This is a genomic window from Mycobacterium sp. NGS62 (genome assembly GCF_059812285.1).
This window is the reverse complement of record NZ_JCALCK010000001.1, coordinates 226,513-279,581: the sequence shown is the minus strand read 5'-3', so window position 1 is coordinate 279,581 and position 53,069 is coordinate 226,513. Positions and strand designations below refer to the sequence as shown.

Annotated in this window: 61 protein-coding genes and 3 pseudogenes (2 of these 64 only partly in view); 25 read left to right on the top strand and 39 right to left on the bottom strand. The window is 65.0% G+C overall.

The genetic code is table 11. The features are described 5' to 3' along the window. Positions 1 to 967 carry the 3' portion of an ABC transporter ATP-binding protein gene (locus AC5Y49_RS01425; protein ID WP_499884041.1) on the top strand. The gene continues 113 nt to the left of window position 1, outside the view, so only the last 967 of its 1,080 coding nucleotides appear in the window; the start codon falls outside the window, past its left edge; its stop codon occupies positions 965 to 967. Here the strand turns inward: AC5Y49_RS01425 and AC5Y49_RS01420 are convergent. Continuing rightward, positions 957 to 2,102: a thiolase family protein gene (locus tag AC5Y49_RS01420; protein ID WP_499884040.1), complete on the bottom strand. Its 1,146-nt coding sequence runs from the start codon at positions 2,100 to 2,102 to the stop codon at positions 957 to 959. The genes AC5Y49_RS01425 and AC5Y49_RS01420 overlap by 11 nt on opposite strands. Positions 2,103 to 2,173: 71 nt before the next feature. Continuing rightward, on the bottom strand, positions 2,174 to 2,980 hold the full coding sequence (locus AC5Y49_RS01415) for a thioesterase family protein (protein WP_499884039.1): 807 nt from the start codon (positions 2,978 to 2,980) through the stop codon (positions 2,174 to 2,176). A gap of 180 nt (positions 2,981 to 3,160) precedes the next feature. Between AC5Y49_RS01415 and AC5Y49_RS01410 the strand changes: the two genes are divergently transcribed. From AC5Y49_RS01410 to AC5Y49_RS01400, 3 genes and pseudogenes are all read left to right on the top strand, one after another. After that, positions 3,161 to 3,985, top strand: a complete 825-nt coding sequence (locus tag AC5Y49_RS01410) for an SH3-like domain-containing protein (RefSeq protein ID WP_499884038.1) — start codon at positions 3,161 to 3,163, stop codon at positions 3,983 to 3,985. A gap of 38 nt (positions 3,986 to 4,023) precedes the next feature. Further along, positions 4,024 to 4,623: a nitrile hydratase subunit alpha gene (locus tag AC5Y49_RS01405; RefSeq protein WP_499884037.1), complete on the top strand. Its 600-nt coding sequence runs from the start codon at positions 4,024 to 4,026 to the stop codon at positions 4,621 to 4,623. 3 nt (positions 4,624 to 4,626) lie between these two features. After that, a pseudogene (locus AC5Y49_RS01400) lies at positions 4,627 to 4,788 on the top strand (YnfA family protein); the annotation flags it as partial. Here the strand turns inward: AC5Y49_RS01400 and AC5Y49_RS01395 are convergent. The 4 genes from AC5Y49_RS01395 to AC5Y49_RS01380 form a co-directional block, all read right to left on the bottom strand. Further along, on the bottom strand, positions 4,785 to 5,048 hold the full coding sequence (locus AC5Y49_RS01395) for a hypothetical protein (RefSeq protein WP_007172605.1): 264 nt from the start codon (positions 5,046 to 5,048) through the stop codon (positions 4,785 to 4,787). The pseudogene AC5Y49_RS01400 and the gene AC5Y49_RS01395 sit on opposite strands and share 4 nt — an antisense overlap. A gap of 143 nt (positions 5,049 to 5,191) precedes the next feature. Beyond that, positions 5,192 to 5,530, bottom strand: coding sequence for a transposase (locus tag AC5Y49_RS01390; protein ID WP_033718757.1), 339 nt, complete (start codon positions 5,528 to 5,530; stop codon positions 5,192 to 5,194). Between the two features lie 11 nt (positions 5,531 to 5,541). Then, positions 5,542 to 7,911, bottom strand: coding sequence for a copper-translocating P-type ATPase (locus AC5Y49_RS01385; protein WP_109469971.1), 2,370 nt, complete (start codon positions 7,909 to 7,911; stop codon positions 5,542 to 5,544). Positions 7,912 to 7,966: 55 nt separating this feature from the next. After that, positions 7,967 to 8,263, bottom strand: coding sequence for a DUF1490 family protein (locus tag AC5Y49_RS01380; protein WP_033718771.1), 297 nt, complete (start codon positions 8,261 to 8,263; stop codon positions 7,967 to 7,969). Between the two features lie 121 nt (positions 8,264 to 8,384). Between AC5Y49_RS01380 and AC5Y49_RS01375 the strand changes: the two genes are divergently transcribed. Both AC5Y49_RS01375 and AC5Y49_RS01370 read left to right on the top strand, forming a co-directional pair. Further along, positions 8,385 to 8,816, top strand: coding sequence for a heavy metal-responsive transcriptional regulator (locus tag AC5Y49_RS01375; RefSeq protein ID WP_007170246.1), 432 nt, complete (start codon positions 8,385 to 8,387; stop codon positions 8,814 to 8,816). 3 nt (positions 8,817 to 8,819) lie between these two features. After that, entirely contained in the window at positions 8,820 to 9,590 is a 771-nt protein-coding gene (locus AC5Y49_RS01370; RefSeq protein WP_007170247.1) for a DUF2182 domain-containing protein, read from the top strand. Between the two features lie 189 nt (positions 9,591 to 9,779). Here the strand turns inward: AC5Y49_RS01370 and AC5Y49_RS01365 are convergent, their stop codons facing one another. Then, on the bottom strand, positions 9,780 to 11,186 hold the full coding sequence (locus AC5Y49_RS01365) for an IS1380 family transposase (RefSeq protein ID WP_499884036.1): 1,407 nt from the start codon (positions 11,184 to 11,186) through the stop codon (positions 9,780 to 9,782). Positions 11,187 to 11,693: 507 nt separating this feature from the next. On the opposite strand from AC5Y49_RS01365, the gene AC5Y49_RS01360 reads away from it, so the two are divergent. After that, a complete protein-coding gene (locus AC5Y49_RS01360; RefSeq protein WP_007170248.1) occupies positions 11,694 to 12,026 on the top strand; it encodes a YnfA family protein in 333 nt (110 codons plus the stop codon). Between the two features lie 242 nt (positions 12,027 to 12,268). Here the strand turns inward: AC5Y49_RS01360 and arsB are convergent. Together arsB and arsM are read right to left on the bottom strand one after the other, a co-directional pair. After that, a pseudogene (gene arsB / locus AC5Y49_RS01355) lies at positions 12,269 to 13,776 on the bottom strand (ACR3 family arsenite efflux transporter). 101 nt (positions 13,777 to 13,877) lie between these two features. Beyond that, on the bottom strand, positions 13,878 to 14,678 hold the full coding sequence (gene arsM, locus AC5Y49_RS01350) for an arsenite methyltransferase (RefSeq protein ID WP_007170251.1): 801 nt from the start codon (positions 14,676 to 14,678) through the stop codon (positions 13,878 to 13,880). Between the two features lie 88 nt (positions 14,679 to 14,766). On the opposite strand from arsM, the gene AC5Y49_RS01345 reads away from it, so the two are divergent. Next, a complete protein-coding gene (locus AC5Y49_RS01345; protein WP_007170252.1) occupies positions 14,767 to 15,153 on the top strand; it encodes an ArsR/SmtB family transcription factor in 387 nt (128 codons plus the stop codon). 53 nt (positions 15,154 to 15,206) lie between these two features. On the opposite strand, the gene AC5Y49_RS01340 is transcribed toward AC5Y49_RS01345, so the two are convergent. The 7 genes from AC5Y49_RS01340 to AC5Y49_RS01310 form a co-directional block, all read right to left on the bottom strand. Continuing rightward, a complete protein-coding gene (locus AC5Y49_RS01340) occupies positions 15,207 to 17,495 on the bottom strand; it encodes a heavy metal translocating P-type ATPase (RefSeq protein ID WP_033718775.1) in 2,289 nt (762 codons plus the stop codon). Between the two features lie 64 nt (positions 17,496 to 17,559). Next, positions 17,560 to 17,856 (bottom strand): DUF1490 family protein, encoded by a 297-nt coding sequence (locus AC5Y49_RS01335; protein ID WP_033718759.1) that lies wholly within the window; start codon positions 17,854 to 17,856, stop codon positions 17,560 to 17,562. Positions 17,857 to 17,937: 81 nt separating this feature from the next. Next, positions 17,938 to 18,294 (bottom strand): Cd(II)/Pb(II)-sensing metalloregulatory transcriptional regulator CmtR, encoded by a 357-nt coding sequence (gene cmtR, locus AC5Y49_RS01330; protein ID WP_007170255.1) that lies wholly within the window; start codon positions 18,292 to 18,294, stop codon positions 17,938 to 17,940. A gap of 71 nt (positions 18,295 to 18,365) precedes the next feature. Beyond that, positions 18,366 to 19,277: a TniQ family protein gene (locus AC5Y49_RS01325; RefSeq protein WP_074021686.1), complete on the bottom strand. Its 912-nt coding sequence runs from the start codon at positions 19,275 to 19,277 to the stop codon at positions 18,366 to 18,368. Further along, positions 19,267 to 20,292 (bottom strand): TniB family NTP-binding protein, encoded by a 1,026-nt coding sequence (locus AC5Y49_RS01320; RefSeq protein WP_007172501.1) that lies wholly within the window; start codon positions 20,290 to 20,292, stop codon positions 19,267 to 19,269. Before AC5Y49_RS01320 ends, AC5Y49_RS01325 begins: the two co-directional genes overlap by 11 nt. After that, entirely contained in the window at positions 20,280 to 22,355 is a 2,076-nt protein-coding gene (locus AC5Y49_RS01315) for a Mu transposase C-terminal domain-containing protein (RefSeq protein WP_224860251.1), read from the bottom strand. Before AC5Y49_RS01315 ends, AC5Y49_RS01320 begins: the two co-directional genes overlap by 13 nt. Positions 22,356 to 22,360: 5 nt before the next feature. Next, positions 22,361 to 23,101 (bottom strand): TnsA-like heteromeric transposase endonuclease subunit, encoded by a 741-nt coding sequence (locus AC5Y49_RS01310; RefSeq protein ID WP_099459185.1) that lies wholly within the window; start codon positions 23,099 to 23,101, stop codon positions 22,361 to 22,363. Between the two features lie 84 nt (positions 23,102 to 23,185). Between AC5Y49_RS01310 and AC5Y49_RS01305 the strand changes: the two genes are divergently transcribed. Both AC5Y49_RS01305 and AC5Y49_RS01300 read left to right on the top strand, forming a co-directional pair. Further along, positions 23,186 to 23,425, top strand: a complete 240-nt coding sequence (locus tag AC5Y49_RS01305) for a nitrile hydratase subunit alpha (RefSeq protein ID WP_499884035.1) — start codon at positions 23,186 to 23,188, stop codon at positions 23,423 to 23,425. A gap of 10 nt (positions 23,426 to 23,435) precedes the next feature. Further along, positions 23,436 to 23,783, top strand: a complete 348-nt coding sequence (locus AC5Y49_RS01300) for a thiocyanate hydrolase (protein WP_499884034.1) — start codon at positions 23,436 to 23,438, stop codon at positions 23,781 to 23,783. A gap of 9 nt (positions 23,784 to 23,792) precedes the next feature. Here AC5Y49_RS01300 and AC5Y49_RS01295 read toward each other — a convergent pair whose 3' ends face one another. After that, positions 23,793 to 24,671, bottom strand: coding sequence for a crotonase/enoyl-CoA hydratase family protein (locus tag AC5Y49_RS01295; protein ID WP_499884033.1), 879 nt, complete (start codon positions 24,669 to 24,671; stop codon positions 23,793 to 23,795). A 295-nt stretch (positions 24,672 to 24,966) separates the two neighbouring features. Here AC5Y49_RS01295 and AC5Y49_RS01290 point away from each other — a divergent pair, with 295 nt between their 5' ends. From AC5Y49_RS01290 to AC5Y49_RS01275, 4 genes and pseudogenes are all read left to right on the top strand, one after another. Continuing rightward, positions 24,967 to 25,200 (top strand): AbrB/MazE/SpoVT family DNA-binding domain-containing protein, encoded by a 234-nt coding sequence (locus AC5Y49_RS01290; RefSeq protein ID WP_499884032.1) that lies wholly within the window; start codon positions 24,967 to 24,969, stop codon positions 25,198 to 25,200. After that, a complete protein-coding gene (locus AC5Y49_RS01285) occupies positions 25,184 to 25,639 on the top strand; it encodes a type II toxin-antitoxin system VapC family toxin (RefSeq protein WP_499884031.1) in 456 nt (151 codons plus the stop codon). Before AC5Y49_RS01290 ends, AC5Y49_RS01285 begins: the two co-directional genes overlap by 17 nt. A 531-nt stretch (positions 25,640 to 26,170) precedes the next feature. Next, a pseudogene (locus AC5Y49_RS01280) lies at positions 26,171 to 26,338 on the top strand (DUF7711 family protein); the annotation flags it as partial. Beyond that, positions 26,283 to 26,561 carry a DUF7711 family protein gene (locus AC5Y49_RS01275; RefSeq protein ID WP_499884030.1) on the top strand — a complete coding sequence of 93 codons (279 nt, stop codon included), beginning with the start codon at positions 26,283 to 26,285 and terminating at the stop codon, positions 26,559 to 26,561. The pseudogene AC5Y49_RS01280 and the gene AC5Y49_RS01275, both read left to right, overlap by 56 nt. Positions 26,562 to 26,690: 129 nt before the next feature. Here AC5Y49_RS01275 and AC5Y49_RS01270 read toward each other — a convergent pair whose 3' ends face one another. From AC5Y49_RS01270 to AC5Y49_RS01260, 3 genes are all read right to left on the bottom strand, one after another. Next, a complete protein-coding gene (locus AC5Y49_RS01270; RefSeq protein WP_499884029.1) occupies positions 26,691 to 27,116 on the bottom strand; it encodes a cellulose-binding domain-containing protein in 426 nt (141 codons plus the stop codon). A gap of 244 nt (positions 27,117 to 27,360) precedes the next feature. After that, complete coding sequence (locus AC5Y49_RS01265) at positions 27,361 to 28,281, bottom strand: NADP-dependent oxidoreductase (protein WP_499884028.1); 921 nt, start codon at positions 28,279 to 28,281, stop codon at positions 27,361 to 27,363. Positions 28,282 to 28,328: 47 nt separating this feature from the next. Beyond that, a complete protein-coding gene (locus tag AC5Y49_RS01260) occupies positions 28,329 to 28,853 on the bottom strand; it encodes a TetR/AcrR family transcriptional regulator (RefSeq protein WP_499884027.1) in 525 nt (174 codons plus the stop codon). Between the two features lie 115 nt (positions 28,854 to 28,968). Between AC5Y49_RS01260 and AC5Y49_RS01255 the strand changes: the two genes are divergently transcribed. Continuing rightward, positions 28,969 to 29,361: a nitroreductase/quinone reductase family protein gene (locus tag AC5Y49_RS01255; protein WP_499884026.1), complete on the top strand. Its 393-nt coding sequence runs from the start codon at positions 28,969 to 28,971 to the stop codon at positions 29,359 to 29,361. A 33-nt stretch (positions 29,362 to 29,394) separates the two neighbouring features. Here the strand turns inward: AC5Y49_RS01255 and AC5Y49_RS01250 are convergent, their stop codons facing one another. Further along, complete coding sequence (locus AC5Y49_RS01250; protein WP_499884025.1) at positions 29,395 to 30,069, bottom strand: winged helix-turn-helix transcriptional regulator; 675 nt, start codon at positions 30,067 to 30,069, stop codon at positions 29,395 to 29,397. A 117-nt stretch (positions 30,070 to 30,186) separates the two neighbouring features. On the opposite strand from AC5Y49_RS01250, the gene AC5Y49_RS01245 reads away from it, so the two are divergent. Next, a complete protein-coding gene (locus AC5Y49_RS01245; protein ID WP_499884024.1) occupies positions 30,187 to 30,594 on the top strand; it encodes a tautomerase family protein in 408 nt (135 codons plus the stop codon). Between the two features lie 162 nt (positions 30,595 to 30,756). Continuing rightward, positions 30,757 to 31,407 carry a maleylpyruvate isomerase family mycothiol-dependent enzyme gene (locus AC5Y49_RS01240; protein ID WP_499884023.1) on the top strand — a complete coding sequence of 217 codons (651 nt, stop codon included), beginning with the start codon at positions 30,757 to 30,759 and terminating at the stop codon, positions 31,405 to 31,407. A gap of 8 nt (positions 31,408 to 31,415) precedes the next feature. Here AC5Y49_RS01240 and AC5Y49_RS01235 read toward each other — a convergent pair whose 3' ends face one another. After that, positions 31,416 to 31,784, bottom strand: coding sequence for a VOC family protein (locus AC5Y49_RS01235; protein WP_499884022.1), 369 nt, complete (start codon positions 31,782 to 31,784; stop codon positions 31,416 to 31,418). 86 nt (positions 31,785 to 31,870) lie between these two features. On the opposite strand from AC5Y49_RS01235, the gene AC5Y49_RS01230 reads away from it, so the two are divergent. Both AC5Y49_RS01230 and AC5Y49_RS01225 read left to right on the top strand, forming a co-directional pair. Next, positions 31,871 to 32,491: a Crp/Fnr family transcriptional regulator gene (locus tag AC5Y49_RS01230; protein ID WP_499884021.1), complete on the top strand. Its 621-nt coding sequence runs from the start codon at positions 31,871 to 31,873 to the stop codon at positions 32,489 to 32,491. 34 nt (positions 32,492 to 32,525) lie between these two features. Then, positions 32,526 to 33,539: an NADP-dependent oxidoreductase gene (locus tag AC5Y49_RS01225; RefSeq protein ID WP_499884020.1), complete on the top strand. Its 1,014-nt coding sequence runs from the start codon at positions 32,526 to 32,528 to the stop codon at positions 33,537 to 33,539. Between the two features lie 47 nt (positions 33,540 to 33,586). Here the strand turns inward: AC5Y49_RS01225 and AC5Y49_RS01220 are convergent, their stop codons facing one another. From AC5Y49_RS01220 to AC5Y49_RS01210, 3 genes are all read right to left on the bottom strand, one after another. Beyond that, on the bottom strand, positions 33,587 to 34,531 hold the full coding sequence (locus AC5Y49_RS01220; RefSeq protein ID WP_499884019.1) for a lytic transglycosylase domain-containing protein: 945 nt from the start codon (positions 34,529 to 34,531) through the stop codon (positions 33,587 to 33,589). Between the two features lie 30 nt (positions 34,532 to 34,561). Then, entirely contained in the window at positions 34,562 to 35,440 is an 879-nt protein-coding gene (gene ppk2 / locus AC5Y49_RS01215) for a polyphosphate kinase 2 (RefSeq protein ID WP_499884018.1), read from the bottom strand. A gap of 72 nt (positions 35,441 to 35,512) precedes the next feature. After that, positions 35,513 to 35,914 carry a hypothetical protein gene (locus AC5Y49_RS01210; RefSeq protein ID WP_499884017.1) on the bottom strand — a complete coding sequence of 134 codons (402 nt, stop codon included), beginning with the start codon at positions 35,912 to 35,914 and terminating at the stop codon, positions 35,513 to 35,515. A gap of 77 nt (positions 35,915 to 35,991) precedes the next feature. Here AC5Y49_RS01210 and AC5Y49_RS01205 point away from each other — a divergent pair, with 77 nt between their 5' ends. Continuing rightward, entirely contained in the window at positions 35,992 to 36,612 is a 621-nt protein-coding gene (locus AC5Y49_RS01205; RefSeq protein ID WP_499884016.1) for a MerR family transcriptional regulator, read from the top strand. A 12-nt stretch (positions 36,613 to 36,624) separates the two neighbouring features. On the opposite strand, the gene AC5Y49_RS01200 is transcribed toward AC5Y49_RS01205, so the two are convergent. After that, positions 36,625 to 37,053, bottom strand: a complete 429-nt coding sequence (locus tag AC5Y49_RS01200; protein WP_499884015.1) for a pyridoxamine 5'-phosphate oxidase family protein — start codon at positions 37,051 to 37,053, stop codon at positions 36,625 to 36,627. Between the two features lie 152 nt (positions 37,054 to 37,205). Here AC5Y49_RS01200 and AC5Y49_RS01195 point away from each other — a divergent pair, with 152 nt between their 5' ends. Continuing rightward, positions 37,206 to 38,039 carry an alpha/beta fold hydrolase gene (locus tag AC5Y49_RS01195; protein ID WP_499884014.1) on the top strand — a complete coding sequence of 278 codons (834 nt, stop codon included), beginning with the start codon at positions 37,206 to 37,208 and terminating at the stop codon, positions 38,037 to 38,039. Positions 38,040 to 38,051: 12 nt separating this feature from the next. Here the strand turns inward: AC5Y49_RS01195 and AC5Y49_RS01190 are convergent, their stop codons facing one another. From AC5Y49_RS01190 to AC5Y49_RS01165, 6 genes are all read right to left on the bottom strand, one after another. Beyond that, positions 38,052 to 38,345, bottom strand: a complete 294-nt coding sequence (locus AC5Y49_RS01190; RefSeq protein WP_499884013.1) for an ANTAR domain-containing protein — start codon at positions 38,343 to 38,345, stop codon at positions 38,052 to 38,054. A 195-nt stretch (positions 38,346 to 38,540) separates the two neighbouring features. After that, entirely contained in the window at positions 38,541 to 39,203 is a 663-nt protein-coding gene (gene tenA / locus AC5Y49_RS01185) for a thiaminase II (RefSeq protein WP_499884608.1), read from the bottom strand. Further along, positions 39,203 to 39,589, bottom strand: coding sequence for an NYN domain-containing protein (locus AC5Y49_RS01180; RefSeq protein WP_499884012.1), 387 nt, complete (start codon positions 39,587 to 39,589; stop codon positions 39,203 to 39,205). Before AC5Y49_RS01180 ends, tenA begins: the two co-directional genes overlap by 1 nt. A gap of 25 nt (positions 39,590 to 39,614) precedes the next feature. Then, entirely contained in the window at positions 39,615 to 41,444 is a 1,830-nt protein-coding gene (locus AC5Y49_RS01175; protein WP_499884011.1) for a fatty acyl-AMP ligase, read from the bottom strand. Positions 41,445 to 41,505: 61 nt separating this feature from the next. Then, positions 41,506 to 41,787 (bottom strand): hypothetical protein, encoded by a 282-nt coding sequence (locus AC5Y49_RS01170; RefSeq protein WP_499884010.1) that lies wholly within the window; start codon positions 41,785 to 41,787, stop codon positions 41,506 to 41,508. Positions 41,788 to 41,993: 206 nt separating this feature from the next. Next, on the bottom strand, positions 41,994 to 42,776 hold the full coding sequence (locus AC5Y49_RS01165; RefSeq protein WP_499884009.1) for a hypothetical protein: 783 nt from the start codon (positions 42,774 to 42,776) through the stop codon (positions 41,994 to 41,996). A 247-nt stretch (positions 42,777 to 43,023) separates the two neighbouring features. Here AC5Y49_RS01165 and AC5Y49_RS01160 point away from each other — a divergent pair, with 247 nt between their 5' ends. Further along, positions 43,024 to 43,392, top strand: coding sequence for a hypothetical protein (locus tag AC5Y49_RS01160; RefSeq protein ID WP_499884008.1), 369 nt, complete (start codon positions 43,024 to 43,026; stop codon positions 43,390 to 43,392). Positions 43,393 to 43,436: 44 nt separating this feature from the next. After that, positions 43,437 to 44,102 carry a hypothetical protein gene (locus AC5Y49_RS01155; protein ID WP_499884007.1) on the top strand — a complete coding sequence of 222 codons (666 nt, stop codon included), beginning with the start codon at positions 43,437 to 43,439 and terminating at the stop codon, positions 44,100 to 44,102. Here AC5Y49_RS01155 and AC5Y49_RS01150 read toward each other — a convergent pair. Further along, complete coding sequence (locus AC5Y49_RS01150; RefSeq protein ID WP_499884006.1) at positions 44,099 to 45,127, bottom strand: NADP-dependent oxidoreductase; 1,029 nt, start codon at positions 45,125 to 45,127, stop codon at positions 44,099 to 44,101. The two genes, AC5Y49_RS01155 and AC5Y49_RS01150, sit on opposite strands and share 4 nt — an antisense overlap. A 349-nt stretch (positions 45,128 to 45,476) precedes the next feature. On the opposite strand from AC5Y49_RS01150, the gene aceA reads away from it, so the two are divergent. After that, positions 45,477 to 47,777: an isocitrate lyase ICL2 gene (gene aceA, locus AC5Y49_RS01145; RefSeq protein ID WP_499884005.1), complete on the top strand. Its 2,301-nt coding sequence runs from the start codon at positions 45,477 to 45,479 to the stop codon at positions 47,775 to 47,777. Between the two features lie 16 nt (positions 47,778 to 47,793). Here aceA and AC5Y49_RS01140 read toward each other — a convergent pair whose 3' ends face one another. The 5 genes from AC5Y49_RS01140 to AC5Y49_RS01120 all read right to left on the bottom strand — a co-directional run bounded on the left by AC5Y49_RS01140 (position 47,794) and on the right by AC5Y49_RS01120 (position 51,485). Next, positions 47,794 to 48,957 carry an LLM class flavin-dependent oxidoreductase gene (locus AC5Y49_RS01140; protein ID WP_499884004.1) on the bottom strand — a complete coding sequence of 388 codons (1,164 nt, stop codon included), beginning with the start codon at positions 48,955 to 48,957 and terminating at the stop codon, positions 47,794 to 47,796. 75 nt (positions 48,958 to 49,032) lie between these two features. Beyond that, complete coding sequence (locus AC5Y49_RS01135) at positions 49,033 to 49,314, bottom strand: hypothetical protein (protein WP_499884003.1); 282 nt, start codon at positions 49,312 to 49,314, stop codon at positions 49,033 to 49,035. Between the two features lie 325 nt (positions 49,315 to 49,639). Beyond that, a complete protein-coding gene (locus tag AC5Y49_RS01130; protein WP_499884002.1) occupies positions 49,640 to 50,101 on the bottom strand; it encodes a nuclear transport factor 2 family protein in 462 nt (153 codons plus the stop codon). Then, positions 50,098 to 50,565, bottom strand: coding sequence for a nuclear transport factor 2 family protein (locus AC5Y49_RS01125; RefSeq protein WP_499884001.1), 468 nt, complete (start codon positions 50,563 to 50,565; stop codon positions 50,098 to 50,100). The genes AC5Y49_RS01130 and AC5Y49_RS01125 overlap by 4 nt, the downstream gene beginning before the upstream one ends. A 32-nt stretch (positions 50,566 to 50,597) precedes the next feature. Next, the gene (locus tag AC5Y49_RS01120) at positions 50,598 to 51,485 is read right to left on the bottom strand and encodes a class I SAM-dependent methyltransferase (protein WP_499884000.1); all 888 of its coding nucleotides are present in this window, start codon (positions 51,483 to 51,485) and stop codon (positions 50,598 to 50,600) included. A gap of 47 nt (positions 51,486 to 51,532) precedes the next feature. Between AC5Y49_RS01120 and pdxR the strand changes: the two genes are divergently transcribed. Further along, complete coding sequence (gene pdxR, locus AC5Y49_RS01115) at positions 51,533 to 52,936, top strand: MocR-like pyridoxine biosynthesis transcription factor PdxR (RefSeq protein ID WP_499883999.1); 1,404 nt, start codon at positions 51,533 to 51,535, stop codon at positions 52,934 to 52,936. Between the two features lie 9 nt (positions 52,937 to 52,945). Here the strand turns inward: pdxR and AC5Y49_RS01110 are convergent, their stop codons facing one another. Continuing rightward, on the bottom strand, positions 52,946 to 53,069 hold the 3' portion of the coding sequence (locus AC5Y49_RS01110; RefSeq protein ID WP_499883998.1) for a Dps family protein. It continues 377 nt past the right edge of the window; 124 of the gene's 501 nt are visible here — the last part of the coding sequence; its start codon lies beyond the right edge, outside the window; the stop codon is at positions 52,946 to 52,948.

Sequence of the window (53,069 nt, the reverse complement as noted above, 5' to 3'; positions counted from 1 at the left end):
CCCTTCCGGATGTGGCAAAACAACGGCGCTGCGGATGATCGCAGGTTTGGAACCGGTGGACACCGGGCGCATCCGCATCGGCGACCGCGATGTCACCGACGACGATCCCAAAGATCGGGATGTCGCGATGGTGTTCCAGAATTACGCGCTGTATCCGCACATGACGGTGGCGCAGAACATGGGTTTTGCGTTGAAGATCGCCAAAATTCGCAAAGCTGAGATCCACGACCGGATCCTGGATGCGGCGCGCTTGCTCGACTTAGAGCCGTACCTCGACCGCAAACCCGGAGCGCTGTCCGGTGGGCAGCGCCAACGGGTCGCGATGGGCCGCGCGATCGTGCGCCGCCCACAAGTCTTCTTGATGGACGAACCGCTGTCCAACCTGGACGCGAAGTTGCGGGTGCAAACGCGTAACCAGATCGCTGGATTGCAGCGGCGGCTGGGCACTACCACCGTGTACGTCACCCATGATCAGGTCGAGGCGATGACCATGGGGGACCGGGTTGCGGTCCTGCGAGACGGCGTGCTGCAGCAATACGCACCGCCGCGAGAGCTCTACCGCAGCCCGGTCAACGTCTTCGTCGCGGAGTTCATCGGCTCCCCGGCGATGAATGTATTCACCTTGCCGATTGCTGATCGGTCAGTGACGTTGGGGGACTGGCTGATTCCCTTGCCCCGTGAGCTCGGCGACGTGGCGGGCGAGATCACTGTCGGGATCCGGCCCGAAGACTTCGAGGTCGGTGGTCTGGGTGTCGAGATGGAGGTCGATGTCGTCGAGGAGCTCGGCGCCGACGCCTACCTGTACGGCAGGATCTCGACGAGTGGCGATGCGACTGACCACCCGGTGATCGCCCGCGCGGACAGTCGCAATCCGCCGCAGCGAGGCAGCCGGGTACGGCTGCGCCCTCGATCCGACCATCTGCACTTCTTCGGCGCCGATGGCCGGCGACTGCCTCTCAGGTCGTGAGCACCGTTGCCGCGGCAGTGCCGGGCGCGCCGTACAACTGAGTGAAACCGACCTTCGGTTCGCCGGGAACTTGACGATCACCCGCCTCGCCGCGCAGTTGCCGCACGACCTCATGGATCTGCCGCAACCCTGATGCCCCAATCGGCTCGCCGTTGGCGATCAGGCCACCATCGGTGTTAATCGGAAGCCGGCCGTGAATTTCGGTGGCACCGTCGGCCAGCAGCTTCTCCTGATCGCCGTCGGCGCAAAATCCGCACTCGGCCATGTGAATGATCTCCGCGCCGGCATCGGTGTCCTGGAGTTGGACGACATCGACGTCTTCGGGTGCCACACCGGCCTTTTCGAATGCGGCGCGCGCCGCGTAGACGGTGGGCGCGACGTCCTGCTCGACGGGCGCGAACGTGGTGTTGACCTCGTAGGCGCCGTAGCGGCGGGTCCGGACCTCGACCGCGCGCAGATACACCGGCTTGTCGGTGTAGCGATGCGCGATGTCGGCTCGACACATCACCACGGCCGCGGCGCCTTCGTCAGGTGCACAGAACATGTACTGGGTCAGTGGGTAGTTCAGCATCGTCGAGTTGAGGATCTCGTCCTCGGTGATCGCTTTGCGCCGAAAAGCGTTGGGGTTCAACGCACCGTTGCGAAAGTTCTTGGCGGCAACCTTGGCCAGTGTTCGCTGCGAGACGCCGTAATCATGCAGGTACCGGTTGGCCTTCATCCCGAAGAACTGCGTGGTCAGGTACTGCCCGTTCTCGGCGTACCAGCCCGGCATGCCGACCAAGGCGGGATCTTCGGTGAACGCACCGCGCGGATGCTTGTCCAGGCCGACGGCAAGGCCGATGTCGTAGTCACCCAGCCGGATGCCGTCGGCGCACGCCTTGACGGCGCTGGCGGCGGTCGCGCACGCATTGAAGACGTTGGTGAACGGGATGCCCGATAGGCCCACCATGCCAACGATGGCGTCCGGGTTCGCAACGGTCCAACTGCCGCCGGTAGCGGCCTGCACGTCTTTCCAGTCCACACCGGCGTCGTCGACTGCGGCGAAGATGGCGTCCACACCCATCTCCATCGCCGACTTGCCCTCGAAGCGGCCGAACGGATGCAGACCTACCCCGATGACGGCGACGTCGTTCATTCCGCGAATCCTCTCTCAGCGGCCGCTGGCGCAAAGCCAACTGTAAACGTTACAGTAGCTGTGCTGATACGTTAACGGCGGCGCACCAGTTGGGCCTGCTGTATTGCAGCGACCGCTCCTTGCTGGTCGAAAAGCGTTCCGCGTGAGACGCCCACTCCGTCTCGGCCGTAATGGGTTTCGGCTCGCACTCCGACCCATTCGCCGTCGGGGACGCGGTGGATGTGCACGACGATGTCGGTATTGAGGAACAGCCACTCGGACACCGCGAGTCGGCTTCCCATGCCGTTGGCGATGTCCGCTATGGTGAACAGACGCTCCATGGGGGTCATCGTTTCGCCGGCGACGAGGTCGACGACGGGCCTGGCCCAACATTCCGCCGGCACGCTGTTCAGGATGTCGTTCAGCCACCGCCAGTCCAGGCTCTGGATGTAGGTCTGATTGGTGTCGTCGTCGGGGTACCGCGGCCGCCCGTCGGTCACCGGCCGAAGCGGGGGAGCGGGGGTGAAGAACAATTCGTCAGTGTCGCTCTCTTGGAAGCGCCAGGCGGTGGCTTGTGCGACCGGTCGAGGCGTTCCGGTTGGACCGGGTGCCAGCATCTCCGCGTCGAGCAGTTCGATTTTCGTGCCGGGGCGTGTGACTCGGGCGCGCACCCACAGTTGATCGGTGACCGGAACCGGTCCGAGCAGATCGACCGAGACTCGGCTCAACCGGGTGTCGCCGCGGGGTGCGCAACGCTCGAGCGCCCGGACCAACAAGGCCGACACCGGGGCAGCATTCTGCATAGTCGATGCCCAACTGCTGATCACGTGATCGGATGCGCTGAACTTCTCACCGAGCGGGTCATCTGGATCGACCAGTTCGTAGTAGGCGTCGGTCACCGGTCCTGCCTTGTCTCGGCTGCGTCTTCAACGGAGGATATGGCTGCAATTACCGAAAGCGCAACCGGACGCCTTACCGGAAGTATTGGGATCCGCTTCACGGCAGGTGATGTTGGTCGGCTCGGTGTTATCGTGTAATTCGGTCGGGGTGCTATCCATCCATGCGGAGGGCGATAGCCGATGGCGAACTCGGTGATGGGTGACTTCCACAGTCAGCTGCGCGTAGCTTTTCACCGGCTCCAGGACTGGGCCTACCCGGACGAGATTGATCACGAGCTCTTCCGGGCTTATATGAAGACGGCGCACGACGTCGGCGGTGAACCCGATGCGCCGGCCACCTTCGAAGAAAAAGAAGAAGAGCAGTGGGAACTCAACGCGTTTGTCACGTGTGAGGTTTTGGGCTGGCGAGGCATCTGGACGTCTGAGGAGCGCAGAAGGCTCGGCAACGTCGACCTCGGGAGGATGCTGTATCTCGGTTTTCCGTACTACGGCCGTTGGGTGCTGGCCCTCGCGCGCTGCCTGATCGATAAGCGCCACATCACGCTCAACGAACTGATCGAACGGGCTAGCGAGGTGGGTGAGCGCTGCGCCGCCGGTGGCGAGGATGCGTTGGAAGCCGCACCCCGCAGCACCGGCGACACGAAGACGGTTGCCCGGAACCACCATCATCAGGAGGCGTTGGGCAAGGGCGATCCGCAGTGCTTCGCCGGCACGGCCGGCGCGGCCCGGTTCGCGGTAGGCGATTCGGTGTGGGTGCGTGACTTGCCGATGCTCTTCTACACCCGCACCCAGGACTATCTGCGGGACAAGCCGGGAACGGTGGTCAAAGTCTCCTACGAGAGCCTGACGCCGGAGGACGAGGCGTTCGACCGCGAAGATCAGAAACCCGAATGGTTCTACATCGTGCGCTTCAAGATGACCGACCTGTGGCAGCCGTATGCGGGGTGCCCAAGCGACACGCTGCAGGCGGAGATTTCGGAACGCTGGCTGCAGCCAGCGCATTAGATCGCAGTCCACGATCAGAGCCAGTCAGGAGTACCGGGATGGCGAAGAAAGCCGAGACCCACGACACCGGCGAGCGGCATGCGGCGCCGATGGTCGAGGAGGTCACCGACTTCGAGGTCCTCGAGATCGCGTTGCGGGAGCTGGCGATTGAAAAGGGTTTGTTCACCGCCGAGGATCACCGGCGCTACACCGAGTACGTCGAACAGCTGGGGCCTACGCCCGCCGCGCGGCTCGTCGCCAAGGCCTGGCTCGATCCGGATTTCAAACAGTTGGTGCTCGAGGATGCTATCGCGGCATGTCGGGAAGTTGGGATCGACTGGATGCAACCGACCGGCTTCGGGACTCCCAGCGACTTCACGGCGCTGCATGTACTCGAGGACACCCCGACGCTGCATCACGTGATTTGTTGCAGCCTTTGCTCGTGCTATCCGCGCCCGGTTCTTGGACAGTCACCCGAGTGGTACCGGACACCCAACTACCGGCGCCGCATCGTGCGCTGGCCGCGCCAGGTCCTTGCGGAATTCGGTCTCTACTGTCCGTTGTCGTTCTATCTGAGGCAGGTGCGGGCGTCTGACCTGCGGTGCCTCAGATCAAATGGCGATCCTGTTGCGGGTGGTTTGTCATCTGATCTGAGGTAAATAGGCCGGATCCTGGCCGCCTACGGGGAGGCGTGTTCGTCGGCGGCTCGCTGGCGTGGGGTATGGCCCTCGAGGGGTTCCGACCCGGCCGCTGGGACGTGCTTGGCGCCCCTGGTTTTCCTGGCCGGCGTTGCCGTGAACATGTACGCTCCTCGCGGCCACTAGCTTTCGGCCGCAATCGCCCGTCGCAGCGCGGTCAGTATGACGTCACGGCTGGGCAGATCCAACCGACAGACGTCACCCGTCGGCGGCCGATCGGGACGCATCACATCGGTGCCGTCAATCAGTATCGACGGTGACGGAAAGGGTCCGACCCGCTCAACGATCGCCGTGTTGATCCCGACCACGGCCAAACAGTCGACCAGCATTTCATGGGCCGTTGCCGCGTTCGGACAGCCCGGGCTGCTCAGAATCTCAATCCGCATCCCACGGTCTCCCAACACCCGTCATTAGCATCTCAGGTGGGTCAATTTTCGCGACCCGGTGACAGTTGCAGCCGGAGTTCGACGCGCCCGGTAGCTCGGCGATTTCGGGTACGCCGTGGCAGGCGCACTCCCTTGCGGCGAGTTCAAGCCGCGGCTCGCCGCTGCTGCGGTCGCAAAGTGTGCCGAGACGCGTCTATGCCGGCCATTTCTTGCGCCTGCTCGGCTGCGGTCTGCCCTAGCCGGACCAAATCCGCTCGCTCCTGGACCGAAAGCGGCTGTTCGCCAGCGACATCTGGCCGCTGGCCGTCACCGCTGCGGGCCTGGGACATCAGCCACCGCTCATCGCGCACCCATGTATGCAGCAGGCTCGTGTCCACGTTTAGCTGGCGGGCTACCTCAGCGACTCGCCGCTGCCCGTCGATCACCATGTGCGCGGCCGTGACTCGATACTGCGGGGTGAATGAGCGCCGATGTTGTGGCATACCTACTGGCTTCACGAATCCCACGTCGCGCTATCTGGGATGTCCACCATGTGGGCGGTCTGGGGCGATCCTTGTCGGGTGTGGCGGCCGAAGCGGCGTAGCCGCAGCGAGTTGGTGACCACGCTGACCGAGGAGAGCCCCATCGCCGCTCCCGCGATGATCGGGTTGAGCAGACCGAGTGCGGCTAGGGGGATCGCGGCGGTGTTGTAGCCGAAGGCCCAGCCAAGGTTCTGGTGGATGGTGCGCAGGGTCTGCCGGGAGAGCGCGATCGCCTCCACAACACCGTCGAGCCGGTCGGACATCAGCGTGATGTCGGAGGCCTCGATGGCCACGTCGGTGCCGGTGCCGATCGCGATGCCCAGATCGGCCTGCACCAGCGCGGGGGCGTCGTTGACGCCGTCGCCCACCATCGCGACCACCCGCCCCTGGTCTTGTAGCCGCTCGATTTCGGTGACCTTGTCCTGCGGCAGCACCTCAGCCAGGACGTGATCGATGCCGACCTGCGTGGCGATCGCGGCGGCCGTGCGGGCGTTGTCGCCGGTGATCATGGCGACCTGCAGGCCCATGGCTTGCAGTTGAGCGACCACGTCGGCGGCGTCGTCCTTGACCGTGTCAGCGACGGCGAGCACGCCCACAACGTGGTCGTCGCGGCCGACGAACACCGCGGTGCGGCCTTGCTCTTCGAGTTCGGCGGCCGCCGCAGAAAGGTGCTCAGGCAGAACCAAATCGTGATCGTCGACAAGTGTGCGACGTCCGACCAGCACGGTGCGGCCGTCGATCTGGGCCCGCACCCCGTGGCCGGCGAGGCTGGTGAACGCCGTCGTGGCCGGAATCTGCAACCCCAGCTCGCGCGCGGCCGCGACGATCGCTGTGCCGATGGGGTGCTCGGAGCCCGACTCGACCGCGGCGGCGATTCGCAGCACCAGATTGGGCTGGCGCCGCTTGCCGGCAATCACATCGGTGACCCGCATCTGGGCGCGGGTCAGCGTGCCGGTTTTGTCGAAGACCACGGTGTCGATCTTCTTCGAGGCTTCCATTACCTCGCCGCCTTTGACCAGGATCCCCAGTTCCGCGCCGCGGCCGGTGCCGACCGTGATCGCCGTCGGGGTGGCCAGGCCCAGCGCACAGGGGCATGCGATGATCAGCACCGCGACCGCGGCGGTCATACCGGCGACCGGGTTGGCGGCGATCAGCGTCCACCCGGCAAATGTCACCGCGGCAACCCCGACGACGGCCGGGACGAACACCGCCGAGACGCGGTCAGCCAGTCGCTGCACGGGGGCCTTGCCGCCCTGTGCCTGCTCGACCAGGCGCACAATCTGCGCCAGTGCGGTATCGGCGCCGACGGCGGTGGCGCGCACGGTCAGCAGCCCGTCGATGTTGACCGTCGCACCGGCAACACGGTCGCCCACCGATTTTTCGACCGGGACGGACTCGCCGGTCAGCATTGACTCATCGACGGCGGCGCGCCCGTCGGTGATCTCGCCGTCGACCGGGATCTTCTCCCCAGGCCGTACCCGTACCAGGTCTCCGACTTGTACCTGATCAACCGGCACGAGAATTTCTTGCCCGTCGACGAGCAGGCAGGCTTCCTTGGCGCCCATCTCCAAAAGCTTGCCGATCGCCTCCGACGCCTTGCTCGTGGATCTGGCCTCGAAGTAGCGACCCAGCACCACGAACGCAATGATCAGCGCCGCCGTCTCGAAGAACAGTGCGCCACCGGCGAACAACTCATACGTGGAGTAGCCGAATGCGGTCAATGTGCCCAGTGTGATCAGCGTGTCCATGTTGGCGCTTCCCGCCCGCGCCTGTTGCACCGCGCCGCGCAGGAACGGCCACCCGGCGACGAATTGCACCGGTACCGTCGCCGCGAACGCCAACCACCCCGCCCACGGATAGGCGCCGAACACCATCGTCGACACCGACGCCAGCAGCGCCAACGGCATGGCCAGCCGCAACCGCCGCAACCAGTTCCGCTGCTCACGCCTGTTCAGCTCGCCCGAGGACGCCGTGCCGCACGCACCGCCCTGTCCCTGCCCGCAACCGCCACTACCCTCGGTGTCGCGCGGCGCGTCGCTATCGGCCCGGGCGCCCAGCAATCGGCGGAGTCCACCGATGGCCTTGCGAACCACCCCGGGGGTGCGGGCATCGCCGGAATGCGAGGCGCGGGTGGGCACCAACTCTGCAGGGATGTGCTCGGCTTGCCCGATCGCCGACAGCACGGCCGCGGTGTCGCAGCGCTGCGGCGAATACTGGATCACCACCGATGCCGTGCGCGGATAGGCCGTCACCGCCTGCACACCGGGCACCGTGGCCAGAGTCTCCTCGATCGCGACGGCCCGGACCGCATCGACATGAAATCCGGTGATGCGCAGCCGCATCCGCCCGGACGCGTCCGATACGACCGTCGCCGTGGCGTCGGCGGCCGGCAGGACCTCAGTCGTCATGGCCGTCGCCCGGGCTCGTCACGATCGCCGGTTCGGTGTCCTCTCCGGCGCGCTCTCGTGCCTCGGCAACCACGTCGGCGACCGTCAATCGGATCTGTTCCGTGTTCGTTTCGGCCGTGCGCTGCGCTTCGCGGGCGGCCCGGATGCCCCACGCGGTCACAGCAACGGTTGCCGTGCGCAACGGAACCTTCGCCACGGCCGTGCGCACTGCCTCATACGCCGCAACCCCCACCACCCCGGTTACCACCGTGGGCGCCGCCTTCATCAAGAACCCATGCCACGCCATACCAAGCACTCCCTTCCCGTCGTTGCACCGCCAAACGGTGACCAGTCGGCCACGGTCGCTGCGGAGCGACACGAACCCATCCTTGACCTTCCAGTACAGTGGAAGGTCAAGGATGGGTTCCATGCAGATCGGCGAACTAGCGAAACTCAGCAATACCAGCGCGAAAACCATTCGCTTCTACGAGAACGCGGGGCTGCTCCCGCCACCGGCACGCACGGCGTCGGGGTACCGCGACTACGGGCCCGAGGTCGTGGATCGGCTGCGGTTCATCCATCGGGGCCAAGCCGCCGGGCTGACCTTGCAGAAGGTGCGCCAAATCCTGGCGATCCACGACCGCGGTGAGGTGCCGTGCGGGCACGTGCAACAGGTCCTGCACACCCGTCTGGACCAAGTCCGCGCGCAGATCGCCGAACTGGTCGCCCTCGAAGGCCACCTGCAGACCCTTCTCGACCACGCGGCGCACGCCGCGCCCACCGAACATGACCAGTCCACGGTGTGCTGGATTCTGGAAAGCGACCTGGATGCCGACGCCACCGTCGGTCCCGGCCACTAGACCATGAACAGCACCGAAATGCGTGAGTGGTCATGGACTGATGCGTGGTTGCCGGCCGCCCTGCTGGGTGTGGCGGGGGTGGGCTGGTGGTGGTCAGTGGTCAGCATGACCGGCGACGCCATGTCTATGGACACCGAGCCAGGAATGCCCATGGAGACCGCGCCAATGATGTCGTTCGCCGGTTTCCTCATCGCGTGGGTGGCCATGATGGCCGCGATGATGCTTCCTGCGGTCCTGCCCGTCGTTCGCGCCTACGCCCGCGCCGCCACCGGCAGCGCCGCTCCAGCGATCGTCTTCGTCGCCGGATACCTGGCCCTGTGGAGCGCCACCGGGATCCCCGCCTTCTGGGCGTGGAGCCACCTCAACGGGCCACTGGCACACGGATCACCGTGGGTCGGCCGCCTGGCCGGCGCCATAGCGCTGGCCGCCGGGATCTATCAGCTCACGCCGCTGAAAGCAGCGTGCCTGCGGCACTGCTACTGGCCATTGTCGGTTTCCCCGCCGTGCGGCAAGTACCACGACAGCCCGGCCCGGGCGCTTCGTGCCGGTGGGCGCTACGGCGTCTTTTGTCTGGGCAGCTGCTGGATGCTGTTCGTAGTCATGATCGCCTTCGGCACCATGCAATTGGCGTGGATGCTGGCGCTCTCGGTGGTGATCTGGCTGGAGCGAGTCGCCTCCTTCGGCGATTGGCTCACGCGCGTCACGGGGGCGGTGCTCGTAATCCTTGGCGTTGTGCTGCTGGTGCACCCCGCGTTGGTCATCAACCTTGTCTAGCGAGGAGTTAAGTCATGACGACGACGACACAACCACGCACCCGCCCCTGCGCTTTAGCCTGAATCCACGGATGAGTCCTGATTGCTTGGTGGTTGTTGTTTGATTTTGACTAGCGGGGATGTGGGCGTGGGCGGGCCGCTGGTCTGCCCAGCTTTTCCTGTTGATCGGGTCGGGCCTTGCGGCGAGTGGTTAGGCAGGGGCGGCCAATGGTGGTGGACGTTGTCTGAACAGGTTGTGCCACAGTCGTAGCCAGGCATCAGCCCAGGGCCAGTGGCTGGGCAGGTGCAGTACGGGTCGCCGTTGGGGGCGGGTCAGGCGGGCGGGAATGTTGACGATCTTGCGGCGCAGGGTGGCGCCGCGCGCCACAGCGTGGGGCCCGCCGGCCAGGGTTGCCGCGGCGCGCAGCAGGTTGTGGGCGATCCCGGCGCACAGCACCCAGGCCGAGTTCGCGCCGAAGCGCCCTGAGGGCATGCGTGCCAACGGGCCGTCGATCAGGTCGGCGAAGGTGGTCTCGACGATGGCGTGGCGGCGGTGGGTGATGTCGGCGTCGGCGGTGGACTCATCAGAGTTGGTGAAAAATGGGTGATACCGCCATACCGGGAACAACGCGTCGCGGTGGCGGGCGTCTTTGACTCGGCGCACGATCAGTCGTGCGGTGATGGCGTCTTTGGTGGACGCGAAGGCGGTGTAGCCGATTTCGGCGACCTCGGCATCAGAGATCCACTCGCCGGTGTCGGGGTCTTGCACCGCGCCGGGGTAGCGCACCGGGATCCACGCGTCCTGGTTGATCGTCGCAATCGCTGTGCGCACCGCGGTGCTTTTGGTCCACACCAGGGAGAATCGGGCGCCGGCTCGGCGGGCGGCGGATACGACCGCGCGACTGCCATAGGCGGAGTCGCCGCGCACCAGGATCTGCCCGGTGACCCCGGCCGCGCGGGTGGTGGCGATCGCCTGGGCGACCATGCGTCCAGCGCCCTTGCCCGAACCGGTCTTACCTGCCCGTAGTCGCATCCCGGCGATCACCGGCGCAGCGGTATCGGTGCTGATCGTGGTCGCCAGCGGGGACAGGCCCTTGCGCAGGACCTGTTTACCGGCGATCTTGGTGTGCCCGTAGGAGGCGCCCTGTTTGGCGTGTCCGTAGACCGGACGCAACAGCGAGTCGATGTCGACGAATGCGCGCACGTCGGCGCCAGGCAACAACTCGACCCGTTCACACAATGCGGACAAGTGCTGGCGCAGTACCGACTCGAGCTGGCGGGCATGGCCGAAGGTGAACTCCCGCAACAGGGTCCCGATCGTCGAGGGCGCGTACACGCCGCCGAACAGGGTCTTCATCCCACCGCTGCGCAGCACGTCGACGTCGTCGATACAGTCCGCCCCCGCGCACATCGCGGCGATCAGAGTGGCCAATTTGGGAGCGGGGTTGGCCGCCCCCGACTTGATCCTCGTCTCGGTGATATGCACGTGCTGGGCCAACAGATCTGACAGGCCGGTCTGCTCAGCCAGACCCATCACCGGCACCAGCCCGGCACACGACACGAGATGGTCATCGTCGAACACCGCAGACTCTGCGGTGAATCTGTGAGAAACTTGCACCGGAAGTGCCTTTCGGAGCCGGGTCCGATTAATGCGTGAGAACATCAATCATCCCAGTTCAGAGGGCACTTTCCTCATTCCGACACTCGATGAACAGCTAATTCATCCGTGGATTCAGGTTTAGCGGCGACATTTTGATCTGGCTGTCCGCTGTCGTTTGATCTGAGGCGCTGCTGGCCGTTTGACCTGCGGCGCCTCAGATCCGTGCGCTTGAGCACAGTATTGCGGGGTTGATCGAGGATGCCGGTGCTGCCTGCGTGAGCGGGTCCAGTGCCGAGTGCCCAGTTCTCGAAGAACTGACTGAACCGGCAGTGCGGCATTCGATTTGAACGCCAACGCATTGCCGTGTTCACGTCGGTTCCCGTGGGTTGGCTCTCTGAGTATGGTGTGCGGGGCAGGTGTCTGTCACGGGTACGCGCACGGGTCGACGATCGGGTTGTGGGGCTGCCGCGTCCGGAAGCCGGGGACGCCCCGATGCCCCGGCACGGTCTCCTAAGATCAGCAATCATGGTGGCGCGTTCAATCCTGTTATTCGTCCTGGCTGCGGTCGCCGAAATCGGCGGTGCCTGGCTTGTCTGGCAAGGCGTCCGCGAGCAACGTGGTTGGCTCTGGGCGGGACTCGGCGTCATCGCGCTAGGAATGTACGGGTTCGTCGCCACCCTGCAGCCCGATGCCCATTTCGGCCGGATCTTGGCCGCCTACGGCGGCGTATTCGTCGCCGGCTCGCTGGCGTGGGGCATGGCCCTCGACGGGTTCCGACCCGACCGTTGGGATGTGATCGGCGCCCTGGCCTGCCTGGTAGGCGTTGCCGTGATCATGTACGCCCCTCGCGGCCACTAGCTCAGCATCACGTGGCGGCCGGGCAGGCCCAAACCGACCCATCGGGGGCGGATCGGGACGCATCACCTCGGCCCCGCCGATCAGTATCGACGGTGACGGAGACGGGCCGGCACGCTCAGCGATCGCCGTATCGATCCCGGGTACGGCCAGACAGTCGACCAGCATTTCATGGGCCGTTGCCGCGTTGGATAACCCGGGGGGATCTCAGTGGCGCAACAGGTTTCGGTGACTGTGGGTTTGGGTTATGTAGTGGTGCCAGGTAGCAGTTCGGCGATCAGGGTCTGGACGCGGTTGGCGATGTCGTCGCGGATGGAGCGGACGACCTCAAGGGCTTGGCCGGCGGGGTCGGGCAGTTTCCAGTCCCGGTAGGTGACTCCCGGGAAGTATGGGCAGGTGTCTCCGCAGCCCATGGTGATCACGACGTCGCTGGCTTGCACCGTGTCGGCGGTGAGCACCGCGGGGCTGTTGGCTGTGATGTCGATGCCCAGTTCGGCCATCGCGGCAACGGCCGCCGGGTTGACTTGGTCGGCGGGTTCGGTGCCCGCGGAACGGACCTCGATGCGGCCACCGGACTGGTGGATCAGCAGTGCGGCCGCCATCTGGGAGCGACCGGCGTTGTGCACGCAGACGAACAGGACGCTGGGTTTGTCGGCCATCAGCGGGCACTGCGTGATTGGGACTCGGGTCCGAAGAGGCGGGTACGCAGCGCCAGGGACACGTAGACGAGTCCGACCAGCACCGGTACTTCGATGAGCGGGCCCACGACCCCGGCCAGGGCCTGCCCGGAGGTGGCGCCGTAGGTGGCGATCGCGACGGCAATCGCGAGTTCGAAGTTATTGCCGGCAGCGGTGAACGCCAACGTGGTGGTGCGCTCGTACCCGACGTTGAGGAGGGCGCCGAGCAGGTAGCCGCCGGCCCACATGATCGCGAAGTAGGCCAGCAGCGGCACCGCGATGCGGGCGACATCGAAAGGCCGGGAGGTGATCTGATCACCTTGAAGGGCAAACAGGATGACGATGGTGAACAGCAGTCCATAGAGTGCCCAGGGGCCGATGCGGGGCAGGAATTGCGACTCGTACCAGGTGCGGCCTTTGGCGCGTTCGCCTAGGCGGCGGGACAGGTACCCGGCCAACAGTGGGACGCCGAGGAAGATCAACACCGATTTGGCGATCTGCCACGGGGAGACCTCGATCCCGGTCTGGGACAGGCCCAGCCAGCCCGGCAGCACCGACAGGTAAAACCAGCCCAGCGCGGCGAACATGAGAACCTGAAAGATCGAGTTCAACGCGACCAGCACTGCGGCGGCCTCGCGGTCCCCGCAGGCCAGGTCGTTCCAGATGATGACCATGGCGATGCAGCGGGCCAGCCCGACGATGATCAACCCGGTGCGGTATTCGGGCAGATCGGGAAGTAGCAGCCACGCCAGGGCAAACATCACCGCCGGCCCGATCAGCCAGTTCAACACCAGCGAGGACGCCAGCAGTTTGCGGTCGGCGGTGACCTCGCCGAGCTGGTCGTAGCGGACTTTGGCCAGCACCGGATACATCATCACCAACAGCCCAAGGGCGATGGGCAGCGAGACTCCGTCGACCTCAATGGCACTTAGGCCCGCGCCCAGGCCGGGCACCAGCCGCCCCAGCAGCAGGCCGGCGGCCATCGCTACCCCGATCCATACCGGCAAGAGCCGGTCCAGGGTGGACAGCTTGGCGGCCACTGCGGGTGCAGCAGTCGATATGGCGGTGTCACTCATGAGGTTTCTCTCCCGTGGCGCGAGCGGCGTACCGCTTCACTGGCAGCTGTCAACGTGAGGTGGGTCGGGGCGCGGTGGCGCGGTCGTTCGCTGCGGCTGTCTCAATCAGACGATGCGGCGGGTTTGGTGGCGTGGATGATCGCGCCGTGCATCCCTTCGGCCACCTGGTGGGTGAACGTGACCGTGGCATCGGTGAACCCGGCCGCGGCCAGTCCGTCGAGGTACTCCTGGCGGGACAGCGCTCCGGCGATGCAGCCGACGTAGGAGCCGCGTTCGGCGCGCTCGGCCGAACTGAGGTGGTCTTCGGCGACGACGTCGGAGATCCCGATCCGCCCGCCGGGGACCAGCACCCGGAACATCTCGGCGATCACGGCCGGTTTGTCGGCGGACAGGTTGATCACGCAGTTGGAGATCACCACATCGACGGCGGCATCGGGCAGCGGGATGTCTTCGATGGTGCCCTTGCGGAACTCGACGTTGGTGACACCGGCCTTGGCTCGGAATTCTTCGGCGTTCCGCCTCGCCAAGGCCAGCATCTCGTCGGTCATGTCGACGCCGTAAGCAAACCCGTCCGGGCCGACCCGGCGCGCCGACAACAAAACGTCGATCCCGCCGCCAGAACCCAGGTCAAGCACCCGCTCTCCGGGGTGCAAGTCAGCGACCGCGGTCGGGTTACCGCAACCCAGGCTGGCCGCAACCGCTTCAGCGGGAATCTCGGAGTGCTCGTCGTCGCCGTAGAGACCGGCGCCGAAGATGGTCCCGATATCGGCTGAGTCGCTGGACCCGCAGCAGCTCGCGGCGGTCAGCACATCGCTGTTGGTAGCGCCCCCGCTGATCGCGGTGGCGGCGGCGCCGTAGCTGGCCCGGACCTGATCACGCAGCTCATTGTGTTCGGCGGTCATCGCACCTACTCTTTCCATCGACAGACATCTATGTGAGCAGTGTGCGGGAAACATCGATGACTGTCAATGCGTGTGTCATACTGGGGCCATGCCCGCCGCGATCGCCTCCCCGACCGAACGCGATGACTCGTTGCTGGTCGCTGACGTTGCGGCGTGCTGCAGCCCGATCACCGACGGCGTACTCGACGCGGCCGCCGCCGAGCGGCTGGCCGGCGTGCTCAAGGCGCTGGCCGAACCGACCCGGCTACGGCTTGTGTCAATGATCGCGGGCCATGAGGGCGCCGAGGCGTGTGTATGCGACCTGACCGCTACTGTGGGGCTATCCCAGCCGACGGTGTCGCATCACCTCAAGATCCTGGTCGAGGCCGGCCTGCTCGACCGAACCCAGCGCGGCAAGTGGGCGTACTACCGGCTGGTGCCCGCGGCCCTGGATGCGCTCGGCGGGGTGTTTGTTGTCCGTTGTCGTTGTGGCTGAGGCAGCGCTTGAGGGCCTGACCTGCGATGCCTCGGATTCAGTGACGGCCGCCGCTACCTTGAGTTGTCCTGCCGCCGGGTGTCTCGTGCTGGCCCCGCAAGAGGCGTTATGCGTCCGGCGCGTACGCCGTTGGCGATGACGACGACTTCGGCAAGCTCGTGCACCAGTACGACCGTGGCCAGGCCGAGGGTTCCGAACATCGCCAGCGGCATGAGCACGGTGATGATGCCCAGGGAGAGTCCGACGTTTTGCACCATGATCTGCCGGGAGCGTCGAGCATGTGCTAGTGCGTGGGGCAGGTGCCGCAGGTCTTGGCCCATCAGGGCGACGTCGGCGGTTTCGATCGCGACATCGGTTCCCATGGCGCCCATCGCGATTCCCAGGTCGGCGGCGGCCAGGGCCGGAGCATCGTTGACGCCGTCGCCGACCATCGCGGTGGGCCGGTGAGCGCCCAGTTCTGCGATCAGGTGAGCCTTGTCCTCGGGGCGCAGTTCGGCATAGACGTGCTCGATGCCGGCTTGGGCGGCGAGCGCCGCCGCGGTGGCGTGATTGTCGCCGGTGAGCATCGTCACCTGGTAGCCGCCGGCACGTAGCGCGGTGATGACCTCGGGAGCTTCTGGGCGTAGTTCGTCGCGCACGGCGATGGCACCGAGCAGCCGGTCATCGCGTTCTACGAGCACCGCTGTGGCCCCGGCTTGTTGCATGTGCGCTACGTGATCGGCGAGGTCGGCGGGGTCGATCCAGCCGGGCCGGCCCAGCCGGATGGCTTGCCCGTCGAGGTGGCCGGTCAGCCCAGCTCCGGCAACGGCGTGCACGTCACTCGCGGCGGCCACCGGCGCTTGGGTAGCGGCCAGGACGGCCGCGGCCAGCGGGTGTTCACTGCGGGTTTCCAGCGCGGCCGCGACCGCCAGCACCTCTTCGCGGGTGGCGTCGTTGGTGGTGGCGATGTCGATGACGGTGGGCCGGTTGGCGGTCAAAGTTCCGGTTTTGTCCAGCGCGATCCCACTGATGGTGCCCAGGGCTTCCAGCGCGGCACCGCCCTTGATCAGTACCCCGATCTTCGAGGCGGCACCGACTGCCGCCACGACGGTCACCGGCACGGCGATGGCGAGCGCGCACGGGGACGCGGCGACGAGCACCACCAGAGCGCGTTCGATCCACACCAGCGGGTTACCGAAGATGCTGCCCGTCCCGGCGATCAGCGCCCCGGCGATCATGATGCCCGGCACCAACGGCTGCGCGATCCGATCGGCCAGGCGCTGGCTGGCGCCCTTGCGGGCCTGTTCGGCTTCCACGATCTGCACGATTCGCGCCAACGAGTTGTCCTCAACGGTCGCGGTGACCTCCACCTGCAGCACTCCGGACCCGTTGATCGACCCGGCGAACACCTCATCACCGGGTCCGGCCTCTACCGGCACCGATTCGCCGGTAATCGCCGAGACGTCCAGGGCGGTGCGCCCGGCAACAATGATGCCGTCGGTGGCCAGGCGTTCCCCGGGTTTGACAATCATCTGATCACCGACGCGCAGTTCGGCTGCGGCCACCACGGTTTCGACACCTGCGCGCAAGACCGTGGCCTGATCCGGCACCAGCGCCAGCAGAGCACGCAGGCCGCGGCGGGTACGGGCCACCGCGTATTCCTCCAAACCCTCGCTGATGGAGAACAAAAACGCCAGCATCGCGGCCTCGCCGACCTGACCGAGTCCAACAGCGCCGAGCGCGGCGATCGTCATCAACGTGCCGACACCGACACGGCCCTCGGTCAGTCGCCTAACGGTTGAGGGCACGAACGTCGAAGCGCCCACCGCGAGCGCCACGACTTTCAATCCCAACGCCACCGGCCCGAATGGAGTCAGCCACGCCGTCACCAGTGAGGCTGTCAGCACCACCCCGGAGAACGCGGCCCGCCGCAGCTTGACAACGCCCCACAGCCGCTCCGACTCAGGGTGGCTGTCGTCGTGGTCGCAGCAGCCATCGCTTCGTTGCACTGGTCGTTGTGAAACCCTGTCAGCTTGCTCGCCGGATAGCGTCCGCTCGCTCCAGTCGAGGATTCTCTGCACCACACCGGGGTTGCCTCCCTCGACCGAGTGCGGCGCCCGGGCGGGCACCGACTCGGCAGGGATGTGCTCGGCGGCGGCGATCGCCGACAAAATGGCAGCGGTGTCGCAGCGCTCGGGTGAATACCAGACCACCACGGAAGCCGTGCGCGGATACGCGCGGACCGCATCCACACCAGCCACCGTGGCGACCGAGTCCTCGATCGCGACAGCCCGCACCGCGTCGAACCGAAACCAGTTAGCACGCACCCGTATTCGTCGCGCACCCGCAGACACGACAACCAGCGCGGCCCCGTGATCGGAGGAAACCTCAGCAGTAGGCACAATCGACCTTTCCCCGTGAAAACGGCTAACCCATCACTTGGCAGCAGTCGTCATCGTCAGCCTTGGCGGCGGGCGGCCGAGGGGCATCGTCGCCGATGCGTCCGCGGGCTTCGGCGACCACGTCGGCGACTTTCAGCCGGGCCGACTCCGCTGCTACCTCTGCGCTCCGAGTTCCGCGCAGTCCCCACTCCGTCACGGTCACCGCTGCCCGGTGAACCGGCGCCGTGCCCACCGCCTTGCGCAGCACCTCGTAGGCGCTCACCCCGACCAGCCCGGTGAACACTGTCCCGGCTGCTTTGGCCACGAACCCATGTATAGCCACTGCTTATCCCTTCTGTTCTGCCAACTCACTACGATTGAGCGACCGCGATCTTCAAGGTCACCGGATCGCTGCCACTGATGGTCATCGACCAACGGTGGCCTCGGCTGCGCCCGATGCGGCGTCCTCGCCGACACAGGGCTGGTCGGTATCCACCGCCAAAACAACCTGGACCAGCTCGCCCAGAGCACGGGCGAGGTGAGGGTCGGCCAGCGCGTAGCGAACCTGCCGGCCCTCATAGGTCGCGATGACCAGCCCGCAGCCCCGCAAACACGACAAATGATTGGACACATTCGACCGTGTCAACCCCAGCTGCGCAGCCAACTGGCCCGGGTAGCACACCCCATCGAGCAGTGCCACCAGAATCCGACACCGCGTCGGATCCGCCAGCGCTCGGCCCAGCCGAGCCAGCGCCGATTCCCGCGTCTCACACGTCAGCATGCACCAAACAGTACAGCCGATACTGATATGTCAGCAAGGGCTGAATTGTGCCATGGCTCCACACGCCGCCGTCAGCCCTGACGCCGCCCAGCTGGCCCAGCCGGGCACGGTGATCGCGGGGATTGACCTGGTCGTGGTTTCCACGCGTCGAAGTGGTGTGCGCGGCGGGTGGCGCTGAGTTGTTGATCGTGGATCCACTGTTCGATGGGGCGGGTTTGGTCGCGGTGCTGGGGAAACCGGGCGCTGACGTTGACGTAGACCGCATCGACGGCGCGGGCACGGGCGGGTGTGGCTGGCGCGGTGCCCCAGATCCGGCGATGAGCGCCGGCCAGGATGGCGGCCAAGGCGATCAGGTCCGGGTAGGCGCCGATGTGCGTGTCGGCGTCGGCGCGGGCAGGCGGCAGCGTAAACGGGCTGGTGCTGCGTGCCCAGCAGCGGTGAATCCGCGCGGCATCCCTGACCGCGAAGCGCGCAGCGTCGCCGTGACACCGATCCAGTCGGGCATGGCGCTGCGCTGCGGCGATCACCGCGGGGGCGCAGCGCAGATCGCGTTGATCGTCGAGGGTGGAGGTGCCTGCACCGATCCATCGGCGGTGGCGGCAGCAGACGGTCGCGTAGTCGGGCAACCAGCAGTAGACCGGCTCATAGACACCGCGGCGTGCCATGCACAGGCGGCATGCGGGCCGGGCGTGGCGGCGTTGGCGGGTGGTGTCGCGGTCGGGGGCGGCCAGCCCGATGAGCCGGGCGTGAAGGATGCCCACGGGCTGGCCGCTGGCGGTTGCCAACCAGTCCGGCCGGGGACGGCAGATCGCTGGACCGTCGGCCAGGTAGCGCCGCAGACCTCGGGGTTCTAGGTGGTTGGCGTGCGCGAGCCGATCAAGATAGGACTGCACCGTTTCGCCACGAAACGGTGTGACGGTGCGCGGTAGTGGCGCGGCAGGCCCCTGCGGCCACGCCGGTGGGGTTGATACGTCAGCTGGCATGGCGTTGCGCCGATGTTTGGGCTGCGTAGTCGATGAGCACCGTGTCCATCAGATCCCTGGTGAGGTTCTCGGTTTCGTCGAGCATGCTGCGGATCGCAGCCGAGCGGATCAGGTGCGCCAGGCTGCCGATCATTCCGCCGGTGCGTCGATGCAGGTATTTGGCTTCGGCGACCAGCGTTCCCGCGGTGTGATGGTGCAACCGCAGGGTGCCTTCCATCGCGGCCACCAGCGACTTCCATTCCCCGGCGTACGGGAACGGGCTGGTGTTGATCACACCGCAGCGCCCGGCGAGCTGGCGTCCGCGGGTGCCGGTGAACACACCGGAGCGCTCGACGTCGATGCCGGCGTAGACGAACGTGGCGGGCAGGTGTTCGGTGAAGTACTTCAGGTGATCGGACAGTTCCTCGCCGGCCCGGGTATCGAGGTTGAGGTTGTGGATCTCGTCGACGATCACGATGTCGGTTCGGGCGTCGATGAGGACCTGGCAGACAGCGTCGGCGATATCGGTGACATTCATCCGCGGTTGCATCGGCGGAAGGCCCAGGAATCGCGCGAACTCCATCGCGAGTTTGCGCGCCGAGCCTTTCGGGGGCGCGGTCACGTATACGATCGGGATCCGGGACTTGTCGGCGAATCGTGTCCTGATACGCAGTTCGTGGAATCGGCCGAGTTGTTTGACCGCGGTGGTCTTGCCGGTCGCGGCCGCCCCGGAAATGATCAGCCCGCGCCGGGCGCCGATCTCGCGTTGGTTGAGCAGGGTCAGCAGCCGGCCTTCGTTGGTGATGCGCTGGATCGCCGACGTGGTGACCACGACCAGTTCACTGTGATGCGCTACCCGGGCTTCGTTGTAGTTGGTCCGTTCGGTCTCCGACAGGGTGCTCCACTGCTCATCGGGTAACAGGGTGAACTCGGGTGGATCGGCATCGACGAAACGGCGCCAACCCTCGAGCGTGGTGGTGGGTTGGCGCCGGTCCTCGAGTTGGCTCACCGGGGCAAAAGTGTTCACAGCCGCCACGATTCAGCCTCCTTGCGTGCATCGAACACCGGTAGTGGAATGACTTGGGCGATCTCGATGTCGTCGGCGTCCTCGTCACCGCCTGGCGGCGGCTCCTCATCGCAGGGTTCTGCGGTATCCGGCGGGCGGGGCCAGGCCGGTGTCGCGGTGGCTCGCGTTCGACCCGCCACCCTGCGATCCTTGGATTCCTGTCGGGTGGGGGCGGGGCCTTGCGCGGCCCGGTCGAGCAGGTCATCGGCCGCGCGGGCGATCTCGGCTTCGGTGGCCTGATCGCATCCGCGCTGGGCCAGCACGGACCGCGCATGCTGCCATACCAATTCGCCGAACGGTACCGGGTGGCTGCGCAAATGCGTCCAGGTCGCGGCCAGCCAGCCCTCGTCGTGATGGTTGCGCACCCAGATCCGCGACACGTCGTAGGGGTCGTAGTGCACCTCCCACTGGCCCTTCTTGGATTCCACCCCCGAGTGCTGGCGGCGGTAGGGGTTGAGTGCCTTAGCGTCGTAGCTGCGGTTGTTGACCCGGATCCCGTAGGAATTGATGCGCCGCCAGCACGACGGCAGTAACTCGATGTAGTCCTCGGCCGACAGCGGCACCGGAACATACCCGGCGACCTCGACCAAGGCGGCGTACTTTTCGTTGGGCGTCAACGCCTTGCCCGGGGTGACGGGGTCACGCAGGCCGTCGTGGGGCCGGTTTTGCCATACCGCGACGATCCACTCATCCAGCAGGGCTTGCAGCTCCACGATCGACCACACTGCGTCCTGTTCGGCGTTCTTGCCGCGCCGCTCGACGCTGGAGCCGACATACCCGGCGACATGCTGGGCGAACAAGGTGGCCACCGACTGCAGGGTCCGCTCGATCTTGGGTTTGTCGGTCGGCGTATCCGGGTGGGCGGGCTGCAGATTGATCCCCAACGTGCAACACGCCTGCCGGAAGGTTTGCGACAGATACGCCTTCCCGTGGTCGCACACTACGGTCTCCGGGGCGATCACCGGCCGGGCGGCCGCATCGGCCAACCGTTGATCCACGCCGGTCAAACAGCGATACGGCAGCACCGACCGCGACATCCGCAGCGCATCGGACCACTCCGGCCGCATCGGTTCTGGCGTCAACGCTCGGGCCAGCAGCAGCGCCGCGTCGACCGCTTTGGTCGTGGGCCGCAACACCGCGGCCGGAATCGAGCAGGTCGCGTCGTCAACCATGCCGGTCAGCTCGACCCGGTCCACCGTGCCGTCATCGAGGACCACCCGCACATCCAGGGGGGTCGAATCGATCTCGACCACCTCGCCGGGGCGCGCCACCGTCAGCGCACCGAACGGGCCGTCGGGCTGTTTGGACAACGAACGCCGGGTGCGCGCGGACCCGAACGTGTGCCGGCCCTCCGACAGCCTCTTCACCAGACGATAGAACGTCCGCTGAGACGGCATCGCCGGTGCGTCCTGGGCACCGTATTGAGCCACCAGCGATTTGGTCACCCGTCGCTGCAGGCGGCTCACCGTCCCGGTCGACACGTCGGTCTCGTCATCGATGGCCTGCCGCACTGCGGCCACCAGCCGCTCGTCGACGCGGCCGAACATCGCCCGCCGGGGAATGTGCCGGCGATCCACAACCCCCAGCAGGCCGTCTCGTTCGTAGGCATAGCGTTGCCGCTGCAACGTGTACAAGCTGATCTCGTGGCCAGCCGAGCGCAGCTCGGCGAGCTTGGCCAATTCGCGCTGCCGCAACGAACGCGACGCCGGATCGAACTCCGGCCGCGGCCGGCTACCCGCCTCGGAATCAACCCGTCGACCCGTCAACACCTCGATCAAGTGCCGTTCCCACCAGCGGGCCCGCTCGGCGGCAGCCTCGGGCACCCCGGCCAACGCTTCTTCGGAACACAAAGCCGGTCGCGATCCTGACACCAACTCCAACGCCGGGTCGCCCAGCAGCCGAGACAGCGGTACCACCGACTGCCCGCCGACCGCATCGGTCAGCCTGGCTGAACTGCCCGAAAGTGTGACAACCGTGAATACGCCGTCGGATAACCGGATTTCATCGCCCTCGCGGATGACACCCGACCGCATACCCGTCATCGTGACAACGCGGGCCCGACGATCGACTCCTCGGTCAAGACAGCCGCGGAAAGATCCACGCCCAGTCGCCGGTGCCACAACAGGTGAAACAGCACCGGCAACACCATGATCGCTTCACCGACCGGTCTCACCCCGGTCATCAGCGGCCGCGCCGAGTCGAACACCGCCTCCAACGCTGCGGCGACCGCCGGGCGGTACACCCGTGGATGCCGATACCCAGACAACCAGCGCAAATTCGCCGTCACGACCGGATCCGCAACGCCCGCTCGCCGATAGGCCCATCCCAGGGAACGGCACGCCTGCTCGGACCGGTCGAACAACTCAGCATCAGCATCCGATATTCGGTCATCGGCCCGCACGTCAAGAACCGTCGCCGTTCCGTCGGACAACCGCACGAAGTAATCAGGCACGTGGTGCCTGCCGTCACCCCAATGGAGCCGGAACGGCTGCGACGCAACACCAACCACCGCGGGATCGGCGTCCAGCGCGATCAAATGGTCACGCTCCGACCACGACTCGTACCCAACGTGCTCACGAGTCGTCGAAAACCACCACAGGCCTGGATAATTGCCCTGCCCGCGAAACGCTGGGAAACCACGCACGGGTGAGCAGTCCAACTCAAAGGCCACTGCGGCACACTCCGCCAGCGGCAAGCGCGAAGAACCCCCGGAGGAGTTGAATTCCACCTCAACGCCACCGTTGACCTGCGGCCATAGCGCCGCCGGCGCCACACTCACCTAAACAACGCTACCGGCGGTACCTCGGATAGATTGGCAAAGACACGCCGATACCGCAGATACGGTGGCAATACATCACATCGGATGTCAACGGACATCTACCTTTCCGAGGACGTCGAGATCCGCGTCGAGGACTCCAATTCCAAGCACCGGTTCATGGTGCTTCCTGTGCGACCCGACGGAACGGAGGGCTGGGATGAGCAGGAGCTCGTGGACATTGTGACCCGTGACTGCTTGATTGGCGTCGCCCTGCCGAAGCCCGGCGTCACATCCACTGCAAACCGCCCGGTGCATCCTGCGGTTCGCCCAGCCGAAGGCTACTGAGGGCCAAAAGATGTCAACCGAAGAGAACATACCGACGCTGGAACGGATTGTTGGGCGCCGACAGGAGTGGGCGCGGATGGCGGAGAAGTACGGTGTCAACAATTCACTGCCGCCCTGGAAGTCAAGTCTGGACGGGATGTGCGACGCGCTCGATCGAGAAGGGACCGTGTTGCCGCTCTTGACGCGTCGCTCCGATGAGGACCGTCTCAGCCAAGAGGTGTACGCGACACTGTCGTTCCCGGAAAATCAGCTCGTCGCGCTGGCGCATTCCCTCATCACACGAAACATCATCGACGAAGCGGCACTGGCCGATCGCATGACAGCGGTGCGGGCGCGACTCGAAGCAGGCGACGCGTAAATCCGCTCGCTACCCGCCTTGAATCCACTCCTGGTAGAACGGCGGCATCTCGGATGCTTTTCCGGAAAAGCGCGGGTCGCGCTTCTCGAGAAAGGCGCGCACGCCGTCGTCGCCGTCGCCGATGCTCGTGTAGAACATCGCCAGCGAGTCGATCCGATGAGCGTCGACGGGATGCGGTTGGGCCGAGTTGCGGTAGAGCATCTGTCGCATGAGGGCGACAGACACCGGTGAGCGGTCGCGCGTCCACGCGTCCGCGAGTGTCCGCGCCTCGGTGAGCAGCGCATCGGGTTCGTAGACGGCCTGTGCCAGCCCCAATTCACGCGCGGTGTCGGCGTCGAGAATGTCGGCGCGGTACATCAGGTCCAAAGCTGTTGGCATGCCGACGATTCGGGGCAGGAACCACGTCGAACACGCCTCTGGGACGATACCGAGTTTGCCGAAGACGAGGCCGAACCGTGCCCTGGTGGACAGCAAGCGTGCGTCCATGGCCAGCGTCATTGTTGCGCCGATGCCGACGGCGGCCCCGTTGATCGCCGCGATCACCGGCTTGCGGCAGGCGTAGATTGCGAGCGTCACCCGGCCACCCGTGTCACGGACCCGGCGTAACTCGATGTCGTCGAGGTCGGCCATGTCGGTCAGCGTCGGAGACTTCGTCCCGTCGAGTCCGAACACATTGCCCTGGCTGGAAAGATCCATGCCAGCGCAGAATGCGCGACCCTCGCCGGTGACGATCACCGCCCGCACCGCGTCGTCGTCGTTGACGGCGACGAAGGTGCGTTCCAGCTCTTCGGCCATCTCGACAGTGAAGGCGTTGAGGTTGTCTGGGCGATCGAGGACGACGGTGAGGATCCCATCGTCGACGTCGTGTCGGATCGTGGTGAACTCCATAGCTACTTCCTTCGCAGGCTCGTTTCAGGCGACGTTACTGGTTAACTTGTCGATCGCGGCCTCCGCGTCCGTAACTGGGAAATGATTCACTATCGAAACGGGCACGCTCGCTTAACCTGAACCGTCACTGTGACGTATCAAGGGTCGAAGCCCCTCTATGTCGTGGGGGATGGGGTGAGCCGCCAAACTGAACTCCGCGCAACGTAATCCGACTACCCGCGACCGTGACTATGTGGTGAACACGTCATGATTGCGAACCCCATGGCTATTACCAAAATAGTGGTAAAGTAATGGTATGCGTGTCACCATCGATAAGGTCGGACGGTTGGTGATCCCGAAGGCACTTCGCGAGCGGGCGGGGATCACCGCGGGCGAGGTGGAGATTTCCCTCGACGGCGCCGCCATCCGCATCGAAACCGTGGCCGCCGACGACCTCGTCGATGAGGACGGCCTTCTCTTGCTGCCCAGCGGCGGACCAGAACTTGACGCCGATGCGGTGAGAGAGTTGCGGCTTGCCGACCAACGCTGAGCATGTGCTGGTCGACACCAGCGCGGCGCTTGCATTAGCGCAGCGCGAGAACCCATTTCACTTGGCGGCTAAGGCCAGACTGCTCGCGCGCCGCCGCGGGATGTCGGGGCATGCCGCAGTGGAGCTGTTATCGGTGCTCACGCGACTGCCGCCGCCACATCGCCTCAGCCCAACTGCGGCGCTTCGCCTCGAGCAGACGAATTTTCCGGAGTCCCGCTTCCTGTCGGCAACGGATACCAAAGGACTGCTGCGGGAGTTTGCCGAAGCGCGCTTGGCTGGCGGCGCGCTTTACGACGGGCTCGTTGGTGCGGCTGCCCGCAAGCACAAGCTGCTGCTCGTCACTTGCGATCGGCGGGCCGAACCGACGTATCGTGCACTCGGCGTCACCTACGAGCTGTTATCGCCGGATTCGAATCACCCGTCTGCGATTAGCCGTTGATCGCAACCGCCAGCCCAACAACGTAAGGCTGCACGACCCGCAAATCGTCACAGTGACGTAATGCAGTCGTGCAGCGGGGATGGATAGGGACGAGAGTCGGCCCGCAGTTAGTGGCTCCGACTGACCGACGCGAGTACCGACGGGTGTATCCGAGCCGGCGACGGGCCGCGACCGGGTCCTTGGTCGCGCGGCCGGCGCGCCGCGGCGCTTATGGGGCTTGCACATCGCGCAACCACGCCATGAGCGCGACGGATGATGATTGGGCATTGGACGCCACTGCCAGTGCCGATCTAATTACCGATAAGCGACACTATGTCAAGTAATGTACGCCCTATTGCACTGCACCCCAATTGTTTTCATTCCACGACGCGCTATCCCGAGAGCTGGGCATCAAAGATCTACGGAGACCACCCGCAGTTGGTCGCAGCGCGCGTACGAAGTGTGGCTCAACCCGCTGCCCCATTTCGCCGAAGACGCTCGGAGTGACACCGGCACCGTCGCGGAACGAGTAGGCGAGCTCCCACCGGGGAAGCGATCGGGCACCAACTGGGACTCGGTACGCGGCCGTTTTTGTGGTGTTACCGACCGCGCGCATGGCCGGTATGGACTTATCAGCATCGCCGGGTGGTGAGGTTCTGGTCCGGTGACAGCGGCCTTGATTCGTCTGCGATTGCGGCCCTTAAGTCACGGCGGCCTTGAGGGCCTGGCTGCCATAGAACCGTCCGACGACGAGCTGATGACACAGCTGCGGACTGAGCTCATCGTCTCGCGGCAGCACCTTCGATCGGTGCTCGAGGGCTACTGGGACCGCGACTGGCGTCGGCGTCACAAAAGTTATGACAGCTCGACCGAGGATCGCCTGTGGCGCGCAGCGACCGCGGTGTCAGAGATGCTGGACGTCGTTGGCAGTATGGCGAACTAACCAGCTGCACAACCCTCGTAGCGCCGGCAGCGCTGCAACTGACAGATTTGTTGCATAGCTTGAGGGTAGTTTTGGCTGTTGGGCAAGCGCCGTTCCCCCGCCGGTGAATTGTTGAGCGCGCAGCCGTCTCTAGGTGCAACGAAATTGCCGGTTGAGCACACAATTCGAGGGTGGCGAGTAGGAGCCGGTCAACACCCCTCTTAGACCACCTGTGGCTGAACCACCGGGTGCAATGACGCGATTCCAATTCGCGGGCGTGACGACAAAGTGGGTGCCGGATTGGGTAACGGTGCTATTCCACGCGTGCGAGACGGATTGTCCCACCGGCATGTCGAATTCAAGCTTCCAATCGCTGAGCGGCACCATGCTCGTGTTGGTGATGGCGAAGCGGGCGATGAAGCCGGTCTGCCACGTATGTTCCACCGACAACTTCGCCGTGACCGCAGCCGCGTGAGCTACCGGGGCGATGGCGAGTCCGAGGATAACCACTAATACGGACGCGGTAACGTGAAGCGCTGTGCGCCAGCGCTTCACGTAGTTGTCCAGTCCCGCCATAGTAGCCAACATTAAAGCCAGACAGGCCTTATCGACCTTCGCATCGCAGGTAGGCTGCAATACCTTTGCGCAACTGAAACCATCATGAAATCTGGGTGCGATGTGCGCTGACCCATGTATCAGCCCGGCCGAACGCTAACTTGCGGACGGGAAAATCGAGAGCGCCAGCCTCATCCGCGGCGCGGAGTCGTTCAGCCGCCAGGCAACGAGCGGTCTCGCACACCACCTCTTGGGGGTCTCTTGTTCAGTCTTCAGTTACGCGGATGATCGTCTTGCCGGGCGTGCGTTTGCCGGGGGCGAATGCGGCCGGTGCTTCGACGAGCGGCCGCACCGCACCGACGACCGGCTGCAGGCGTCCGTCACGCAGCCGCGCGGCGAGGTCGACGAGTCGGGCACGGTCGGGTTCTACGACGAAGAAGACCGCCTGCCCGTCCCTCGGCTGGATTTGGGGCGGCTCGGCGATGGTGACGAGCGTTCCGCCGGCCCGCACTAAGGCCGCCGAGCGGGCGAGGATGTCTCCGCCGATCACATCGAACACCACGTCGACTTCCCCAACGTCTTCCAGCTTTTCGGCATGCAGGTCGATGAAGGCGTCGACGCCAAGTTTGAGCGCCAGATCCCGGTTGGAGGCCCGTCCGGTGCCGATGACGCGGGCGCCGACTTCGCGAGCGAGCTGCACCGCGATCGACCCGACCCCGCCGGCGGCGCCGTGGATCAGGACCGTCTGGCCGGTGGTGAGCCGTCCGTGATCGAAGAGGCCCTGCCATGCGGTCAAGCCGGAGATCGGCACCGCGGCGGCCACAGTGTGGTCGACGTCTGCTGGCAGCGGCACGAGGTTGCGGGCTTCCACAGCGGTGTACTCCGCGAGCGAGCCGTTGCGGGCCCAGTCGGTCAGGCCGAACACCCGTTGGCCGACGCTCAAGCCAGTGGTGCCGTACCCCAACTCAACCACGACGCCCGACAGCTCGTGCCCGGGCACGCTTGGCGTCCGGTCACGGCCCGCGCGATCGGTCCACGTGGCCGGCCAGTCCAGCTCTCCGGGGGTGAAACCCGCGGCGTGTACCCGCACGACGACATCGTTCTCGGCCACATGGGGGTAGGGCAGATCCGCCAGCGACAGGCCAGCAATACCGGTGTCACGGTCGCGAACAGCGATGGCGTGCATGACAGGTCCTTCCTAAGCAGTGGCAGGGGTGGCCATCTGCGCAAAGGTTAGCCGTATGCGGTGAGCTGAACGAGCACACCCTCGACCAGGCGGCCCGCAGCCGCCCTGGTCAGCGGTGAGTTGCCGAAAATCAATCGGTACCACAACAAGCCGAATACTTGGTCGACAACGAGATCGAGCATGTTGCGTTGCATGATCTCTCCTCGCTCGACTGCGGCCTCAATGATTTCGCGCAATGCAACGCGCCGCGACGCCGCGAACTCGTCGAGTTCAGCGGCGGTGCCCGGATCGCCCAGCGCTTCCCGCAAGACCCCCAGCAGTAAGCTCCGGTGCTTAGTGGCAGCTGTAAACGTCGCGCGAACAAATGACGTCAGATCAGCTCTCAGGTCACTTGTTTCGGTGCCGGCGACCTCTGATTCGGCCAGCACCACCATCGCCTCCAGCAGCAGCGCGCCCTTCGTGGGCCACCAGCGATACAGGGTTTGCTTTCCCGCTCCTGCACGCTGAGCGATGGATGCCATCGTGATTTTGGCGCTGCCCTGGCTTTCAAGCAGTTCGGCGGCTGCGGTCAAGATCGCATACCTGGCCGCGTCATTTCGGCGTCGTCCGGTGTGAGCACGCACCCGTATAGCGAAGCACGATAGCGCCACCTTGACAAGACGTAGAGTCTCGACAAATACTGAGTTCATGCGAAAGTCTTTAGACCGCAAGCGCCGTCGAGTCACGTTCTTCCACAAGTGGATCGCCAACCCGATTAATCGGTTACTGCCGACCCAGGTCGTGTTGGAAACAATTGGCCGCAAGAGTGGTAAGCCACGACGCACTCCGATCGGAGGTCGGCTGATCGGTAACCAGTTCTGGTTTGTCTCCGACCACGGCGAAACATCGAACTACGTGCGGAACATCCTCAGAGACAATAATGTCCGGCTGCGGATCCGTGGCCGGTGGCTGCCCGGTACGGCCCACCTGATGCCTTCCGATGACGCCCACGCTCGGCTGGCTGCCCTCCCCCGGTTCAATAGCGCACTCGTCCGAGCGTTGGGAACTAATCTGATGACCATCCGGATCGATCTCGCCTGAGCGGTACGAGTCTTGGAACACAAGGCATGCGCGCTATGCCCGTGCCGCCGGTCCAGCAGATTGCGGCAGTGGAAATAGATGTCGGAATCTTTCGACGAGGGCGCGGTCGCCCGCGAGGCGCAGCGATCCATCAGCAAGGATTTCGTCGAGATCACCGTCGGTGCGTAGCAACGTCAGCAGCGTGGTCTGATCGGTTTCCAATGTGGCGTCCGGCCGTTCGTGCTCGCCCCGCGTGACGGTGAGCTCACCCCCGGTGATGCGGAGCCGGAACGACTGGTCACCTAGGCGGATGGCCATAGTCGCCTCAAGACCCGCCGCGGCCTCGCGGTCGAAAAGCGCTGTCAGCGACAGCATCACGGAATCGACGCCAATTGGCGCGTCATAGGGCATTGTCGGCGAGCGGCTGGCCCAGCGGGCCAGGTCGAGAACGATCGGCGCCAATTCGGCCCCCCAAGGCGTCAATTCGTACACCCATGACGCGCTAGGCGGGCTGAGCCGACGACGACGGACCACTTCTGCGTCGGTGAGCTCGCGCAGCCGCTGGGTCAGCATGTCCGGGCCGGCGCCCGGCAGGCCGGCCAGCAGATCGGTGAAGCGTTTGGGGCCCAGCAGTAGTTCGCGAACCACCAATAACGCCCAGCGCTCCCCGATCAGATCTAGCGCGTGGGCCACGGCGCAGCCGGTGTCGTATCTGCGTTTTCCTGCCATGAACCCTATGTTACCAGCGATAATCCAATAATCAAATTAATTACTTGGTTTTTCCAACTAACGCTGCTAGCGTCGGAATCGTCCCACCCGGGACGGACCACGAAGGAGATGAAAACCATGCCTGTGTTCACCGTCGACGCGCCCAACGGGGCGACGCAGAACGCCAAGCAGACGATGTTGAAGGAGATCACCGACGCGCTCGATGAGGCCTACCACTTTCCCGACACGCGTGGCTGGCTGCGCGAGTACTCGGGTGAAAACGTATCCCAAGACGGCCGCGTGCAAGCCGAGCCAGTGCGGCCTGTGGTGTCCTTGGAAGCCCCGGAACTGGCCAGTCTGGACGCCAAACGTAAGCTGGTGCAAAAGATCGAGTCGGCGGTCGGCGCGGCGTATGACGGGATCGCCAATATCGACGAAGTCCTCGTGCTGATCAACCACTACCCATTACGGAACGTCGGCTGGAGAGGCAGCCTGCAATCCGATAAGCCAGAGATTGTTGCCGCCGTTACCGCGCTGAATCGCTGAGATTCCCGCTCCGAAGCACGCTCGCTGTCCGACTCGGACCGCGGTGCTGACACGGCATCCCGGTCCGAGGCGGTAGTAAGCAATCTTGTACCGCTTACAAGGTCAATGTCCCCCACCTCCCGCTGACAACCGCCTCGAGCACGCAGTTCAAACTTGTTGCTCATGACGATTGCGGAAGACGTCGAGGCCGAACGGGCGGCATTAACGGAGTCGTTGATCGAAGCTGGCGCGTCGGCCCGCACCGCGTGTGGTGAGTGGACTGCGCTGGATCTCGCGGCCCACCTCGCAGCGGAAGAACGCATCGGTGGTGTGCCAACCTTCGCCGCTCGATCCCTAGTGGTGCGTGGCATTTCCGTGGCGGGACCGCCGCAGCTCGTCGACAGCGCCATCCGTCTTGAGCGACGCCACGGCTTCGCGGCACTGATCGACCGGTTGCGTCGGCCCATTCCACGGCTGCTGTTGCGGCCGCGGGTGGCCCCGCTGGCCCTGTTCGAATATTGGACGCATCACGACGATCTCATCGCGCTCAACGACCTTGCCCATGCGGTGCCGGCGACACTGGCGGAGGTCATTCCGCTGCTGCTGCGCTATCAGGTCAAGAAGCTGCCCGCCGGTATCCGGTTGACAGTCGGTACCAGCGACAGCAACTGTCGGTGGTCTGTCGGCCCGGAGTCGAGTCCCGAGGTGATTCTCGACGGCACGTCCGCGGATCTAGTGCGGTGGCTTGCGGGACGTGGCGCGTTAGCCGAAATCGCCGTGGCGGGCCCCGATGTCCACGTGCAGGCCTTACGTGCGTTCGACGGTCATGTATGACGTCGGCATCATCGCAGCTTCTGCGCGAATTCGATGATGTTGCCGTCCGGGTCGGCGATGTGAAGCGTCCGTTCATGCCACGGTCGATCCACCGGTCTGCTGAGGATCTCAACGCTGAGCCCTCTCAACCGCTCCGCTTCGGCATCCGCGTCTTCGATCCGGAAGCCGATCTCGCCGCAGGGCGGGTTGCCGCCTTCGCGACCGATGAGTTCGGGTAGCTTCGACCCTTCGAAAAGCGAGAACTTAGTGTTATCCATGTCGAACTCGATGTAGCCGTCGCCCTCGGTCCGTACCTTGAGCCCGAGCACTTCCCGGTAGAACGTCACCGACCGTGTGAGCGACTCGACATATTGGATGACGTAGTCCACGCGAGGCATGAAATACACCGTATCGGCTTCCAGGCGCCTCGATCGTCTCCCGCAAAATACCTGCTGCCCGCGCTACAACCGCGTTAGGCTCTTCGATGTCCGGCCACATCGTGCATCAGGAGTCCACTATGAAGTCCGGTGCAAAGGGGCTTAGCGAAGACGCCCGTCGGCTCCGCGAGTTCGCCGCATTCGACAAGTTCTCGGATGATGAGTTGGAGCGTCTCGTGCGAGCAGCAAATCGCACATCGACGAGGGGGCCATCGCCGCTGATTCATGAGCAGACTCCGTCGGATGCCTGCTACATCCTGCTCAGCGGGGAGGCCGGGGTGTACGTCGGCCAGGACCGCATTGCCGTGGTGGGGCCCGGCGAGATGATCGGGGAATCTGTGCTGCGCCGGGGGACGCTGCGTTCTGCGACCGTAACGACGACCGGCCCGGCCGATGTTCTGCGCATCGGGCGCGATGATCTCGTCGGATTGCTCGACGACATTCCCGCGCTGCGTGAAGCCATGGACGCGACTGTCGCGCGCCACGTGCCCGTAGCTCCGCCGCCGAAGCCAAAACCGCAACGCTCCAAGGTAAACGCCTCGGTCGCGACGGACTTGATCGAGCGGTTCGAGCAGGCCGCCAACGCCGCCGGTGTGAGTCTCGCGACCGCGCTCGGGGATGCGCTCACCCAATGGATCGAACGGAGCAGCACAGCCGTTTCCCCGTAGGACTCTGGCAGGCCGCGTCCGGTACGGTGCGCTCATGTCCGATCGAAACCGCCGCTTCCTCCTCCGCGAACGTCCCACCGGACGCATTGGCCCTGACACGTTCGAACTCACCGAGGAGGCGGTCCCCGAGATCGCCGACGGTGAGGCGCTGGTCCGCGTCGACTGGATCTCGCTCGATCCGACGAACCGCGCGTGGATCAACGACATGCCGTCGTATCTGCCGCCGGTCGGCATCGGCGAGGTGATGCGCGCAGGCGGGCTGGGCGAAGTGATCGCATCGAAGAACCCGAACTATGCGGTCGGCCAGATCGTGCAGGGCCTTGTCGGCTGGCAGGAGTATGCGGTGGTCTCGGACGCGATGCCGCTGCTGCCGGTGGAGGTCGCCGAGGGCGTCTCCCCCAGCGCATATCTCGGCGCGCTCGGCATGACGGGGCTCACCGCGTGGATCGGGATCCGCGACATCGGTAAGCCTCAGCCGGGTGAGACGGTCGTCATCTCGGCCGCGGCCGGCGCGGTCGGCTCGGTTGCCGGCCAACTTGCCAAGGCCGATGGCGCGCGTGTTGTCGGAATCGCCGGCGGCCCCGAGAAGTGTGCGCTGCTGACCGAACAACTGGGGTTTGATGCGGCCGTCGACCACCGCGCAAACGACTGGGCCGCCCAGCTGGCCGCGGCGACGCCTAACGGCATCGACGTCGACTTCGAGAACGTCGGCGGTGAAATCATGGATGCGATCTTCGCGCGCCTCAACCTTCGCGCACGCGTTGCGCTATGCGGGCTGATCTCCGGCTACAACTCGGCTGACCCGCCGCCTGGACCGCGCGCGTTCGGCAACCTGCTCGTCCAGCGTGCCACGTTGCAGGGGTTCATTGTTCTCGACCACTTCGGTCAGGCGTCAGAAGCAACCGCCGAGATCGCCGGCCTGATCGGCGAGGGCAGGCTCACGCCGCTCGAGACGGTCGTCGAGGGCTTTGAGCAGCTGCCGACGGCCATCAATATGCTGTTCGACGGCAAGAATGTCGGCAAGCTCGTCGTCAAAACAACCGGCTAGTAAAGGCGCCGTTGTCATCTGACGCACGCACGCCGCGCCACGAGAAGTTACTGCGGGTGGGTGGCCAGATAGGCGTCGACCGGAATCCGTGACGGCGCAGCGTAACCGACGGGTAGCAACACGTCTCCCGCCGTCGTGTAGTAATAGATGTCCCAACGGTAAAAGCCGGTAAATGCGATGGGATCGGCTGCGAGCACCGCAGCGTATTGGTTGACCGCCTGCACGTATTCGTTCGCGTGGTTGTACCGGTAGAGGGCGTGATCACGGTCGGTGGCAAAGCCATTGCCCGCGAGGTAGCGGCCCGCTGCCAAGATGCTGTCGCGCGGTGACTGGATATCGCCGCCCTCGCCGTAGGCGCCGAACGTCGAGGGCAAGAACTGCATGGGGCCCTGCGCGCCGGCGCTGCTCGGCCCGACGATGCGCCCAAAGCCGGTTTCGATGAGGTTGATCGCGGCAAGGCAGGTCCAGTCGACGCCGGACTCCGACTCCGCCTGGTGGTAGTAGCTCAGCAGCTCGTCGGCTGGGGCGGGCGGCTCGATGCGCCACGCGGGCAGCGTGTCCTTCACCTCTGCCATCGCCCTGAGCTGACGGCGGGCGTCGATATTGCGGTCGTAGACCTCGAGTAGCGACGGCGGGATGCGCGGTCGCGTGATCGCATCCCATTCGGGGTGCCGCCCGATCGCCCGATAGGCCGCCTGCTGGCGGCGCGCCGCCGTCACCAGGGTTGCCTCCGCCGTCGACACATCACGCAGCGCGAGCTCGTCGGCGACGAGGTCGTCCGCCAGTTGCGCGGGGTCTGACGCCAGCAGGGGCTGCGCTCCCTCGGGCCTGCTCGGCGCCGCCGCCACCGTTGTGGTTGACACGAACGTTGCGGCGGTTACTTCTGTTGGCGGCGCAGTTGGCTTTGTACACCCGACGAGTGCGAACATGATCGTGCCGAGGACAAGCGGAGCAACGGCTACACGGATACGGCTCACTGTGTTCGCTTCCATCGAATCCACGCTGCGACAATAGGTCTCGGGTCAGTCGGCCAAGGCGCGTCCCACTATCAGCGGATCGGCCTGACCCACTGCGCCGCGATCTTTGTCATCGTAGTCAAACTTGTCGAGGAAGTGCCTCATCGCGTTGATCCGGGCACGCTTCTTATCGTTGCTTTTGACCACAATCCACGGCGCGAAATCGGTGTCGGTCGCCTCGAACATCTCCTCCTTAGCCGCGGTGTACGTGTCCCATCTGTTGATTGACTCGATGTCCATCGGCGAAAACTTCCACTGCCGGACCGGGTCAACCATGCGGATGGCGAACCGCGTGCGCTGCTCGGCTCGTGATACCGAGCACCAGAACTTGGTCAGGCTGATCCCGTCGTCGACAAGCAACTGCTCGAAAATGGGTGCCTGCCGGATGAATTCGGCATGTTGTTCGGGGGTGCAGAACCCCATCACCTTTTCCACGCCGGCGCGGTTGTACCACGACCGGTCGAACAGCACTATCTCACCGCCTGCAGGCAGGTGGGCAATGTAGCGCTGAAAGTACCACTGGGTGCTTTCGCGTTCGCTGGGCTTATCCAGCGCCACTACCTTCGCACCCCGCGGGTTCAGATGCTCCATGAATCGCTGGATCGTTCCACCCTTACCAGCGGCATCGCGGCCCTCGAACAAGATCACATGGCGAGCGCCAGTGCGTTTGGACCATTTCTGCAGCTTCAGCAGCTCGATCTGCAGCCGTCGCTTCAGCGGCTCATACTCGTCGCGCGGCATCCGCTCGTCATAGGGGTAATTTTCGCGCCAGGTGTCGACCGGATTGCCGTCCCGGTCGAGCAGGACGGGAGCGTCGTCGTCCGCGTCGTCCACGGTGTACCCGTGTTCGCTGGTCGAAAGGTCATCCAGGTCAATGTCAGTCATCGGCAGACGCTGTCCACAAAAATTATGGTGTCACTCCCGACGCTGAAACGCCCGGGTAATTGGTTGAGGCGCTCAGGCGGTGAGCAGTCCTATGCCGAGTGAAGCCAGGCCTACCGCGAGCGTCAACCCCCCGGCATAAACAAGAGCGATCAGCGCATTGGGGCGCTCGCGACCCGCGCCCATCGATGAGAAGAAGAAGCCGCCGGGCATCAGCAACGCCGCGATCGGCACCCCGATGCGCGATACCCAACCCCAGAAGCCGGCCATGTCCACGACCTCGGCGTAGAGCAACGCCGTTAACGACAGAATCAGCAACACCCCCGCGTGGGCATGCCCGGCACGCGCGAACGACATCTGAAACGGTGTGGCCGGGGCAGATCCACGCACCAACTTCACCAAGTAGAGGCCGCCAGTCTCCACGGTGACCAGGGACAGTAGCAAGATCCCGGCAAGGATCCGGGTGACGTCAGACATCGAGTCGCCTCTCAATCGGATACTGTTGGTATCCAATTATTGGATACCTTCGCTACCTGATATGTCAAGATGGACTCATGCGACTGGCTGAGCTGTCCTCACGGAGCGGGGTCGCCGCTTCGACCATCAAGTACTACCTGCGGCTCGGGCTGCTTCAACGCGGTGAGCATCAGAGCAGCACCTGGGCGACGTACAACGATTCGCACCTGCGTCGGCTCGCTCTCATCCGCGCTTTGGTTGAGGTGGCCGGGCTGCCGCTCGAGGCGGTGCAGCGGGTCGTCGAGGTGGTCGACGACGAGTCGGTGCCGTTACACCGCGCGCTCGGAACCGCGCAGTGGCTGCTGTCTCCCATTCCCGCCGAGGCGCCAAGCGCCGGGTCGACGGAGCGTGTTGATGCCCTGCTTGCCCGGCACGGCTGGGACTTGGCGGTCGACAGCCCGCACCGCACCGTGCTCGCCGGCGCGCTCGACCGGCTCGACAACCTTGCCTTCCCGGCCAGCGATGCGCGGCTCGACCGGTACGCAGAGGCACTCGGCGCACTCGCGCCGAGCGAGGTGGAAGCGGTCACCGCCGAGGCCGAGCGCGCAACCGCGATCGAGCACCTGGTGATCGGAACCTTGCTCTACGAGCCGCTATTGGCCACGATGCGCCGGATGGCTCAGGAGGCCGAGTCGGCCCGCCGCGCCGGCCGCCAGTGACGTGATCAGTGGCTAGAGATCGCCGGTGAAATCAGCGCTGAGCCACCGGTCCGGTCGGATGGTGAATAACACATTGTCCGCCGACTCGATGCTACGAACGAATGCGCGCCCACCCTCCTCGCCGAGGTAACGGATGGCGATGGTTTCCCGCGCCTCGATTGGGCTAGGCGTGGCGCTGTCGACGACGGTGCCCTCGACGACCACGTACTGATAGGGCGGCTCTTCGCGTTGGACGACCAGAGTTACCGTGCCCGCGCGCTCGATGAGCCGAGCCTTGCGAGTAGCTGGCGAGGTGCTTATCCGGATGTCTCCTCCGGGCGTGTAGTCATACCAGATCGGGACACTGGCCGGCGGCCGGCCGTCGGCGGCTGCGACCGACAGCACGGCGACGTGCTTGGCTGCGAGGAACTCCTGGCGTTCGGTTTCGCTGAAGCGTTTCACGCCGACTGAGAACGCACAGCCCGACGTTCTATTCCCCGCCGTTGACCTGGCGTTGGCAGTATCTGGCAGCTCGCCACATGGATCTGGCAGCACCATTGAACTTCGATTTCGGCTAGAGCCTGATACCGACTATTCGAGGAGGAACGACCGACATGGCAAAGCTCGCACTCAAGCAGGCCACGATCGAATATCAGGAATTCGGGCCGCGGGATTCGGCGCACACCGTGCTGTTCGTTCACGGCATCTTGGTCGACGGGCGACTATGGCGCGACGTCGTCGACGGATTGGCGCTGCGCGGTTTTCGCTGCATTGTGCCCACGTGGCCGCTGGGCTCACACACCATCCCGGTTAACGATGCCGCCGCACTCTCGCTATCCGGCGTCGCGGAGATGATCAACGACGTGATCGTCGCGCTTGACTTGTCCGATGTGACGCTGGTCGGCAGCGACACCGGAGGAGGGTTGTGTCAGCTGGTGGTCGACGACTATCCGGACCGAATCGGCCGCCTAGTGCTCACCAACTGCGACGCCTTCGACAAGTGCCCGCCCTACCCCTTCGATATCGCATTCGGCTTACTTCGCGGACCGATGTCGATCAAGTCGCTCTTCGGACTGATGCGGTTGCAGGCGCTGCGCCAATCGCCACTCGGCTTCGGCCTGCTGGCCAACCGGCCCGATCCACACCTCACCTCCGCATGGCTGCAACCCTGCCTGCGGGACTCACGCATCTGCCACGACCTTGCGGCGCTGCTGCGTCAGGTGGCCACCGCCGATCTCACCGACGTGGCGACCCGCCTCCCCCGGTTTACCGAGCCGGTGACGCTGGTGTGGGGCCAGCGGGACCGCTGCTTCACCCCGGACCTGGGTCGACGCCTGGCCGGGCTATTCAGCAATGGCAAGCTGATCGAGGTTTCCGATGCGAAAACCTTTGTTGCCCTCGATGATCCGTCCGCAGTCATCGAGGCGATTGCCGCGAGCGCTGCCTAGAAATCCGACTGCTCAACAAAACGCCACAGCAGACCCGGCAAAGAGTCGGCCCCATTCATCACGAGCCGCTGACTGGGCATCGATGAAGCTGTGAGACGATTTTCCGCCGCCGCCCGCGAGATGGACGAGCGCCCATGCCATCGCGAACACCGGCATCTGGTGACGTTGTGCCGCGCCGAGCAGTTCGTGCAGTGCCGTCTCCGAAGTGCACCGGCGAAGGCCGATCAGAATCCCCTGCGCCGTGTCGAGGATACGACCGCTCTGCAGATCAGAAGACATTTGGGGGTGAGCCCAGTTCGTCATCATGCCGTGCTTACCTCCTGTTGATCCGTTCTGATGTCTGCCACCCGCATTGCGGAAGAAGAATCCCCGTGCACGCGTATACCTCGCGCGCATGCCGCTATTGCACCCTGTGCCATGATTTGGGCATCGATGCCGTTGCGCCAGATCGCCGTACGCATCGGTATGGACCTGTGATCCTCTTGAGACGTACCGGCAGCATCAGATAGGCCACACCTCGCGCCGCCAGGCGGCGTCCCAGAACATCCACTCATAGCGGGCGGTGGTGGCGAAATGTGCTCGGGCGCGGGCTTCTTCGGTAGCGCACAGGGTCTGACCGACGTCGTCGGCCAGCGCCAGCACCTCGGCGACGGTGGTCCGATACTCGTCGTCGGCATAGGTGTCGATCCAGCGCTGGTAGCGCGGATCGGGCGAGCCGCGCTTGACCAACTCGGCCCCCACCTCGGCATAGATCCAGTAACACGGCAGCACTGCGGCGAACCCATCGGCGAAGGTGCCGCCGTACGCGGTGGCCAGTAAATAGCTGGTGTAGGCGCGCGTCGTCGGTGCGACCGGCATGGCGTCGAGGCTTTGGAGGCCCAGCTCGGGCAACAGCGATTCGTGCAGGGCGAGCTCGACGTCGACGATGCCTGCGGCGTGTCGCGCAAACATGCCGACACGATCGTGGGTGGGCGCCTTGCTGCCCACGATGGTCAGCGCGCGGGCGAAGTCGTGCAGGTAGTACGCATCCTGGGCGACGTAGTGGGCGAAGATGTCCGGGTGCAGGCGGCCGTCGGTAAGCCCCGTTAGGAACGGGTGCTCCAGGATCGCCGCATAGGTACCGGCCGCCTCGGCCCACAACCTTTCCGTCCAACCATTCCGCATCACGGCCCCGCTTCGGGCGGGTCAATGAGTCTCCGGAAATTCGCCGCCGGGTAGACGGATGCGCCTGAGTTTCGGACTCGATCGGCCAACGCGATGTCCGATGTCACGACGGTGATTTCCTGGGGTTGACCGTCGGCTCGGACCAGCCGGACGATCTCGTCGTCACCGGAGTTCGCGGCCGCTTTGGGTGCGTGGGCTACCTCGATCACCGATGAGCGAATCGGCGGTGTGGTCGGGCGCTCGAAGACCACCGTCACCTGGTGGTCTTCCGCCGAGGCCCATCGCTCGACCTGCTCGACGAGCCGGGCCATCGCTCGACGGCGGTCCTTCCACCACCCGTCCGGGCGACTCCCGATCACGTTCATGGCGTCGACGATCCACCGCACCTGTCCGACGGTACGGGCAAAGGCCTTAACGCACACCCAATGCGCCGCTGAGATATTCAGCGCGGCACGCTCGTCGAGCCAGCTTGCCGCTGGTCGTGCGCGGGATGGTACCTGCCGGAAGTAACCGCACATCGGCGGCGGCTAGCCCATGGCGGTCCGATACCGCCGCCCTGATCGCGTCGATCGCCGGCCGCGGATCAGCGCGGCTGGTTCCCACCGCGCGTTCGGCGATGATGACCAGGCGCGGGCCGGTGTCGCCGGTATCGGCTCCCGGCAATTCATTGGCCGGCGCGGAAAACGCCGCGACATAGCCACGTCGCACCATCGGTGCAGCCTCCGCGGTAGTGGCTTCGATGTCCTGCGGATAGTGGTTACGGCCGTCAACGGTCACCTGGTCCACAATTCGGCCGGTGACGTAGAGCTGCCCGTCGAGATACATCCCCAGGTCCCCGGTCCGCAGCCAGGTGCCTTCGATCGGTGAGCCGTCGGCGTGGCTGCCTTCCCTGAGCCGCAACTGCAGCTTGGCGCCGAACGCTTGCCGGGTGTCGTTCGGACGCCCCCAGTAACCACGACCAATGTTGTTGCCTTGCAGCCAGATTTCGCCAACCTGACCGTCAGGCAATTCCTCGTCGGTGTCACGGTCGACGATCACAGCCCACTGGCTGCGAGCGACCCGACCGCACGAGACCTGTGGCACGGCGTTCTGGGCGTCCGCCGGCACACGCGTGGCGTGCCCGGCGGCCAGTTGCTCGCGGTCGAAGTAGGCAACGGTCGCCTCGGCAGTGGGGTCGATAGTCGAGACGAACAAGGTCGCCTCGGCCATGCCGTAGGAGGGTTTGATCGCCGTGGGTGGCAACCCGTAGGGAGCGAACGCGTCGCGGAATGTGGTTATTGCATCGATGCTGACCGGCTCGGATCCGATGATCATCACGACATTGCTCAGGTCGACATTCTCCCCCGGTGCGGGCAGACCGCGCTGCGCCGTCCACTCGTAGGCGAAGTTCGGTGCGGCGGTGACCACACGCCCCCGGCGCGATTCAGCGGCCAACGCGTGAATCCACCGCTGCGGGCGTCGGACAAAGGCAGCTGGTGACATCAAGGTGGAATGTCCGCCATATACCGCCGGGAAGCCGATCATCGACAGACCCATGTCGTGGTAGAGCGGTAACCAACTGACGCCATGGGTGTTTCGGTCAAGCAGGTCGATCGACAGGATCATCTGCAGCAGGTTGGTGCCAACCGCGCGGTGGGTGATTTCCACGCCCACCGGGGGCCGCGTCGAGCCCGATGTGTACTGCAAGTGGGAGATATCGTCGAGGCCCAACTCGACATCCACGAACGCATGCCCCGCGGAGTCGGGAACCTCGTCGATGACGATGACTTCGGGCCTTCGAAGATGCGAGAGCTTCTGCAGAAACGTCTGGACGGCTTCGATCGCCGCCGCTGTCGTGAGGACCACCGCCGGTTCTGAGTCACGCAGCGCTGTCTCGAGCCGTTCGGCGTGGCCGGGTAATTCCGGCGCGAATAACGGCACCGCAATGGTGCCCGCCTTGACCGCTGCGAAGAACCCGGCGACATAATCGATGCCCTGCGGTGCCAGGACCGCTACCCGGTCACCGCACGCCGCCACTTGTTGCAGGTGTGCACTGATGGCTTGCAGTCGGACGCCGAATTGGGACCAGGTCAGTTCGACGGCATGCCCGTCGACAGCGCCGGTGTAGTCCAAGTAGCGATATGCCACCGAATCGCCGACGTGGGCGATGTTGCGGTCGATCAGAGAGATCAGCGTGACGCCTGGCGGCAACACAATGCCGCCTTGGGCATCCAGGCAGTCCTCGATCTGTAGCAGCCCCATGACCCGCAGTCTAGGAGCCCGAGCCGTCAGCCCCTGCTAGCTGCGAGGACCATGTGGCGCTTCACAGCGCCGACTCGTGGAGGACCAGACTGATGAAGACATAAGCCATGCACATGAGCAGGTTCATCGAGGCGAGCACCAGGCCGGCGACGATGAGCCACTGAATAGCGCTGCGCCGGCCCCGCGTGACCTTGGCGTGGCGCTGCTGGCGCTCTATCTCTGTTGCGGCCAGCGCGAAGTTCACATCGACGTACTCATCAGAAACCAATGGCGCACCGGCCGCGATTTCCAGCAGGCGCGTCGCTGGGATTCCAACTCCCACACCGGCGAAGCTCCGGCTCATTCGCCGTGCTTGTCTGCGGCTGAGCATTCGGTGTCGTGCGACGTGGCGTTGCGGCGGACTATCCCATTCGTCACCCCAGAGGTTCGACGGGACCGTCATGAGGGATGACTTTAACCGGGTTGGTCCGCAACGGGCTCGTTCACGGAGGACAAGTCGGGAAAACTGTCGGATCGGTCGACACATCCGCCACTTTGGCGTCCTTCTGTCTAATGCCGCCCCTCGCGAACCTTGTATGTGGCAGGCCACGACTTTCGAGAGTCATCTCCCACCAGCGGGGTTCCCAGTCCGCCGACCTTGACGTCGTAGGCCTCCTTACCGGAACCGACTTCGCGGTTGGCGTGCTGTTGAGCCAGGTAATACAGCTCATCGATGGTGGCTTCGTCGTAGGCGACGAAGGTCGTTTTACGGGGCGCGTTGTCGACTTCGGCGCCGAGTCGGTCGGTCAAGATTCTCGACGTCAGCGCTCCCAGCGCCAACAGCGAGAACGGGACCACCCAGTAGCAGGTGAACACTCCAGGCGTCGTCGCGTCGAGAATCGTGGCGTCGCCGTGCACGACGGGCGGGATCAATGACGACACCGTCATGGCGCCGAAAATCGCGATCCAAATCCAAGTCAGCAGCGTCGTTACCCGAACGAAGGGTTCGCTTTTGACTGCGTCGGCAGGCTGGTCAATTGCGGCCAACTCGCGCGCGAAGGGCTTGCCGACCAGCGCCCCGGCAAGGGCCACCAGGAAGATCCCGGCGCTGCTCAGCGGCTGAATCCACCGCTCCAGGAACGGCTGACTGGATGTGAACGTCACAACCGCTAACACCAGAAATATGGTGACAGTGCCGATTTCGAACGTGCGCACCGGCATGCGTCGTCCCCATCCGGCCAGGACAGCGACAAGCGCAATGGCCAACGCAACCAGTGCGGCCGTACCGAAAGGGACGTTGCCGACAAGCACCCAATAGACGATCCACGGCGCAAAGCCATACAGAATGCCCACGAGGGGTCAGTGTATGGCCAGGCGTGAGCGCCCTCATCGGGTGCGCCGGATATGGTTGGTCGGAGACGAATCAACTGTGGGGCGGTGACTGTCCATGCGCTACAACCCTCCGCCGAACTGGCCCAAGCCGCCTGAGGGTTGGGTACCGGCACCTGACTGGTCGCCGGACCCATCCTGGCCGTCTCCCCCGCCCGGTTGGAAACTCTGGATCGACGATGCCGGCGGCCCACAGCGAACGAAGTCCGCGTTGAATCGGATTGAGCGGAGCGGCGACGATGTGGAGTATTTCGGCGATGACCGCGCCTGGTCGGAGGCTGCTGAGTCCGAGGCTTCGGAGCAGTCACTGTCGGCCGAGCAACTGGACGTTGAGCAGCCATCGCCGTCGTCGCGTCCTGTCGAGGTCGCGCCAGAGGACTTATCCGCGCATCACCTCGGCTGTCACACCGCGATCAGGTGGGACGATGAGCACCGGTACGACATCGGGACGATAATGGCCATATCGGCAACTTCAGACGCGATCAGCGTCAAACTGGCCGGACTCGACTCGCCGGTGTCGTTCGTACGAGACGCGCAGCGCCGTGACTCCGCCAATCCCCGCCTGTACGTATGGCTTTGAATGTGACCCGGTACTAGCACGGGCCATGATGGCATCATCGCCATATGGGCTTGCTGTTCCGGCTGGCGGAGCTTCTCATCGTGATATTGCCGTTGGCCGGTGTGGTCATCGCTGCAGTCAAAGCGTTCTCAGCCAACCAGCGGCGCGCCCGAACCAGATCGCCTGAGACCGGCGCCGCCGTCGAGCCTGCGGGTAACAGGGCCGGCAGCAAAGCCGCCCAGTGGGCGTCGATCAAACGCGTCATCGATGAGCACAGCCGAACCGATGAGCGCTGGCTGGACTACGAACTCGACTTGAGCAAGCTGCTGGACTTCCCGCTCATGACCGACATGCGCAATCCGCTTACGGCGGGCTTCCACAAGGCCAAGTTGAAAGCAGACTTCCTGCGGCCGGCAAAGGCCGAGGATCTCCTCGAAGATCGAGAAGCTGCAACGCAGTACCTCGCCGCCGTCCAAGAGTACGTAACCGCGTTCGACGTTGCCGAGTCCGAGGCCGTCCGCCGGCGACGCAACGACTTCTCCCAAGCTGCACAGCAGCGGATCGCCCGCGCGCAGAGCCTGTTTCGGGTGGCGTCGGACTCCGCCGCCACTGCGCAGGAGCGGCAACAGGCCTATGATGTTGCCCGCAAAGAGCTCGACGGCCTGATCGTGTTACCGGCCGTGGCGCAGAAAGCGATCGAGCGCAGAATCTCCGGCGAGATCGACGGCTAGGTTTCAACCCGCTCGGGTTCGCTGATCTTGACCAGCATCTTGCCGATGTTGGCGCCGGTGAACAGCCCGTTGAGCGCGTCGACGCACGACTCGACGCCTTGGCACACCGTCTCGCGGTGCGCGAGGCGGCCCTCCTGCTCCCAGCGGCGAAGGTCAGCGAAGGCGTCGTCGAAGCGGCCCCACATGTCGAGGGCGTTGAACCCTTGCATGCGGGCGGTTTTGGCCAGCAGGTTCACGTAGTTGGCCGGCCCGGGATGCTCGCCCGTCAGGTAGCTGGAGATGACGCCGCACAGCACCACCCGCGCCTTGGGTGCCAGCCGGCCCAGCACTGCGTCGAGGATCCAGCCACCGACGTTGTCGAAATAGACGTTCACCCCGTGCGGACAGTGCTGTTTGAGGGCGGCCGGTAACTCGCCGTCCTTGTAGTCGATGCACGCGTCGAACCCGAAATCCTCGACCACCGCACGGCACTTCACCGGACCGCCCGCGATACCGACCACGCGGGCACCCGCGATTTTGGCGATCTGGCCGGCCACCGAGCCGGTGGCACCTGCCGCCGCCGAGACCACCACCGTCTCACCCGGCTGGGGCTGGCCGATGTCGGTCATCCCGAAGTAAGCGGTGGCCCCTGTCGGGCCATAGACCGACATCACCGCCAACTGGTCGACCGCCGGCCCGGGAACCGGTGTGGTGAACACATCGTCTCGGACGATGACATATTCCTGGAAGCCCGACAGCGTAGTGACCACATCGCCGACCGCGTACGCGTCGCAGCGTGTTGCCACCACCTCGCCGATCCCGGCTGCCCGGATGACCTCACCCACCTGCACCGGCGGCAGGTAGCCCGGCTGGTCGTTCAGCCAGGTCCGTACGGCCGCGTCGATTCCAATGTAGGTATTGCGGACCAGCGCTTCACCCTCGGCGGGCTCGGGCGCCGGCGTGGTGACCAATTCGGTGTCACCGGGCTGCACCAGCCCGCTCGGGCGACGACGCAGCAGGATCTGGCGGTTGGTGAGGTCGGGCACGGTGTGAACCTACCCAAGGCGGCGGTCGCCTCGGCACCCGAACCGCGATCAGCAAGCCAGAATTTCGTCGTTTTGCTGCAGTGACAGCGGGGTACTGCGATCTCGTCGGATCGATGGGACGGGACAGTGAGCAGAAATGAACGACATGGAACCAACGAACCGCTCGTTTCCTCGATGCTAACCGCCTGTCTGCCAAGGACTTACGCATCGAGCACGAGTGTGGTCGATCCCGCCGCTTCCGCCGTGACCACTGCGCACAGGCGTCTATCACCGAAACAATCGCACCACAATCCGACCGGGATAGACTTCAATCGTCGGGGGGAATCGCGCTGGACAGGAGCGTCAAACCATGGCCACCACAATCGAGACGGACACCGAGACCCGCACACCGTTCGAGCAGGATATCGCTGCTACGCAGCGATACTTCGACAGTCCGCGCTTTGAGGGGATCATTCGGCTCTACACGGCTCGTCAGATCGTAGAGCAGCGCGGCACGATCCCCGCCGACTACATCGTGGCACGAGAGGCCGCGACGGCGTTTTACCAGCGCCTGCGCGAGCTGTTCGCCGAGCGCAAGAGCATCACCACCTTCGGTCCCTACTCCCCGGGGCAAGCGGTGACCATGAAACGGATGGGCATCGAAGGGATCTACCTCGGTGGGTGGGCGACCTCGGCGAAGGGCTCGACGACTGAGGATCCCGGGCCTGACCTGGCCAGCTACCCACTGAGCCAGGTGCCAGAGGAGGCTGCCGGCTTGGTGCGTGCCCTGCTCACTGCCGACCGCAATCAGGAGTACCTGCGTCAACGCATGAGCGAGGCGGAGCGTGCGGCCTCTCGGGCTGTCGACTTCCGGCCGTTCATCATTGCCGACGCCGATACCGGCCATGGTGGGGATCCGCACGTGCGCAACCTGATTCGCCGCTTCGTCGAGGCCGGTGTGCCCGGATACCACATTGAAGATCAGCGTCCCGGCACCAAGAAGTGCGGCCATCAGGGCGGTAAGGTTTTGGTTCCGTCGGATGAACAGATCAAGCGGCTCAACAGTGCCCGGTTCCAGCTTGACGTGATGGGTGTGCCCGGGATCATCGTCGCTCGCACGGATGCCGAAGCCGGCAACCTCATCGACAGCCGCGCCGACGAGCGCGACCAGCCGTTCCTGCTCGGCGCCACCAACTTGAAGATTCCGTCGTATAAATCTTGCTTCCTGGCGATGATGCGGCGGTTCTACGAGTTGGGCGTCACGGCGATCAACGGTCACCTGCTCTACTCGCTTCCCGACGGCGAGTACGCCGTCGCGGACACCTGGCTGGAGCGCTATGGCATCTTCGATTTGATCGGCGAGGCAGCCGCGTCCTGGCGGGACGACGGGGACCAATTGATCGACGCGCTCTACGACAAAGTCGAGGCGCGGTTCGTCGATGCCTGGGAAGACGCCGCCGGGCTGATGACCTACGGCGAAGCCGTCGCGGAGGTGCTCGAATTCGGCGAGAGCGAGGACGAACCGCGCGACATGAGCGCCACGGAGTGGCGCCAGTTCGCCGAGCGGGCGTCGCTGTATACCGCCCGGGCCAAGGCCAAAGAGCTGGGCGCTGATGCCAAATGGGATTGCGAGCTGGCCAAGACGCCCGAAGGGTATTACCAGGTTCGCGGCGGCATCCCCTACGCGATCGCCAAGTCACTGGCGGCGGCACCGTTCGCCGATCTGCTCTGGATGGAGACCAAGACCGCCGATCTCGCCGATGCCCGCCAGTTCGCCGAGGCCATTCACGCCGAATTCCCCGACCAGATGTTGGCCTACAACCTCTCCCCCTCGTTCAACTGGGACACCACCGGCATGACCGACGAGGAGATGCAGGCCTTCCCCGCGGAACTCGGCAAAATGGGCTTCGTCTTCAACTTCATCACCTACGGCGGCCACCAGATCGACGGCCTGGCCGCCGAAGAGTTCGCCACCGCGTTGCAACAGGACGGCATGTTGGCGCTGGCTCGTCTGCAGCGCCAGCTGCGTCTGGTCGAGTCGCCTTACCGCACGCCGCAAACCCTGGTCGGCGGCCCGCGCAGCGATGCCGCGCTGCTTGCCTCTTCCGGGCGCACGGCCACCACCAAGGCGATGGGCAAGGGCTCCACCCAGCACCAGCACCTCGTGCAGACAGAGGTGCCGCGCAAGCTGCTCGAGGAGTGGCTGTCGATGTGGAGCGAGCATTACCAGCTCGGCGAGAAGCTGCGCGTGCAGCTACGGCCGCAACGCGCCGGCTCGGAATTGCTCGAGCTCATCATCTATCGCGATGGCGGCGACGCCGAGGACAAGCTCGCCAACGTGATCTTCGGCCAGTTCCAAGACCGTCACGAAACCACCATCCTCACGGTCCGCGACCAGAACACCTTCGAAGAGAAGTTGCGTCAGAAGCGCCTGATGACCCTGATTCACCTCTGGCTGGTGCACCGCTTCAAAGCCGACTGGGTGCACTACGTCAGCCCCACTGAGGACAACCTGTATCAGACCGAGAAGATGAAGTCGCACGGCATCTTCAGCGACGTCCATCAAGAAGTCGGTGAGATCATTGTCGCCGAGGTGAACCGTCCGCGCATCGAGGAGCTCCTCGCGCCCGACCACGAGGCGCTGCGGCGACTGATCAGCAAGGACGACTAGCGGCGATCAAAGTCGGTTAGCCGGAACCGATTTCGCCCTGATATTTCTTGGTCATGTGGTCGATGGCCTGAAGTTGGGTCTGCGCGAGGTCATCTCGTACTTCGGTGGCGCGCGCAGCGGCGGCAAGTGTTGGTTGCGCCTGGCCTTGGAAGTGGGGCATCACCTCGGCAGCGAACAGTTCGGCGGACCGCTTGGTCGCCGCCGGGTTCGCCCACTCGTGGCCCATCTGCAGCATGCAGCCGAAGCCGCCGGACTGATCCCACAACCGCTGCACCTGCGCGCGCGCCCGCTCGGGCGTGCCGATCACGCCGGCTCCGTTGTCGTTGATCATGTCGATCATCTCGTCGAGCCGATCCCCCGGCATGGTCATCTGCGGGAAGGCCGCCACCTTCTGGAAATAGTGGAACCACGGCTCGATACCGAATTTCACGTCGGCGCGGGCCTGCTCGTCGGTCTCGGCGATATGCATCGGCCCAACGAGACTCCAGTTGGTGCGGTCGACGCGGGTGCCGAAGGCCGCGGCACGCTCTTCGACGATGCCCCAGTGATAGGCGAGCGCGTCGAAGCCTTCGATTGTCAGCGTCGCACCGATCGACAGCAGGCCGATGCCGTGCTTGCCGGCCAGCCGCGCGCCGGTGGGTGAGGCGACCGCAGCCACGGCCAGTGGGATCCCGCGATCGGAGTACGGCGCCAGCTGCAACCGGGCATCGAACAACTCGTGGGTCGCGGTTTTTGCCGTCACTGTCTCCCCCGCCAGCAGGCGTACGACGATGTCGAGGTTGGTCTCCAGCAGCTCGCGGGTGTCGGTCGGATTGAGTCCGATCATCGCCGAATCGGTGGGCAGCGAGCCCGGCCCCATTCCGCCGATCACCCGGCCGTGCGTGAGGTGATCGAGCAGCATCAGCCGGTCGGCGACCCATAGTGGGTTGTGATACGCCAGCGAGATGACGCCTGTGCCGAACCGGATCCGTTTCGCCCGTTGCGCGGCGGCGGCGATGAAGATTTCCGGCGAACTGATGATCTCGCTGCCCGCCGAGTGGTGCTCGCCGAGCCATACTTCGTCAAACCCAAGGGCGTCGAGATGATCGACGAACTCCAGGTCGCGCTGCAATGCCAGGGTCGGGTTGGTGCCGGCGCGGTGAAACGGTGCGATGAAGTATCCGAATCTCAGCTTGGCCATGACGAGTCCCCTTGCAGTGGAGTTGCCCGAACCTTAGACCGAGCGTCCAATGCAAGGGGACGTTTCGCCGGTAGCTCAATTCACTTGCGGCGTGCGATCACGGCCACCCGCCGCAAACGTTGCCAACGCACCCACCGCCGCCGCCGGGGCCGCCGCCACCGCCGCCGACGCCGGGAATTTGGCCACCACCGCCGCCCGGTCCGCCGCCGCCGCTAGGTCCGCCGGGAATTTGGCCACCGCCGCCACCCGGTCCGCCACCGCCGCTTGGCCCGCCGGGGACACCGCCCCCGCCGCCACCAGGGCCGCCACCCCCGCCTGGTCCGCCGGGGACACCGCCGCCGCCGCCGGGGCCGCCACCGCCGCCCGGTTCGCCAGGGGGCGGTGCGGGCGCCACGCTCGTCGTAGTCGTCGTGGTGGTTGTGGTGGTCGTCGTCGGACCGCCTTTTTCGCCCCCGCCACATCCGACCGCGAACGAAAGCATGGCCGCACCGCCGACGAGTGCGATCGCGATTCTAGGTTGGGATTTCATCAGACCCTCACTTTCATCTCAGCTGCGCACTGCCACTTCAAAAACTCGCGTGTTTGTACCCAGGATGTGTTACCGCAAAACCTGTGTCGTCAGCGGCCGGCAACCGCATCCGGGCAGCCCATAGCGCTCAAGGCAATTCGCGCCGCTGAACAATCAGTGCCGGCGTAGTCTCGCCCAGCCAATCGCCAGCGCCATGCCAGGCGAACCCAACAACAGTTGCAAGGCCTGTAACGGATGTACTGCGGACCTTACTTTGAGGTAGCCGTAGAGGCGCTGGTCGATAACTCTGCCGTCACAGTCGAAACGCCAGATCTCGATGCCGCAACCGTCGCGACGCCCTGCTGGTCCACCGCGCCACTCGTTGACGATGGTGTCGTCGGTTGCGGCGACCAGGCGCTTCTCGACTGTGAACCGGCGGGCTCGAAACGCCGCGCATGTCCTCGCCCATGAGTCGTGGATTGCCTCGACTCCAACAGATTCCTCGCGTGCACCGTCGCTGATCATCACCGAGCGTGCATTGGGAGCGAAAATCTCGTAGACCGCTTCGCTAACGTGCTCGTTGGTGGCACGCTCCACGGATTCGACAAATGCACGCGCATCCGTTGGTCGCGTCATCGCCCGACACCACGTCGTGCCGAACGAACGGCGGCCCATAGCAGGGCGGCTAATCCTCGGGGCCGCAACACCGCCCGCGCCATCGGGAGCGCATCGCAATACAGGATTCGCCGTTGCACTCGTCCGGTGGGATCGAGGTCGTATCGGTCGATTGCCGGCCAGGAAACCGGCTTGCCGCCGAGCGTTCCGTTGATTCGGAACTCGATGTAGACGACTTCACCCGATGACGCGGCCCAATTCACGACATCGATGTGTAAGTCGGGCACCAGGGCGAAGATGCGGCGCCAGTAGGTGCTGGCACGCTCACGACCGTGCACGTCGGGATGCAGGGGTTGGATGTAGCAGACGTCCGGGTGCGTCAAGGCATCCAGTCGTTCGACGCTGGGTGCTGCCCACACCTCCCGAAATTGCTGCACGAAGGCTGCTGCAGTATCTGCAGCAGAAGTCGTGAGTTTGCTTGTCATGTGTCCCCTTTTTCCGTGAATCAATCTGCCACTCAAGTTTTTTCGGCGGTCGTAATCGCGAGCCAGTCATCACCGGCCAGGCTGCTCAGATGCGCCGGGTCATAGCGCTGCAAAAGCGTGGAGACGGTGTCGTGTCCGCGACGAGCGAAGCCATGGGCGGTTAGCAGCGCCTCCAGACCGGCTTCGGTGAAGCCGCTTCGGTACGGTTCGCCGCGACGCGCGACTGCTCGGGCCACCCGACGTGCGCTTTTCCACGGGGTCTTTGCGTTGACGACGTCGGCATCGATGTAGTCGACGATCAGTCTGCTGCCGGGAGCGCTTAGTGCCGCCAGGTCGGTCAGCACGTTGTCGATCGCCTTGCGGGTTAGGTAAGGGGTGACACCGAGCCAGACGACAACGCTTGGCCGGGTGGAGTCGAAACCGCTGCTGATCAGCTCCTTTTGGAGGCGGCCCTCTTCGAAATCGCATGGCACCCAGATGGTTTGACTACAGCGAGGGGACGGCAGTAGTCGCTCGGTGACCGGGCGCTTGTCGCGCTGCGTCGCCGGCGCGTCGACCTCGAAAATCGCCGCCGTGTTCGTGGCCCTACGTAGGCTGGTGGTATCGAATCCCGCACCGAGCAGCACGATCTGGTCGATGCCATCGCAAATGGCGGCATCGCAGGCGTCGTCGGTGTAGCGCACCCGCAACACAATGTGGGCGTGCAGTCCGCCCCAGAAGCGGTCGAAGACTCGGACAGCAGTGCCAGCGGATAACCGGTGCGCCAGTATCGCCCGCAGCAACGGCTGGCGGACGAAATACCGCGAATGCGGGTCGTCGAGAAGTCGGCGGTTCGGTCGTTGCATCGATTCCGCGGCCCGCTGGGCCGCGTTGAGTTGCGCGGTCAAGCTCGCTGTGTGATCAAGGCGCCGGCTGGTCACTCATGTGACGCTAAGACGCAACCGGTTCGGATGTAAGGTCCAGTTTCATGCCAGATTCTTGGACCAGTGAAGCGGGTGGAGTCGACTTGCACCTGGACCTTCCGCCGGTCCGGGGTCGACGTGTGGCATTGGAGCAGGCATTGCGGCAAGCCATCCGGGACGGGCGTTTGGCGCCGGCCCAGCGGTTGCCGTCGTCGCGCGCGCTTGCTGCTCAACTCGGTTTCGCCCGCGGCACGGTCGTCGAGGCCTATGCACAGCTGGCGGCCGAGGGGTACCTGCGCAGCCGCCCGGGCGCTGTTACCGAAGTGGCTCAGGCCCAGGGCGTCCAGCCGCGACTGGGCTCGGAATGGGCCCCGACGCAGATCGACGCAGATTTCCGGCTGGGGCGCCCCGACCTGAGTATGTTTCCGCGCACAGACTGGCTGCGTGCGCTGCGGCGAGCCTTCCAGGTAACCCCGCATTCGGAGCTGGGCCCGCTGGATCCGCGCGGATCGCTGCGTTTGCGCACAGTGCTGGCCGACTACCTGGGCCGCGTGCGCGGAGTACTGACGACTGCCGAGCACATTGTGATCTGCAGTGGATTCACGCAGGGTCTGCGGCTCGTGTGCGACGCGCTGGCTGCCGCGGGAGCACAGTCCGTCGCGTTGGAAAATCCGTGCCTCCCCGACCACCAGGCGACAGTTCTCGCAAGCGGGCTCGAGGTCGTCGCGCTCGATGTCGACCACAGCGGTGCGCAGCCGGACGGGTTCACTGCGAAAGCCGTTGCGGCGGTGGTGCTTACCCCCGCTCACCAGGCCCCGTTGGGAGTGACCCTGGCCGCGCACCGGCGTGCCGAGTTCGTGCGGATCGCCGCCCAGCGGGGCGCCTATGTGGTCGAAGACGATTACGACGGGGAGTTCCGCTATGACCGCCACCCCGTCGGCGCGCTGCAAGGACTCGCCCCCAAGCAGGTCGTCTACGCCGGCAGCGCCAGCAAGAGCCTGGCGCCCGGGGTCCGGCTGGGCTGGCTTGCGGTTCCAGACGACCTGCTCGACGCGGTCATCGAAGCCAAGCGCCGCGCCGATCGCGGCACCGACATCCTGGCTCAATTAGCGTTCGCAGAATTGATCGAGTCGGGGGCTCTCGACCGGCACATCCGCCGGATGCGGCGGCGCTATCGGCACCGCCGAGACGCGTTGATCGCCACCGTCGAACGCTATGCGCCTGCGATACCAGTGCATGGCGTTGCTGCGGGTCTTCATGCCGTCGTGACGTTGCCTGAACGGGTTTCGGAGGTCGATGTCCTAGCCGCCGCCCGCAAACAACGCGTTGCCCTTACCGGGTTGGCGCCGTTTTGGCATCCCCAACATCCATGTCGCGCAGAAGGTCTCGTGCTCGGCTACGGAACACCGCCAGAGCCGGAGTATCCGACGGCGCTCGACCGCCTCGGCCAGCTGCTGCGTCACTTCTAGCGCCGTCGCTCAGGGGGTGTTGATTTCCGACTTGAGCATCCACGCGTGCTTTTCCAGCGCATCGATGACCGCGTGCAGCAAGTCGGCGGTCGAGGGATCCGCGGCGTCGACGCCGTCATGCACGCTGCGCATG

What these genes read in the sequence shown, in the direction of transcription:
- AC5Y49_RS01420 (WP_499884040.1), bottom strand. Translation starts at nt 2,102, where the DNA reads ATGAACGACGTCGCCGTCATCGGGGTAGGTCTGCATCCGTTCGGCCGC.
- AC5Y49_RS01410 (WP_499884038.1), top strand. Translation starts at nt 3,161, where the DNA reads ATGGCGAACTCGGTGATGGGTGACTTCCACAGTCAGCTGCGCGTAGCT.
- AC5Y49_RS01405 (WP_499884037.1), top strand. Translation starts at nt 4,024, where the DNA reads ATGGCGAAGAAAGCCGAGACCCACGACACCGGCGAGCGGCATGCGGCG.
- AC5Y49_RS01395 (WP_007172605.1), bottom strand. Translation starts at nt 5,048, where the DNA reads ATGCGGATTGAGATTCTGAGCAGCCCGGGCTGTCCGAACGCGGCAACG.
- AC5Y49_RS01390 (WP_033718757.1), bottom strand. Translation starts at nt 5,530, where the DNA reads ATGCCACAACATCGGCGCTCATTCACCCCGCAGTATCGAGTCACGGCC.
- AC5Y49_RS01385 (WP_109469971.1), bottom strand. Translation starts at nt 7,911, where the DNA reads ATGCGGCTGCGCATCACCGGATTTCATGTCGATGCGGTCCGGGCCGTC.
- AC5Y49_RS01380 (WP_033718771.1), bottom strand. Translation starts at nt 8,263, where the DNA reads ATGGCGTGGCATGGGTTCTTGATGAAGGCGGCGCCCACGGTGGTAACC.
- AC5Y49_RS01375 (WP_007170246.1), top strand. Translation starts at nt 8,385, where the DNA reads ATGCAGATCGGCGAACTAGCGAAACTCAGCAATACCAGCGCGAAAACC.
- AC5Y49_RS01370 (WP_007170247.1), top strand. Translation starts at nt 8,820, where the DNA reads ATGAACAGCACCGAAATGCGTGAGTGGTCATGGACTGATGCGTGGTTG.
- AC5Y49_RS01360 (WP_007170248.1), top strand. Translation starts at nt 11,694, where the DNA reads ATGGTGGCGCGTTCAATCCTGTTATTCGTCCTGGCTGCGGTCGCCGAA.
- arsM (WP_007170251.1), bottom strand. Translation starts at nt 14,678, where the DNA reads ATGACCGCCGAACACAATGAGCTGCGTGATCAGGTCCGGGCCAGCTAC.
- AC5Y49_RS01345 (WP_007170252.1), top strand. Translation starts at nt 14,767, where the DNA reads ATGCCCGCCGCGATCGCCTCCCCGACCGAACGCGATGACTCGTTGCTG.
- cmtR (WP_007170255.1), bottom strand. Translation starts at nt 18,294, where the DNA reads ATGCTGACGTGTGAGACGCGGGAATCGGCGCTGGCTCGGCTGGGCCGA.
- AC5Y49_RS01325 (WP_074021686.1), bottom strand. Translation starts at nt 19,277, where the DNA reads ATGCCAGCTGACGTATCAACCCCACCGGCGTGGCCGCAGGGGCCTGCC.
- AC5Y49_RS01315 (WP_224860251.1), bottom strand. Translation starts at nt 22,355, where the DNA reads ATGCGGTCGGGTGTCATCCGCGAGGGCGATGAAATCCGGTTATCCGAC.
- AC5Y49_RS01305 (WP_499884035.1), top strand. Translation starts at nt 23,186, where the DNA reads ATGTCAACGGACATCTACCTTTCCGAGGACGTCGAGATCCGCGTCGAG.
- AC5Y49_RS01300 (WP_499884034.1), top strand. Translation starts at nt 23,436, where the DNA reads ATGTCAACCGAAGAGAACATACCGACGCTGGAACGGATTGTTGGGCGC.
- AC5Y49_RS01295 (WP_499884033.1), bottom strand. Translation starts at nt 24,671, where the DNA reads ATGGAGTTCACCACGATCCGACACGACGTCGACGATGGGATCCTCACC.
- AC5Y49_RS01290 (WP_499884032.1), top strand. Translation starts at nt 24,967, where the DNA reads ATGCGTGTCACCATCGATAAGGTCGGACGGTTGGTGATCCCGAAGGCA.
- AC5Y49_RS01270 (WP_499884029.1), bottom strand. Translation starts at nt 27,116, where the DNA reads ATGGCGGGACTGGACAACTACGTGAAGCGCTGGCGCACAGCGCTTCAC.
- AC5Y49_RS01265 (WP_499884028.1), bottom strand. Translation starts at nt 28,281, where the DNA reads ATGCACGCCATCGCTGTTCGCGACCGTGACACCGGTATTGCTGGCCTG.
- AC5Y49_RS01255 (WP_499884026.1), top strand. Translation starts at nt 28,969, where the DNA reads ATGCGAAAGTCTTTAGACCGCAAGCGCCGTCGAGTCACGTTCTTCCAC.
- AC5Y49_RS01250 (WP_499884025.1), bottom strand. Translation starts at nt 30,069, where the DNA reads ATGGCAGGAAAACGCAGATACGACACCGGCTGCGCCGTGGCCCACGCG.
- AC5Y49_RS01245 (WP_499884024.1), top strand. Translation starts at nt 30,187, where the DNA reads ATGCCTGTGTTCACCGTCGACGCGCCCAACGGGGCGACGCAGAACGCC.
- AC5Y49_RS01240 (WP_499884023.1), top strand. Translation starts at nt 30,757, where the DNA reads ATGACGATTGCGGAAGACGTCGAGGCCGAACGGGCGGCATTAACGGAG.
- AC5Y49_RS01235 (WP_499884022.1), bottom strand. Translation starts at nt 31,784, where the DNA reads ATGCCTCGCGTGGACTACGTCATCCAATATGTCGAGTCGCTCACACGG.
- AC5Y49_RS01230 (WP_499884021.1), top strand. Translation starts at nt 31,871, where the DNA reads ATGTCCGGCCACATCGTGCATCAGGAGTCCACTATGAAGTCCGGTGCA.
- AC5Y49_RS01225 (WP_499884020.1), top strand. Translation starts at nt 32,526, where the DNA reads ATGTCCGATCGAAACCGCCGCTTCCTCCTCCGCGAACGTCCCACCGGA.
- AC5Y49_RS01220 (WP_499884019.1), bottom strand. Translation starts at nt 34,531, where the DNA reads ATGGAAGCGAACACAGTGAGCCGTATCCGTGTAGCCGTTGCTCCGCTT.
- ppk2 (WP_499884018.1), bottom strand. Translation starts at nt 35,440, where the DNA reads ATGACTGACATTGACCTGGATGACCTTTCGACCAGCGAACACGGGTAC.
- AC5Y49_RS01210 (WP_499884017.1), bottom strand. Translation starts at nt 35,914, where the DNA reads ATGTCTGACGTCACCCGGATCCTTGCCGGGATCTTGCTACTGTCCCTG.
- AC5Y49_RS01205 (WP_499884016.1), top strand. Translation starts at nt 35,992, where the DNA reads ATGCGACTGGCTGAGCTGTCCTCACGGAGCGGGGTCGCCGCTTCGACC.
- AC5Y49_RS01195 (WP_499884014.1), top strand. Translation starts at nt 37,206, where the DNA reads ATGGCAAAGCTCGCACTCAAGCAGGCCACGATCGAATATCAGGAATTC.
- AC5Y49_RS01190 (WP_499884013.1), bottom strand. Translation starts at nt 38,345, where the DNA reads ATGATGACGAACTGGGCTCACCCCCAAATGTCTTCTGATCTGCAGAGC.
- tenA (WP_499884608.1), bottom strand. Translation starts at nt 39,203, where the DNA reads ATGCGGAATGGTTGGACGGAAAGGTTGTGGGCCGAGGCGGCCGGTACC.
- AC5Y49_RS01175 (WP_499884011.1), bottom strand. Translation starts at nt 41,444, where the DNA reads ATGGGGCTGCTACAGATCGAGGACTGCCTGGATGCCCAAGGCGGCATT.
- AC5Y49_RS01170 (WP_499884010.1), bottom strand. Translation starts at nt 41,787, where the DNA reads ATGAGCCGGAGCTTCGCCGGTGTGGGAGTTGGAATCCCAGCGACGCGC.
- AC5Y49_RS01155 (WP_499884007.1), top strand. Translation starts at nt 43,437, where the DNA reads ATGGGCTTGCTGTTCCGGCTGGCGGAGCTTCTCATCGTGATATTGCCG.
- aceA (WP_499884005.1), top strand. Translation starts at nt 45,477, where the DNA reads ATGGCCACCACAATCGAGACGGACACCGAGACCCGCACACCGTTCGAG.
- AC5Y49_RS01140 (WP_499884004.1), bottom strand. Translation starts at nt 48,957, where the DNA reads ATGGCCAAGCTGAGATTCGGATACTTCATCGCACCGTTTCACCGCGCC.
- AC5Y49_RS01130 (WP_499884002.1), bottom strand. Translation starts at nt 50,101, where the DNA reads ATGACGCGACCAACGGATGCGCGTGCATTTGTCGAATCCGTGGAGCGT.
- AC5Y49_RS01125 (WP_499884001.1), bottom strand. Translation starts at nt 50,565, where the DNA reads ATGACAAGCAAACTCACGACTTCTGCTGCAGATACTGCAGCAGCCTTC.
- pdxR (WP_499883999.1), top strand. Translation starts at nt 51,533, where the DNA reads ATGCCAGATTCTTGGACCAGTGAAGCGGGTGGAGTCGACTTGCACCTG.